Here is a 55,157-nt window from a genome sequence, read left to right on the forward strand (position 1 = left end):
CGGCTGCTGGCTGCTGTCGGCCTCGGTGGGGTCCCGGTTCCGGCGGTCTGGCTGCTGGCTGCTGTCGGTCGTGGTGGGGTCCCCGCGCCCGGTTGTCGGCTGCTGGCTGCTGTCGGCCTCGGTGGGGTCCCGGTTCCGGCGGTCTGGCTGCTGGCTGCTGTCGGTCGTGGTGGGGTCCCCGCGCCCGGTTGTCTGGCTGCTCGCTGCCATCGGTCTCGGTGGGCCCCCGCGCCCGGCTGCCTGGCCGCTCGCTGCCGCGGCCTCGGTGGGGTCTCCGCGCCCGGCTGCCCGGCTACTCGCCGTCGTCGGTCGCGGTGGGGCCGTCGGCTTCGGGCTCCGTCGGCTTCTCCTCCTCGGAGGTCTCCTCCGCGGCCTTCTCCTCCGGCCGCTCGGGCAGTTCCGCGGCGAGGGCGGCGGCGGACTGGACCAGGGGCAGGGCCAGCAGGCCGCCCGCGCCCTCGCCCACCGTGACGCCGTGGCCGAGCAGCGGCTCCAGGGCCATGCGGTCCAGGGCCTTCGCCTGGCCCGGCTCACCGCTGTCGTGGGCGGCCAGCCACCAGTCCGGGGCCCGGAAGGCGACCCGCTGCGCCACCAGCGCACAGGCCGCGGTCACCACACCGTCCAGGACCACCGGCACCTTCCGTACGGCGCTCTGCAGCAGGAAGCCCGTGATCGCGGCGAAGTCGGCCCCGCCGACCGCGCCGAGCAGCGCCAGCTGGTCGCCCAGCACCGGCCGGGCCCGCCGCAACGCGTCCCGGATCGCCGCGCACTTGCGCATCCACGCCAGGTCGTCGATGGCGAGCCCGCCCCGCCCGGTGACCACGGACGCGTCGGTGCCGCACAGCGCGGCCACCAGCACGCCCGCCACCGTGGTGCCACCCACGCTCACATCGCCGAGCACCACCAGGTCCGTACCGGAGTCGGCCTCCTCGTCCGCGACCGCCACCCCGGCCTCGAACGCCGCCGCGGCCTCCTCGGCGGTCAGCGCGTCCTCGATGTCGATCCGGCCGCTGCCGCGCCGCACCCGGTGCCGTACGACGTCCTCGGGCAGCGTGCCCGGGTCGCAGTCCAGCGCCATGTCGACCACCCGCACGGGCACACCGAGCCGCCGCGCGAGCACCGACACCGGCCGCCCGCCGTCCAGGATCTCCCGCACCAGGGTGCTCGCGCTGCCCGCGGGCCGCGCCGACACGCCCAGCTCCGCCACCCCGTGGTCGGCGGCGAAGAGCACCACCCGGGGCTGTTCGATCGCCCGCACCGGCACGGCGCCCTGCGCCGCGGCCAGCCACTCGCCCAACTCGTCCAGGCGGCCGAGCGATCCGGGGGGCACGATCTGGCGCTCCCGGCGCGCCTCGGCGGCGCGGCGCACCGCGGCGTCGGGACGCTCGATCAGATCGGTGAAGTCGTCGAGATTCAGCGAACTCATTCGCCGAACAGTACCGGCCCCCGTCGAACAGGGCGGCGCCACCTGGCCAGCGCCGCGCGGGGACGTCGTTGCACCCGAGAGGGCGATCCCATAAGTTCCGCTTTGACAGCAATTGATGACAATTGATCTGTATGCCCTCGCGCCGCCGGGAGCCGCCATGCCCGCACCCCTCACCCGACTCGCGACCGCCCGCCGCCGCAGCGCCTACCTCGCCCGGTTCGCCCTGGACACCGACCGCTTCTTCGAGCCCCGCCGCGCGGACTGCCCCTGGTGCGCGTCCCCCCGGCTCCACACCCGCCCGCCGTCCCGGGCCGGGCTCACCACCGACGAGTGCCGCGACTGCGCCCACGTCTTCCAGAACCCCCGCCTCACCCCGGAGGGCCAGGCGTTCTACGGGCACCACCCGGCCCCCGAGCACCCCGCCGCCGCCCGCCGCCGCCACCGCTCGGCGGCCCGCGCCCTGCTGCCCTACGGGGAGCCGGAGAGCTGGCTGGACGTCGGCACCGGGGACGCCCACTTCCCCGCGGCGGCCCGGGAGTTCTTCCCGTACACGGCCTTCGACGGCACCGACCCCGCTCCCCGCGTCCTCGCGGCCCGCGCCGCCGAACGCGTCGAGGAGGCGTACGTCGGCCCCCTCGCCACCCCCGCCCTCACCGCGTACCTGCGCGCCCGCTACGACGTCGTCAGCGTCCTGCGCCACCTGGAGCACACCGCCGACCCGCGCGCCGAACTCCGGGCCGCCCTCAGCGTGCTGCGCCCCGGCGGCCACCTGCTGCTGGAGCTGACCGACCCGGCCGCCCCGCCGCGGCCCGGCCCCCGGCCCCCGCACCTGCTCCCGGCCCCGAACCTGCGCGCGGAACTCCGGGCGCAGGGCTGCGAGGTGCTGACCCCCCACCGCCGCGTCCCGTTCGCGCCCGGCTACCGCGTCCTCGCCCGCAAGCCCGCCGCGCCTACCCGCGCAACACGACGGCCTGTCCCGCCACCACCAGCACCACCTGCTCACACTCCTGCGCGAACCCCGCGTTCAGCCGCCCCAGTTCATCCCGGTACCGCCGCCCCGACGCCGTAGCGGGCACGATCCCCGACCCCACCTCGTTCGACACGGCGACCACGATCCGCCGGGCGCCCCGCACCGCCTCCGTCAGCTCCCGCACCCGCTCCCGCAGCGCCCGCTCGCCGCTGTCGGCCCACTCGGCGTCGTCCCACGCCCCGACGGCGTCCATCACGTCCGTGAGCCACAGCGACAGGCAGTCCACCAGCAGCGGCGGACCGTCGTCCGTCAGCAGCGGCACCAGGTCGCAGGTCTCCACCGTCCGCCACGACCCCGGCCGCCGCTCCCGGTGCGCCGCGACCCGCGCCGCCCACTCGCCGTCCCCGCCGCGGGTGCCGCCGGTGGCGACGTAGACCACGTCGGGGAAGGCCGCGAGGCGGCGTTCCGCCTCCAGCGACTTCCCCGACCGCGCCCCGCCCAGCACCAGCGTCCGCCGCGGCACGTCCGGCACGTCCTCGTAGACGCCCACCGTCAGCGTCGTACCGTCCGGCACGGCCCGCGCGCCCGCCACGGCGAGCCGCCGCCGCAGCTCCGGGCCCGGCGGCACGTCGTGGTCCAGGTGGACGGCGACCACGTCCGTCGTCGGCCCCACCGCGCCCACCGCCCGCAGCCGCGCCAACGCGTCCGGCCGCCCGACGACATCGGCCAGCACCATGTCGTACGGCTCACCCGCCCCGGTGCCCTCCTCAAGCCCCGCGGGCGCGCCCCCCGGCGGCAGGTACAGCAGCCGCTGCCCGTCCGGGCCCGTCAGGGCGTACCCGGTGCCCGGGGCGTCCATCGCCACCGCCCGCACCCGGTGCCCCGTCAGCAGCGCCAGCTCCCGCCCGTCCGGCACCCGGCCCGGCTGCGGCACCCCGGCGGGCACCTCCACCACCGGTCCGTCGTGCGGATGCGACAGCAGCACCTGCCGTACGCCGCCCAGGGACCGCCCCGCGCGTGCCGCCGCGAACGCCGCGCCGGGGGTCAGGTCGAACAGCAGCGCCCCGTCGACGAGCAGCGCGGTGGCCGCGCGCGCGTCGGGTCCGAGCGCGGTCGCGCAGGCCGCACAGGGACAGTCGGGACGGGGCAGGCCCTCGGGGGCACCGGTGCCGAGCAGTGTCAGTTCCACGCCCCGATTTTCCCGCGCCGGTGTACCTCTTGCGCGTCCGGCTAGGCTCTGGGCAGCAGCCGGTGGAAGATCAGATGTCCAGGGAGGCGTACATGACGGCATGGACGTGGCGGTTCGAGAAGGCCGACGGGACGGAGGTCGAGCCCGCGGTGCGGCCCGAGGAGTTCACCACGCAGGGCGACGCCGAGTCCTGGATCGGCGAGAACTGGAAGGAACTGCTCGCCGGGGGCGCCGACCAGGTGCGGCTGTTCGAGGACCGCACCGAGATCTACGGCCCCATGAGCCTGCGCGCCGACGAGTCCTGAGCTACTGCTTGCCGAGCGTCACCTCCGCGGTCCGCTCGTCGCCGTCCCGGGTGAACGTCACCTTCACCTCGTCCCCGGGCTCCCGCTCCGCCAGCGCCTCCGCCAGGGAGGTGATGGTGGTGACGTCGGTGTCCCCGAGGCGGGTGATGACGTCACCGGCCTCGATGCCCGCCTCGTCGGCCGCCCCGCCGCCGGTGACCTCGACGACGGCGACCCCGGCGGGCCGGAACCGGTCGTCGACGATCGTCCGGCCGGTGATGCCGAGCGCGGCCCGGCCGGAGTCGGTGACCTTGCCGTCCTCGATGATCTGGTCGGCGACCGTCTTCACCATGGAGGCCGGGATCGCGAACCCGATGCCGGGTGCCTGGCTGTCCGCGCCGCCGATGCCGGTCGCGGCGAGCGTCGGGATGCCGATCACCCGGCTGTCGAGGTCCACCAGCGCGCCCCCGCTGTTGCCCGGGTTGATCGCGGCCGACGTCTGCACCATGTTGGCCAGCGTCGCGCCCGTACCGCCGTCCCCGCGCCCCTCGCTGACGGTCCGTCCGGTCGCCGAGACGATGCCCTGCGTCACGCTCGACGACAGACCGAGCGGCGACCCCATGGCGAGCACGATCTGCCCCACGTCCACCTTGGCGGAGTCCCCGAACCGGGCCGCCTTCAGGCCGTCCGGCGGCCGGTCCAGCTTGATGACGGCGAGGTCCTGCTCCGGGTAGGAGTAGACGAGCCTCGCGCGCTGCGGCTGCTCGCTGCCCGCCGTCGTCACCCGGAAAGCGCGCTCCTCGCCGACGACGTGCGCGTTGGTGACGACGTGCCCCTGGTCGTCGTACACGATCCCCGACCCGAGATCGGCCCCGGCCTGGATCTGCACGACCGACGGCAGGACGTCGTTGATCACCTTCTGGTAGTCGTCCTGGAGGTCACTCGCGGCGCGCGGCGCGGCGGCCTGCGCGGTGCTGCCCTCCTGGCGCTCCTTCGCGGCGGAGGCGGTGGTCTGCCCGGAGCACCCGGTGGTCAGGGCGAGGGAGCAGACGAGGGCGGCGGCGGGTCCGCCCAGTCGTACGGCGACGGCACGGCGACGGGAAGCGTCCATGCCCCGAGTCTGGGTTCGCGCCGACGGCCCTGCCCGTCCGGCTGGCCCGAACGTGCGAGCCCGGCGGCTCAGGGGTCCTTTTCCACCATGCCCGTCCGGGTCGCGACCGGACGCTCACAGTGAGAGGACCCCTCAGCCCCGCACCCCGCACAGGTGCAGCAGCGCCGCCACCCCGCGGTAGGGGTCCGTGCGGCCCGCGCGTTCCTCGGCGTCCAGCAGGGCTTCCAGGGTCTCCGGGTCGGGCGGTTCCGCGTCGTCCGCGGCGGTGTCCGTGAAGACCCGCACGCCGTACCAGGCGTACAGCGGCGCCCCGATCCCCGCGAGCGTCGCGGTCAGGGTGGACAGGCGGTCCGCCCGGACGTCCAGGCCGAGCCGGTTCCGGTACGCCGTCGAGCCGAACGCCGCCAGCGCGCCCGCCCAGTTCCCGGCCAGCCCCGGCCGCATCGCCAGCGCGTCGCCGTTGCGGACCAGCAGTGACAGCAGCCCGCCCTGCGCCAGCACCCGCGCCAGCCCCGCCAGCAGCGGGTCGGGCTCCTCGACGTACATGAGGACGCCATGACAGAGCACGACGTCGAAGCTGCCCGGGACGAAGTGCACACCGGTGTCCCGGCCGTCCCCCTCGATGATCCGCACCCGCTCCCGGATGCCCTCCGGTTCACCGCGCAGCGCCGACCGCGCCGCCGAGATCATCGTCGTGTCCTGCTCCAGACCGGTCACCTGGTGCCCGGCCCGGGCCAGCCGCAGCGCCTGCGTGCCCTGGCCCATCCCCACGTCGAGCACCCGCAGCCGCCGCCCGACCGGGAACCGCCCGGCTATCTGCTCCTCCAGCTGCCGGGCCACCAGCTCCTGCCGTACGGCGTCTCGCAGGCCGTTGAGCCCGCTCAGCCACCGTCGCGCCGCGCCCCCGGAGAACGGCGTCGTGCTCAGGGCCGCTCCCCGCGCTTGACCTGCGGCTTGGGCAGCCGGAGACGGCGCATCTGGAGGGACCGCATCAGGGCGTAGGCGACCACGCCGCGCTTGCGCTCGTCCGGGAAGCGCTCGTTGAGGCGCTTCTTCAGACGGAAGCCGCTGACCGCCGAGTCCAGCACGATCAGCACGATCACGACCAGCCACAGCAGCAGCGCGATGTTCTGCAGCGACCCGACCCGGACCATGCTCAGGACGAGGATGACGACGGCCATCGGGAGGAAGAACTCGGCGATGTTGAACCGCGAGTCGATGAAGTCACGGGCGAACCGGCGCACCGGCCCCTTGTCCCGCGCCGGGAGATAGCGCTCGTCCCCGCTGGCCAGCGCCTGGCGCTGCCGGTCCAGCGCGACACGGCGCTCCTGGCGCGACCGCTTGGCGGCCTCCTTGCGCGTCGTGGGCGTGTTGGCCACGCTGCGGCGCTGGGCCTGGGCCACGCTCCGCTTGGGCGTGGGCCTGCCCTTCGGGGCCTGCGGGTCACGGGTCTGCTTGGAGTCGGTCACCAGGGCCTTGTCGACGCCCGGGGCCTTCTCTTCCTTGGCACGGCTACGGAACACAAAACCCAAGGGTACGGGGTCCGCGGGTGTGGACCCCAGCCCCGCGGGGAACGATCCGGCAACACCAGTCGTCTGTAGGGGGGACAGAGGGGACGACGCGGACGGTTCGCCCGGAAGGGACCCGGAGGCGCCCGGCACCACCGGGTGTCACCTACTCCTTACGCCGGAGCGGGCCGGCGGCCAGTCGTCCTTGGGGATGACCGCATCCGTCCCCGAACAGTGCGTCAATGGATGCAGGGCCCGTACTGTGGGTTCTGTCGCAGACCTGTGAGCTGGAGTCCGTCAGAAGGGGGCGCGCGAAGCCCATGAGCGGTGTCATGAAGCGTATGGGGATGATCTTCCGCGCGAAGGCGAACAAGGCCCTTGACCGGGCCGAGGACCCGCGCGAGACCCTCGATTACTCGTACCAGAAGCAGCTCGAACTGCTGCAGAAGGTCCGCCGCGGCGTCGCGGACGTGGCCACCTCCCGCAAGCGCCTCGAACTCCAGCTGAACCAGCTCCAGCAGCAGTCCTCCAAGCTGGAGGACCAGGGCCGCAAGGCGCTCGCGCTGGGCCGCGAGGACCTCGCGCGGGAGGCGCTGTCCCGGCGGGCCGCGCTCCAGCAGCAGGTGACGGACCTGGAGACCCAGCACTCCACGCTCCAGGGCGAGGAGGAGAAGCTCACCCTCGCGGCGCAACGGCTCCAGGCCAAGGTCGACGCCTTCCGCACGAAGAAGGAGACCATCAAGGCCACCTACACCGCGGCGCAGGCGCAGACCCGCATCGGGGAGGCGTTCTCCGGCATCTCCGAGGAGATGGGCGACGTCGGGCTGGCCATCCAGCGCGCCGAGGACAAGACCGCGCAGCTCCAGGCGCGGGCCGGGGCGCTCGACGAACTCCTCGCCTCCGGCGCCCTCGACGACCCCTCCGGCATGGCCAAGGACGACCTCCAGGCCGAGCTGGACCGGCTCTCCGGTGGTACGGATGTGGAGCTGGAGCTGCAGCGCATGAAGGCCGAGCTGGCCGGGGGCGGCACCGGCGGGCAGCAGGCCATCGAGGGCGGCACCGGTCAGTCGCAGTCCCAGGCGCAGTCGCAGCCCCAGCAGCAACCGCAGGACACCCCGCGCTTCGACAAGCAGTAGCCTCACGCCGAGGAGGGCGTCGTGATCGTAAGGATCATGGGGGAGGGGCAGGTGGAGCTGGCCGACAGCCACTTCACCGAGTTGAACAAGCTCGACGACGAGCTGCTCACGGAGATGCAGAGCGGTGACGAGGAGGGGTTCCGGCGCACCCTGGGCGCCCTCCTCGAAGCGGTGCGCCGCATGGGCACCCCGCTGCCCGACGACGCCCTCGAACCCTCGGAGCTGATCCTGCCGTCCCCCGACGCGTCCCTGGAGGACGTCCGGGAGATGCTCAGCGACGACGGGCTGATCCCGGAGGTGTGAGCCGCCGCCCACCGCCCGGTGCCAAGGCGCGCGGGGACGCCGTACCGTAAGGCGGCGTGAGCACCCTCGCCCGTACCCGGCTCTGGCTGAAGGCCCACCCGCTGGCGCTGGACGCCGCGCTGGCGGCGGGCGTGCTGGTCTGCATGGTCGCCGGGTCCTTCGTGGACCCGCGCGGTGAGGACGGCGTCACCTGGGGCCTGCGCACCCCCGGCCCGGCCAGCCTGGTGCTCATGGCGGCCGGCGCCGCCGCGCTGGTGCTCAGACGCCGCGCCCCGAAGACCGTCCTCGCCTGCACCGGCACCGTCGCGCTGATCGAGTCCGTCATCGGCGACCCCCGCGCCCCCGTCGCGATGTCCGCCGTCGTCGCCCTCTACACCGTCGCCGCCAGCACCGACCGCCCCACCACCTGGCGCGTCGGCCTGCTCACCATGACCGTGCTGACCGGCTGCGCCATGCTCGCGGGCCCGTTGCCCTGGTACGCCCAGGAGAACCTGGCGATCTTCGCCTGGACCGGGATGGCCGCCGCGGGCGGCGACGCCGTGCGCAGCCGACGGGACTTCGTGCAGGCCATCCGGGAGCGCGCCGAGAAGGCCGAGCGGACCCGGGAGGAGGAGGCCCGCCGCCGGGTCGCCGAGGAGCGGCTGCGCATCGCCCGCGACCTGCACGACGTCGTCGCCCACCACATCGCCCTGGTGAACGTGCAGGCCGGGGTCGCCGCGCACGTCATGGACAAGCGGCCCGACCAGGCCAAGGAGGCCCTCGCCCACGTCCGCGAGGCCAGCCGCTCCGCGCTGAACGAACTGCGGGCCACCGTCGGCCTGCTGCGGCAGTCCGGCGACCCCGCGGCGCCGACCGAGCCCGCGCCCGGCCTCGCCCGCCTCGACGAACTCGCGGGCACCTTCCGCAGCGCCGGGCTCCGGGTGGAGGTCGCCCGCGCCGACCACGGCACCGTCCTGCCCGCCGCCGTCGACCTCGCCGCCTACCGGGTCATCCAGGAGGCCCTGACCAATGTGCAGAAGCACGCGGGTCCGCGCGCCAAGGCCGAGGTGAGCGTCGTCCGGGTGGGCCCGAACGTCGAGGTCACCGTCCTCGACGACGGCACCGGCGAGGCGGACGGCCCCGCCGCCGGCGGCGGCCACGGACTGCTCGGAATGCGGGAGCGGGTCGGCGCGCTGCGCGGCACCCTCACCACCGGCACCCGCTACGGCGGCGGTTTCCGCGTCCATGCGATCCTGCCCGTCAAAGCCCACGACCGCCTCGCCCCCGAGAAGGGTCCCGCATGACGATCCGTGTCCTGCTCGCCGACGACCAGGCCCTGCTGCGCAGCGCCTTCCGGGTGCTGGTCGACTCCGAGCCCGACATGGAGGTGGTCGGCGAGGCGTCCGACGGCGCGGCGGCGGTCCGGCTGGCGAAGGAGCGGCACGCCGACGTCGTCCTGATGGACATCCGGATGCCCGGCACCGACGGGCTCGCCGCCACCCGCATGATCAGCGGCGACCCGTCCCTCGCCCAGGTCCGGGTGGTCATCCTGACCACCTTCGAGGTCGACGACTACGTGGTGCGGTCACTGCGCGCGGGCGCCTCCGGGTTCCTCGGCAAGGGCTCCGAACCGGAGGAGCTGCTCAGCGCGATCCGGGTGGCCGCGGGCGGTGAGGCGCTGCTGTCCCCGGCGGCGACGAAGGGTCTGATCGCCCGGTTCCTCGCGCAGGGCGAGGGCAGCGACGAGGGCAGGGACCCGGCCGGCGCCGAGCGGCTCGGCGCGCTGACCGTGCGGGAGCGGGAGGTGCTGGTGCAGGTCGCGGGCGGGCACTCCAACGACGAGATCGCCGAACGGCTCGAAGTCAGCCCGCTCACCGTGAAGACCCACGTCAACCGCGCCATGGCCAAGCTGGGCGCCCGCGACCGGGCGCAGCTGGTGGTGATCGCGTACGAGTCGGGGCTGGTACGTCCGAGGGTGGAGTGACCTCGGGCGGACTCCCTCACCCGCACCGACGGCGAGCCCAGCCTCACCGTCACCGCCGCCCTGCTGGCGTCGCTGCTGGTCTCCCTGACCGTCGTACCGGTGCTGTCGTACTGGTCCCTGCGCCCTCCGAAGGGCACCCCCGAGGACGCCGCCGAGGCGCGCCGGATCGCGGTCTGGTCACCTCGACGCTGCTGACCCTGCCCCTCGTCCCGACGCTGTACGCGATGCTCGAACTCCGCAAGGAGCGGCGGGCGGGGAAGCGCGCGGCGAAGCGGGCGGCGAAGGCGCGGCCGTCGGCGGCGGCCGAGCCGGAGCCCGCCCGGGTCTGACCCGGCGACAGCGAGAGGGGGTGCCCCGCCACCGGGCGGGGCACCCCCTCTCGCTGGGCGTCGTGGACGGCCGGACGCCGCTCGCCCACTACCGCGAGGACAACTCGGGGCCGGAGTACGGCGGCCTGACCGCGCTGGGCCTCGGAACCGGCGACGGCCGGGTGACACGGCTGGCGAAGGCCTACCTCGGCGAGCCGGTGCTCGCGCACGGCACCCTGTCCTCCATCACCTCCACCGGCCTGGTCACCGCGGTCCCCCCGGACACCGGCGAGCGGCTCTGGCAGACCCGGACCACCACCCTCGACCCGCTGGCCACCCTCGTGGTCGACCGGCGCGGGCGGACGGTGTCCGTGGCGAGCGAGAGCGGCCGGGTGGCGGCCCTGGACACCCGGTCGGGCACCCGGCCGTGGGAGTCGTACTCCCGGGTCGAGCAGCGGGCGGGGACCGGCACCTGGCCGGGCCTGTCACTGAACGGCGGGACGCTGGTCGTGGCGGTCTCCGACGGCACCGTCTTCCGGACCCGGCCGCCCCCGGACGCGAACCGGTGCCGGCGCCCACGTGACCCGCACGTCGGCACCGGCACCGGGGGCCGGGACGGCTACGGCAGCGCCAGCATCCGCTCCAGCGCCAGCTTGGCGTGCGCCTCGGTCTCCCGGTCGACCTGGATGCGGTTGACCAGCTTGCCGTCGGCGAGCGACTCCAGGGCCCACACCAGGTGGGGGAGGTCGATGCGGTTCATCGTCGAGCAGAAGCAGACCGTCCTGTCGAGGAAGACGATCTCCTTGCCCTCGGGGGCGAAACGGTTCGCCAGACGGCGGACCAGGTTCAGCTCGGTGCCGATCGCCCACTTCGAGCCCGCCGGGGCGGCCTCCAGCGTCTTGATGATGTACTCGGTGGAGCCGACGTAGTCGGCGGCGGCGACCACCTCGTGGCGGCACTCGGGGTGCACCAGGACGTTGACGCCCGGGACCCGCTCGCGCACGTCGTTGACCGAGTCGAGGCTGAAGCGGCCGTGCACCGAGCAGTGGCCGCGCCACAGGATCATCCTGGCCGCGCGCAGCTCCTCGACGGTCAGCCCGCCGTTCGGCTTGTGCGGGTTGTAGACGACGCAGTCCTCCAGGGACATGCCCATGTCGCGGACGGCGGTGTTGCGCCCGAGGTGCTGGTCCGGCAGGAACAGCACCTTGCTCTGCCCAGGCTCCCCCTGCTCGAACGCCCAGTCCAGGGCCCGCCTGGCGTTGGACGAGGTGCAGATGGTGCCGCCGTGCCGGCCGGTGAACGCCTTGATGTCGGCCGAGGAGTTCATGTACGACACCGGCACGGTGACGTCGGCTATCCCGGCCTCGGTCAGCACGTCCCAGCACTCGGCGACCTGCTCGGCCGTCGCCATGTCGGCCATCGAGCAGCCCGCGGCGAGGTCGGGCAGCACGACCTTCTGGTCGTCGCCGGTGAGGATGTCCGCGGACTCGGCCATGAAGTGCACACCGCAGAAGACGATGTACTCCGCCTCCGGCCGGGCGGCGGCGTCCCGGGCCAGCTTGAAGGAGTCACCGGTGACGTCGGCGAACTGGATGACCTCGTCGCGCTGGTAGTGGTGGCCGAGCACGAAGACCTTGCTGCCGAGCTTCTCCTTCGCCGCGCGGGCGCGCTCGACCAGGTCCGGGTCGGACGGCGCGGGCAGGTCACCGGGACACTCGACGCCGCGCTCGCTCCTCGGGTCGGCCTCACGGCCGAGAAGCAGCAGGGCGAGGGGCGTCGGCTGTACGTCGAGCTCCTGGATCTGGGCGGTGGTCACGACACGCACCCTTTCTTTTCTGCGGTTCGCCGGGCCGGGGGATCCGGCCCGGCGGGACAAGCGGGACACCGGTTCGACTTTTCGTCGAATTGACGCTATCTATCATAACCGCTTCACGTCAGTTTGACGATGGCCATAGCGTCTATGTGACATGAATCCCGACACGCCGCGATTGATTCCCGGTGTCCGTCACGAAAGAGCCGTTTTCCGCTTCCCGGCCCGTGTGCGAGCATGAAGAAAGACGCCCCGGAATGAATCCGCGGCCCCGCCGGTTGCAACCGTCGGCAAGCAGTCTCCGTACAACCCGGGAGAGATGTAGATGTCCGTATCGGACGAGACCAGCACCGTCACCGACGGCATCGTTCTGACCGACGCCGCGGCGTCCAAGGTCAAGGCCCTGCTCGACCAGGAAGGCCGGGACGACCTCGCCCTGCGTGTGGCCGTCCAGCCCGGCGGCTGCTCCGGCCTGCGCTACCAGCTGTTCTTCGACGAGCGCTCCCTCGACGGCGACGTGGTGAAGGACTTCGGCGGCGTCAAGGTCACCACCGACCGGATGAGCGCCCCGTACCTGGGCGGCGCCACGATCGACTTCGTGGACACCATCGAGAAGCAGGGCTTCACGATCGACAACCCGAACGCGACGGGCTCCTGCGCCTGCGGCGACTCCTTCAGCTGAGTCGTCCCGTCCTACGACAGTGAAGGCGGCGGTCCCTCGCAGGAGGGGCCGCCGCCTTCGTGTGCCGTCCTACCGGGGCAGTCGCGCCCCCGGCTTCTCCAGCGGAACCGACCTGCCGTCCGTCCCGACCACCTTGCGGTCACCCAGCGGCTCGTCCAGCCGCACCGTCCGGGTGTGGACCTCGGCGATCAGGATGCAGACCTTGTCCTTCCACGGCTTCTCGGTCACCTTCACGGTCACCCGCTCCGCGCTCTCCCGCGCCGTCACCGTGAAGTCGGCGCACACCCCGGCGGTGAAGGACACGGTCAGCTCCCGGCCCTCCGTCGTGTAGCCGTCGACGTCCAGCTCCCGGGTGGCCGGCGCCGCCGTCGGCTCGTCGCCCGGCCCGGTCGGGCGCGGGCTGGGCTGCGCGGGCGGCTCACCGGACGGCGCGCCGGGCGCCCTGAGGAACTCCGGCTCCACCGCCGGGTACGTCACGGTGAAGGGGTCCCGGGCCCCCGGCGCCCGCACCTCGAACAGCCAGGACGGCACCAGCGTCTGCCGCGCGTCCACGAAGTGCGAGGCCAGCCCGAACACGGCCGACTCGACCTCGACGGGCTCGGCGGGGGACGCCTTGGGCGCCCCGGTCATGCCGCCGCACGGCCCCCGGTCCTCCTCCAGCGGTACGGGACTGGCGCAGCCGCCCATGCCGGACCGCCCGGAAACCGCGGGATCCGGGGCGGCGCCGTTCATCAGCTCCAGCGTCTCCTCCGCCGTGAGCACGGGGTACGTGTCCCCCTTCACCGGCGCCTTGACCTGCCCGCTGCCGCCCACGACCTCGCCGCCCGCGCCGACGGTGACGCCGGTCGGCCAGCCGTACGTGGGCAGACCGCCCACCACCGGGTCCGCGTTGACCATCCGCTGGGCGCCCATGACCTGGCTCGCGTCGGTCTCCGCGTCCGCCTGGCCGACCGCCTTCAGCACCGGCGCCGCCGCCTTCAGCGCGGTGGCCTCGCTGACCGGGTCGCCGCCGGGCTGCTCCTTGGCGCAGGTGGTGGGGGACCGGCAGTCGTCGGTGCCGGGGGAGTAGCGGTGGAACGTCCAGGTGCCCGGCGCCCGCCGGTTCACCTGGAGGCTCGGTCCCGAACCGTCCTGCCCGCCGATCCGCCAGGCCTGCCCCTCGGCCACCGGCTTGCCGTCCAGACCGAGCGCCGCGGCCAGCCGGGCCACCTCGGCCTCGGTGACCTCGCCCCGCGCCCGGTACACGGCCGCCGAGCCGGGACCGTCCGGGAGGTCGCCGGAGGCCCGGTAGGTGGCACCGTTCGGATCGGGCTCACCCGGCGCGATCCCGGGCGTCCCCCGGCCCTCGGTGTACCCGTCCAGCACCAGCGGCGGCGGGGTCGCGCCCCCGCCCGACGCCGTCCCGGAGTCCCCGGAGCCCCCGGAGGCCGACGTCGCGAGGTACGCCCCGCCACCCCCGGCCAGCAGGACGGCGGCGGCGACGGACGCCACGAGCACCGGAGACCACCGTCGTCCGGCACCCTCCCGCCGCTCCGGGCCGCCCGCAGCGTCCATGTCGTCACGGGCGTCGTCGTCGGGTCGCTCGGTGTTCACCGCATCGCTCCTTCGGCTGCGCAGCCGTCCACCTGTCCGGCTGCCGTCTTCCCCGTCCCCCGCACAGGGGACGGCGATGGGACGTACCGGGGGAGCGCGCGGTTCCCCGGGTCAGCCGCCGTACTCCACCATCGAGTCCAGCAGCCGCGCCGACGCGGGCGGCACCGACACGCCGTGGATCAGGGACGGGGGGACCGGCACCGGTGCGACCCGGTCGGGCGCCGCCCAGTGCGGCGCCATCCGCGCGCAGTCGCCCAGCAGCGACTCCAGCGAGCCCTCCGCGTCGGCCGGGGCGTACGCCGGGAACCTCAGTTTCGTCATAGCCGAACCGTAAGCACGGTGGAGCCCGCGAAGAAAGATCTACTATCGGGTAGTTTCGGCTGCTTCAGTGGCACCCCGCGGACCGGGTAGCGTGAACTGTCAACGCCTCCCCCGGGCCAGTCGCCTCCTCAGGAGAGTCCACGCCGTGCGCATCGCAGTCACCGGCTCCATCGCCACCGACCATCTCATGACCTTCCCCGGCCGCTTCGCCGACCAGTTCGTCGCGGACCAACTGCACACGGTCTCGCTGTCGTTCCTCGTCGACCAGCTCGACGTACGCCGCGGCGGGGTGGGCGCGAACATCGCCTTCGGCATGGGTCAGCTCGGCACCCGCCCGATCCTCGTCGGCGCCGCGGGCTCCGACTTCGACGAGTACCGCGCCTGGCTGGACCGGCACGGCGTCGACACCGACTCCGTGCGGATCTCCGAGACCCTGCACACCGCCCGCTTCGTGTGCACCACCGACGCCGACCACAACCAGATCGGCTCCTTCTACACCGGCGCCATGAGCGAGGCCCGGCTGATCGAGCTGAAGACGGTCGCGGACCGCGTCGGCGGCCTCGACCTGGTCTCCATCGGCGCCGACGACCCGGAGGCCATGCTCCGGCACACCGAGGAGTGCCGCTCCCGGGACATCCCCTTCGCCGCCGACTTCTCCCAGCAGATCGCCCGCATGAACGGCGAGGAGATCCGGACCCTCCTGGACGGCGCGACGTACCTGTTCTCCAACGAGTACGAGAAGGGGCTCATCGAGTCGAAGACCGGCTGGACCGACGAGGAGATCCTCGGCAAGGTAGGCCACCGCGTCACCACCCTCGGCGCCCGCGGCGTCCGCGTCGAGCGCGCCGGTGAGGAGCCCATCGAGGTCGGCTGCCCCCAGGAGGAGCGCAAGGCCGACCCCACCGGCGTCGGCGACGCCTTCCGCGCCGGGTTCCTCTCCGGCCTCGCCTGGGACGTCTCCCTGGAGCGCGCCTGCCAGATCGGCTGCATGTTGGCCACCCTGGTCATCGAGACCGTCGGCACCCAGGAGTACCAGCTGCGCCGCGCCCACTTCATGGACCGCTTCGCCCGGGCCTACGGCGACGAGGCCGCCGCCGAGGTCCGGAAGCACCTGCCCTGACCGGCCCGTGGGGACACGGCCCCCACGGCTGTCCGCGCCTACGACAACCGGCGGACCACATAGGCCGCACCGCGGTCCGCCGGTTCCGCACCGACGTACTCCTGCCCGCGCATCCCGCACCACGCCGGGATGTCCAGGCGCGCCGCCTCGTCGTCGGAGAGGACCCGGACCGTGCCGCCGACCGGGACGTCCCCGATGACCTTGGCCAGCTCGATCACCGGAATCGGGCAGCGCTTCCCGAGGGAGTCCACGACGAGCGCGTCCCCCGCCGGGGCCGGGGCCGTGACCGTGGCCGCCACCGGAGCCCCGAGCTTCTCCCGCACCCCCGCGACCGCCCCCGGCAGCACCCGGAGGAACCGCTCCACGTCCTCCTCCGCGGTCCCCGGCGGCAGCGACACGCGCACGTTGCCCTCGCTCAGCACCCCCATCGCCTTCAGCACGTGGCTCGGCGTCAGCGTGCTGCTCGTGCACGACGACCCGGACGACACCGAGAACCCGGCCCGGTCCAGCTCGTGCAGCAGCGCCTCGCCGTCGACATAGAGACACGAGAACGTGACGACGCCGGGCAGCCGCCGCTCCGGATCGCCGACCACCTCCACGTCCGGCACCGTCCCCGGCACCCGCGCCCGGATCCGCTCCGTCAACTCCCGCAGCCGCTCCGCCTCCCCGGCGGCCTCCGCCCGCACCGCCCGCAGCGACGCCGCCGCCGCCACGATCGCCGGGATGTTCTCGAACCCGGCGGCGCGCCCGGACTCACGCTCGTCCACCGGCCCCTGGGCTGCGAACCGCACCCCCTTGCGCACCACCAGCAGCCCGACCCCCGACGGCCCGCCCCACTTGTGCGCGCTGGCCGCCAGCAGCGACCAGTCACCGTCCACCGGCCCCCACCCCAGCGACTGCGCCGCGTCCACCAGCAGCGGCACCCCCGCCGCCCGGCACGCCTCGGCCACCTCCGCCACCGGCTGCGCCGTGCCCACCTCGTGGTTGGCCGACTGGAGACACGCCAGCGCGGTGCCGGACCGCAACGCGGCGGCGTACCCCCGAACCGACACCGCGCCCGTCCGGTCCACCGCCACCCGGCTCACCTCACCGCCGTCGGCCTCGTGCGCCTCCGCCGCGTGCAGCACCGAGGAGTGTTCGACCGCTGACACGATCAGGTGACGTCCCACCCGCCGCCGCCCGGCCAACGCCCCCGCCACGCCCGAGTGCACGGCCCGCGTCCCGGACGCCGTGAACACCAGCTCGTCCGGACGGCACCCGACCGCCTCCGCGGCGGCCTCCCGCGCCGCGTCCAACAGCATCCGGGCCCGCCGCCCCTCGCGGTACAACCGCGCCGGATCAGCCCATCCCTCATCGAGCGAGGCGTGCAGCGCCTGCCGGGCGACAGGATGAAGAGGAGCAGCGGAAGCGGCATCGAAGTAGGCCATACGGCAACGCTAGACGCCGGTGAGGACTGCGGACGTTCAGGGCGCGGGTCCGGGCCATCAGCGGCTCCACCGCGGGGCGCGACAGGCCACGACGAACGCCGCACCCGCCAAACCAGCGAACCACCCGAGCTAGTAGGCACCCCTCCTCGCGACCGCCGACAACGCGTCGGCTAGGGTTTGGTCCGCATAAACATCCAAACCCCTGCCCGACGCAGGGCGGCGACCGACCAGCGAGAAGGCCGCAGCCGACAGCGCGGGCGAGACTCTCGGGAAGGCGCTACGTGAGTCCCAACGGCTCCGACCGCTCGCCGCGGCGCCCGATGCGGCGGAAGCTGCTCCAGGCACTGACCGCGGGCCTGGTCCTGGCGACCGCAACCGGTTGCACATACAAGGACTTCCCCCGCCTTGGTATGCCCACCCCCACCACGGAAGAGGCCCCCCGGATCCTCTCCCTGTGGCAGGGCTCCTGGGCTGCCGCGCTCGCCGTCGGCGTGCTGGTGTGGGGCTTGATCCTGTGGAGTGCGATCTTCCACCGGCGCAGCCGCACCAAGGTCGAGGTTCCTCCGCAGACCCGGTACAACGTGCCCATCGAGGCCCTGTACACGGTCGTACCGATCCTCATCGTCTCGGTCCTCTTCTACTTCACGGCCCGCGACGAATCGAAGCTGCTCGAACTGGAGGACAAGCCCGACGTCACGGTCAACGTGGTCGGCTTCCAGTGGAGCTGGTGCTTCAACTACATCGAGAACGTCGAAGGCTCCCAGGGCGACGCCAACTCCGCCAAGGAGCTGGACGCCATCCCGGACCGCTACAAGGACGACTTCCCGGCCGACGCCGGCGGGGTCTACACCTGCGGCACGCCGGGTGAGGAGAACCCGCAGACCGGCAACCCGGGCCCGACCCTGTGGCTGCCCGAGGGCAAGCGGGTCCGCTTCGTGCTGACCTCGCGGGACGTCATCCACTCGTTCTGGGTGGTGCCGTTCCTGATGAAGCAGGACGTCATCCCGGGCCACACCAACGCCTTCGAGGTGACGCCCAGCCAGGAGGGCACCTTCCTGGGCAAGTGCGCCGAGCTGTGCGGTGTCGACCACTCCCGGATGCTGTTCAACGTGAAGGTCGTCTCCCCTGAGCGGTACGAGCAGCACCTCAAGGACCTCGCCAAGAAGGGGCAGACCGGTTACGTTCCCGCCGGCATCGCGCAGACGAGCCACGAGAAGAACCGGGAGACGAACAACCTGTGAGCATCGTCAACGAACCTCAGGGCGCCGCTGCCGCTGAGTCCCCGTACTACGAGGACGAGATGCCGGTCCGGCGCAAGCAGCCCGGAAACGTCGTGGTGAAGTGGCTGACGACCACCGACCACAAGACGATCGGCACGCTGTACCTCGCGACGTCGTTCGCGTTCTTCTGCATCGGCGGTGTGCTGGCGCTGTTCATGCGCGCCGAGCTGGCCCGGCCCGGCACCCAGCTGATGTCGAACGAGCAGTTCAACCAGGCGTTCACGATGCACGGCACGATCATGCTGCTGATGTTCGCGACGCCGCTGTTCGCGGGCTTCGCGAACTGGATCATGCCGCTCCAGATCGGCGCCCCCGACGTCGCCTTCCCGCGGCTGAACATGTTCGCCTACTGGCTCTACCTGTTCGGCTCGCTGATCGCGGTGGCGGGCTTCCTCACCCCGCAGGGCGCCGCCGACTTCGGCTGGTTCGCCTACTCGCCGCTGTCCGACGCGGTCCGCTCGCCGGGACTCGGCGCCGACCTGTGGATCATGGGTCTGGCCTTCTCCGGCTTCGGCACCATCCTCGGCTCGGTCAACTTCATCACCACGATCATCTGCATGCGCGCGCCGGGCATGACCATGTTCCGGATGCCGATCTTCACCTGGAACGTGCTGCTGACCGGTGTGCTGGTGCTGCTCGCCTTCCCGGTGCTGGCCGCCGCGCTGTTCGCCCTGGAGGCGGACCGCAAGTTCGGGGCGCACATCTTCGACTCGGCCAACGGCGGAGCGCTGCTCTGGCAACACCTCTTCTGGTTCTTCGGCCATCCAGAGGTGTACATCATCGCGCTACCGTTCTTCGGCATCATCAGTGAGATCATCCCGGTCTTCTCCCGCAAGCCGATGTTCGGCTACTCGGGCCTGATCGCCGCCACCATCGCCATCGCGGGCCTCTCCGTGACGGTGTGGGCGCACCACATGTACGTCACCGGCGGCGTGCTGCTGCCGTTCTTCGCCTTCATGACGTTCCTGATCGCGGTCCCGACCGGTGTGAAGTTCTTCAACTGGCTGGGCACGATGTGGAAGGGCTCGCTGTCCTTCGAGACGCCGATGCTCTGGGCGACCGGCTTCCTGATCACCTTCCTCTTCGGTGGTCTGACCGGCGTCATCCTGGCCTCGCCGCCGCTGGACTTCCACATCTCCGACTCGTACTTCGTGGTGGCGCACTTCCACTACGTCGTCTTCGGCACCGTCGTCTTCGCCATGTTCGCGGGCTTCCACTTCTGGTGGCCGAAGTGGACCGGCAAGATGCTCGACGAGCGCCTGGGCAAGGTCACCTTCTGGACCCTGTTCACCGGCTTCCACGGCACCTTCCTGGTCCAGCACTGGCTGGGCGCCGAGGGTATGCCGCGCCGGTACGCGGACTACCTCGCGGCCGACGGCTTCACCGCCCTGAACACGATCTCGACGATCAGCTCGTTCGTGCTCGGCCTGTCGATCCTGCCGTTCATGTACAACGTCTGGAAGACCGCCAAGTACGGCAAGCCGGTCAACGTCGACGACCCGTGGGGCTACGGCCGCTCCCTGGAGTGGGCGACCTCCTGCCCGCCGCCGCGGCACAACTTCCTCACCCTGCCGCGGATCCGCAGCGAATCCCCCGCGTTCGACCTGCACCACCCCGAGATCACCGAGTACGAGCAGCTCGGCTCCGGCGGGGCCAGCGCGGCCGTCCTGGCGAGCGGCAAGGAGGCCGGCAAGTGAAGATCCAGGGCAAGCTGTTCATGTGGTTGAGCCTGTTCCTGCTGGTCATGGCCTGTGTCTACGGCCTGTGGTCGAAGGAGCCGGCCGGCACCACCGCCCTGTTCCTGGCGTTCGGCCTGGCCATCATGGTCGGCTTCTACCTCGGCTTCACCGCCAGGCGGGTGGACGCCGGGGCGCAGGACAACAAGAACGCGGACGTCGCGGACGACGCGGGCGAGCTGGGCTTCTTCAGCCCGCACAGCTGGCAGCCGCTGGCGCTGGCCATCGGCGGCGCCCTCGCCTTCACCGCGATCGCGGTCGGCTGGTGGCTGCTCTACTTCTCGGCCCCGCTGGTGCTGATCGGCGTCTACGGCTGGGTCTTCGAGTACTACCGCGGTGAGAACCGCACCCAGTAGCACACCCGGCACACGAGCGAGCCCGGACACTCCGTCAGGAGGGTCCGGGCTCACCCGTTCCGCCCAGCGGTCTTCCCCCGGTCGGACCACCCCGCGCGCCGAAGCGGAGCCCGCTTCCTAGCGTGGGGCCATGAGTCGCACAGTGTTCTCCCGGGACCCCGGATCCGGTGGCCCGCGCACCCGCACCACGGTCGGCCGCACGCTGCTGGCGCTCGCGCTGGGCGCGGGCGCCGCCGCCTGCGTCAGCGACGACGGCAACCCGCTCGCCGCCGCCCCGTACGACGCGGCGGACCAGATCTCCTTCAGCGGCCCCAGGGGCGACGGCCGCGAGGCCGACCCCAGCAAGCCCCTGGAGGTCATCGCGGCGGGCCCCGACGGCCGCATCACGGACGTCACCGCCGTGGACGCCACCGGACGCCATCTGGCGGGCGAACTGGCCGCAGACGGCCGCCGCTGGCACAGCACCTCCGCGCTCGCCGCCGACGCCCGCTACACGGTCCGGGTGAGCACGGAGAACGAGGACGGCGCCCCCGGCCGCCGGACGCTCACCTTCGACACCGGCAAGCCCCTCACCAAGAAGCGCCTGAACGTCACCTTCGGCCCCAGGTCGGGCACCTACGGCGTGGGCCAGCCCCTCACCGCCGAACTCAGCGAGCCGGTGAAGGACAGGGCACAGCGTGCCGTCGTCGAACGGGCCCTCAAGGTGGACGCCCGGCCCTGGGTGGAGGGCGGCTGGCACTGGGTGTCGGACGAGGAACTCCACTACCGCCCCAAGGCGTACTGGCCCACCGGGACGACCGTCCGGCTGCGCAGCAACCTCGGGGGCATCCGGATCAGCGACCGGCTCTGGGGCGGTACCGCCAAGCCCGTGGAACTCACCATCGGGGACCAGGTCGTCGCCGTCACGGACGCCGCCGCGCACCAGCTGACGCTCTACCGCAACGACGAGGAGGTCAAGTCCATCCCGGTCACCACGGGCAAGCCGGGGTTCGAGACCCGCAACGGCATCAAGGTGGTGCTGGGCAAGGAGTACTTCGTCCGGATGCGCGGCACCAGCATCGGCATCGCGGAGGGCTCCGCGGACTCGTACGACCTGCCCGTCTACTACGCCACCCGGGTCACCTGGAGCGGCGAGTACGTGCACGCCGCCCCGTGGTCGGTGGGCTCCCAGGGCTTCGCCAACGTCAGCCACGGCTGCGTCGGCATGAGCACCGCCAACGCCGAGTGGTTCTTCGACAACGTCCGCGAGGGCGACCTGGTGAAGGTCGTCAACTCCCAGGGCGACGTGATGGAACCCTTCGGCAACGGCTTCGGCGACTGGAACGTCCCCTGGCAGAAATGGCGGGAGGGCAGCGCCCTCACGAAGGGCACCCCCCACCACCCACAGACGTCCCGCCTCAACCCGATGCCGAGGTGACGCGCCCCGACCCCTCAGGCGCTCAGCGCCGCGGGCCCCCGCAACAGCCCGGCGAGCGCCTGCGCGAACTCGACCGGCTCCACCGGAGCCGTGACCGCCGCGTCAGCGCGACTCCAGGTCGCCAGCCACGCGTCCTGCGGACGAGCCATGAGCACCAGCACCGGCGGACAGTGGAACACCTCGTCCTTGATCTGCCGGCACACCCCCATGCCCCCCATCGGCACGGCCTCGCCGTCCAGCACGCACACGTCGATGCCGCCCTTGTCCAGCTCCCGGACGACGGCCTGCGGGGTCGCGCACTCCACGAACTCCACCACCGGCACGTCCGGAGCGGGCCGCCGCCCGGTGGCCAGCCGCACCTGCTCGCGGGTGTTGGAGTCGTCGCTGTAGACCAGCACCGTGGCGGTCGGCTGCATGTGCTTCCTCCGGGACGTCAGCGTCGTACGGGAAGGGCCTGTCACGGCGGATGCTACTCCCTCGGACACCCGCGCTGAACACCTCGTCAGGCCCGGTCGGAGGCCAGCAACACTCCGAACGGCACCCCCCGGAGTGAGGGCGGGATAAGCGACCGACATAATGTCGGTCGTGGCGACAGCAACGACAGTAGATACCGGGCACGCGCACCCGTCGGTCAACCGGCCGAACCTCACCAGCGTCGGAACCATCATCTGGCTGAGTTCCGAGCTGATGTTCTTCGCGGCCCTCTTCGCGATGTACTTCACCCTGCGATCGGTGACGGGTCCCGATTTCTGGAAGGAACAGGCCGAGGCCCTGAACTTCCCGTTCTCGGCGACGAACACCACGGTCCTGGTGCTCTCCTCCCTCACCTGCCAGCTCGGCGTGTTCGCCGCCGAGCGCGGTGACGTGAAGAAGCTCCGGATGTGGTTCATCGTCACCTTCGTCATGGGTGCGATCTTCATCGGCGGTCAGGTGTACGAGTACACCGAGCTGGTCAAGCACGAGGGTCTCTCGCTCTCGTCCGACGCGTACGGCTCGGCCTTCTACCTGACCACCGGCTTCCACGGACTGCACGTGACGGGCGGCCTCATCGCCTTCCTGCTGGTCCTCGGCCGCACCTACGCGGCCCGGAGATTCACCCATGAGCAGGCGACCGCCGCCATCGTCGTGTCCTACTACTGGCACTTCGTCGATGTCGTCTGGATCGGCCTCTTCGCCACGATCTACATGATCAAGTAGCCGGGCCCGCTCCCGCACCTTCCCGAAGCATCGACGCAGAAGATCCTGACACCGGGGTAATCCGTGAAAAAGCTCTCCGCACGACGACGCCATCCGCTGGCGGCGGTCGTCGTCCTACTCCTCGCGCTGGCGGCCACTGGGGGGCTGTACACCGCGTTCGCACCCGCGGATAAGGCTCAGGCCGACGAAACCGCCCAGTCCCTCACCATCGACGAGGGGAAGAAGCTCTACGCAGTCGGCTGCGCCAGCTGCCACGGCACCGGCGGTCAGGGCACCTCCGACGGCCCCAGCCTGGTCGGTGTGGGCGCCGCGGCCGTCGACTTCCAGGTCTCCACGGGCCGGATGCCCGCCGCGACCTCGCAGGGCGCCCAGGTGCCGCGCAAGAAGACCGTCTACTCGCAGGCCGAGATCGACCAGCTCGCCGCGTTCATCGCCTCCCTCGGCGCCGGTCCGGCCGTGCCGAGCGAGGACCAGTACAGCATCGAGGGCGCCGACGTCGGCAGGGGCGGTGAGCTCTTCCGCAACAACTGCGCGCAGTGCCACAACTTCACCGGCAAGGGCGGTGCCCTCACCAAGGGCAAGTACGCGCCGACGCTCGAGGGTGTCGACCCGAAGCACATCTACGAGGCCATGCTGACCGGCCCGCAGAACATGCCTTCGTTCCCCGACACCACGCTGACGGAGCAGAACAAGAAGGACATCATCGCGTACCTGAACGCGGTCAACGGCGATGACGCGAAGACCCCCGGCGGCATGGAGCTGGGTGGCCTCGGGCCGGTCAGCGAGGGCCTCTTCGCCTGGGTCTTCGGTCTGGGCGCACTGATCGCGGTCGCCGTCTGGGTCGCCGCTCGGACCGCAAAGGCCAAGAAGTCATGAGTAGCCAAGACATTCCAGAAGAGAACCTGCCCGCTGAGCAGGACACCGCCAAGAGCGGCACGGTAGGCGTCGCGGACGAGAAGCACCCGTTCGCCGACCCCGGCCTGCCCCCGCACGAGTACCGGGTGCAGGACATCGACGAGCGGGCCGCCAAGCGGTCCGAGCGTGTGGTGTCGCTGCTGTTCACGGTGTCGATGCTGGCCACCGTCGGCTTCATCGCCGCGTTCGTGTCGTTCCCGGTCGACAAGATCGTCTACATCTTCCCGTTCGGGCACGTCAGCGCTTTGAACTTCGCGCTGGGCCTGACGCTCGGTGTGGCGCTGTTCTCCATCGGCGCGGGCGCCATCCACTGGGCCCGGACCCTGATGTCCGACCACGAGGTGGTGCAGGAACGGCACCCCATGGAGGCCTCGCCGGAGCTGCGCGCCACCATCCACGACGAGTGGCAGCAGGGCGCGAAGGAGTCGCAGCTCGGCCGCCGCAAGCTGCTGCGCAACACCATGCTCGGCGCGCTGACCCTGGTGCCGCTCACCGGTGTCGTGCTGCTGCGCGACCTCGGCCCGCTGCCGGGCACCAAGCTCCGCCACACCCTGTGGAGCAAGGGCAAGCTGCTCGTCAACATGAACACCGACGAGCCGCTGCGTCCGGCGGACATCGCCGTCGGCTCGCTCACCTTCGCCAAGCCCGAGGGCCTGGACGAGCACGCCGAGGACTTCAACAACGAGATCGCCAAGGCCGCCCTGATGATCGTCCGGCTCCAGCCGGGGGACATCAAGGACAAGCGCGAGCTCGAGTGGTCGCACGAGGGCATCGTGGCGTACTCCAAGATCTGCACCCACGTCGGTTGCCCGATCTCGCTGTACGAGCAGCAGACGCACCACGTCCTGTGCCCCTGCCACCAGTCCACCTTCGACCTGTCCGACGGGGCCCGGGTCATCTTCGGCCCCGCCGGACACGCTCTTCCGCAGCTGCGGATCGGCGTGAACGACGAGGGGTACCTCGAAGCGCTCAGCGACTTCGAGGAGCCCGTCGGTCCTGCATTCTGGGAGCGCGGATGAGCACTACCGCCAGCACCACGAGCCCGTCCGGCGCCGACGCGCCGGGCCGCTCGCGTGGCAAGGCCCCGGCCGGCGAGCGCCTCGCCGACTGGGCCGACGGCCGCCTGGGGATGTACTCCCTGGCCAAGAACAACGTGCGCAAGATCTTCCCCGACCACTGGTCGTTCATGTTGGGTGAGGTCGCGCTCTACAGCTTCATCATCATCATCCTCACGGGTGTGTACCTGACGCTGTTCTTCCACCCGTCGATGAACGAGGTGGAGTACCACGGCAGCTACGTCCCGATGCAGGGACAGCTGATGAGCGAGGCGTACAAGTCGACGCTCGACATCAGCTTCGACGTCCGCGGCGGTCTGCTGATCCGGCAGATCCACCACTGGGCGGCGCTGATCTTCCTCGCGGCGATGTTCGTGCACATGATGCGCGTCTTCTTCACCGGCGCGTTCCGCAAGCCGCGTGAGGTCAACTGGCTGTTCGGCTTCCTGCTGTTCGTCCTCGGGATGTTCACCGGCTTCACCGGTTACTCGCTCCCGGACGACCTGCTCTCCGGCACCGGTGTCCGCTTCACCCAGGGCGCGATCCTGGCCACGCCGGTCATCGGCACCTACCTGTCGATGTTCCTGTTCGGCGGCGAGTTCCCCGGCCACGACTTCGTGGCGCGGTTCTACTCGATCCACATCCTGCTGCTGCCGGGCATCATGATCGGTCTGGTGACCGCCCACCTGATCCTGGTGTGGACCCAGAAGCACACCCAGTTCGCGGGTGCCGGGAAGACCAACAAGAACGTCGTCGGTATGCCGTTCATGCCGGTGTACGTGGCCAAGGCCGGAGGCTTCTTCTTCCTGGTCTTCGGCGTCATCGCGGTGATCGCCGCGATCGCGCAGATCAACCCGATCTGGGCGATCGGCCCCTACCGGCCGGACCAGGTGTCCACGGGCGCCCAGCCCGACTGGTACATGGGCTTCGCCGAGGGCCTGGTGCGGTACTTCCCGGGCTGGGAGGTCAACTTCTGGGGCCACACGCTCGTCCTGGGCGTGTTCATCCCGCTGGTGCTCTTCGGTCTGGTGCTGGTGGCGCTGGCGGCCTACCCGTTCATCGAGGCCTGGGTCACCGGCGACAAGCGCGAGCACCACATCCTGGACCGGCCGCGCAACGCCCCGACGCGCACCGCGTTCGGCGTCTCCTGGATCACGCTGTACATGATCACGCTGGTCGGTGGTGGCAACGACCTGATCGCCACCCACTTCCACCTGTCGATCAACGCGGTCACCTGGTTCGTCCGGATCTTCTTCTTCGTCGGGCCGGTTCTCGCGTTCATCGCCACCCGGCGGATCTGCCTCGGCCTCCAGCGCCGCGACAAGGAGAAGGTGCTGCACGGCCGGGAGACCGGCACGATCAAGCGCCTGCCGCACGGCGAGTTCGTCGAGATCCACGAGCCGCTGAGCCAGGACCAGCTGCACACCCTCACCGCGCACGAGCAGTACAAGCCGCTCGAACTCGGCCCCGCGGTCGACGAGAACGGTGTCGAGCGCAAGGTGAAGGGCTCCGAGAAGCTGCGCGCCAAGCTGAGCAAGGCGTACTTCAGCGAGGAGTCGCAGATCGCCAAGCCCACCGTCGAGGAGTACAAGGAGATCACGAGCGGCCACGGCCACCACTGATCCCGCGTTCGCCACACGCCACGCTCGAAGGGCCCCGTCCGGTGTTCGGACGGGGCCCTTCGGCGTGCCCGGACCTGGATAGGCTGGGCCCACCGACTGTTCTACGACGATCACGATCAGGAGCGGCTGATGAGCGCTGTGACCCCCGCTGGAGGCGACACCGCGGCGGGCCGTTCCTGGCCCGCCCTGCTGAACGGCCTGCTGGACGGCCAGGACCTGAGCGCCGACGCCACCGCCTGGGCGATGGACAGGATCATGAGCGGTGAGGCGACGGACGCCCAGATCGCCGGGTTCGCGGTGGCGCTGCGGGCCAAGGGGGAGACCGTCGAGGAGATCTCCGGCATGGTCCGGACGATGTACGAGCACGCCAACGTCATCGAGGTGCCGGGCGACACCGTCGACATCGTCGGCACCGGCGGCGACGGCGCCAAGACGGTGAACATCTCCACCATGTCGTCGATCGTCATCGCCGGCACCGGCGCCAAGGTCGTCAAGCACGGCAGCCGGGCCGCGTCCTCGGCGTCCGGCGCCTCCGACGTGCTGGAGAAGCTCGGTGTCAATCTGGAGCTGACGCCGCAGCGGGTCGCGGAGGTCGCCGAGGAGGCCGGGATCACCTTCTGCTTCGCGGTGAGGTTCCACCCGGCGCTGCGTCATGTGGCCGCCGCCCGCGGCCAGTTGGGCATCCGTACGACGTTCAACTTCCTCGGCCCGCTCACCAACCCGGCGAAGGTGCGGGCGCAGGCCGTCGGTGTCGCCTCGCTGCGGATGGCGCCGATCATGGCGGGGGTGCTGGCGGAGCGCGGCAACTCCTCGCTGGTGTTCCGCGGCGACGACGGGCTCGACGAGCTGACGACCACCTCGACCTCCCGGGTGTGGATCGTCCGGGACGGCAAGGTCACCGAGGAGACCTTCGACCCGGCGGACGTCGGCCTGAAGCGGGTGCCGGTGGAGGCGCTGCGCGGTGCCGACGCCTCCTACAACGCCGAGGTGGCCCGGCGGCTGCTGGACGGCGAGCAGGGGCCGGTGCGGGACGCCGTCCTGCTGAACTCGGCGGCGGCGCTCGCGGCGCTGGACCCGGAGGACGGACCGCTGGTGGACCGGATCCGGTCCGGCATGGAGAAGGCGGCCCAGGCCATCGACTCCGGCGCGGCCAAGCGCACCCTGGACCGCTGGGTGGCGGTCAGCAACGCGTGAGTTCCGTGCGGGGCGCGGTCCGGTATCCGGACCGCGCCCTTGCGCGTCGAAGATCGTATGGCAAGATGCCGTACCAGGTCATGAGTGACAGCTTCCAGGCCCCGGCTGGCTGTCCGGCAACCCTCCGTCCGTGGCGGGGTGCCCCGGGTGAGGACCAGGCCGTGAACAGCAAGGTTCATGGCAAGCGCGGTCGTCGAGGAGTTCTCCCGTGAGCCAGCGAATGCGATAGGGCCGCAGAGCCCCGCCTCCGTGCACCCTCTTCCCCTTCTTCACCCTTCTCTCTCCACGCACGGGAGTTCGCCATGTCCGTCGCCACACCTGTCTGTACCCCGCTGCCCGTTCTGGGCCGGGATGTCACCGTTCCGCTCGTCACCGGCGGTGAGGTCGCCTACGCCGCGCTCGACTACGCCGCCAGCGCCCCCGCCCTCCAGCGGGTCTGGGACGACGTGGCCGCCTACGCGCCGTACTACGGCAGCGTCCACCGGGGCGCCGGGTACCTCTCGCAGCTCTCCACCGACCTGTTCGAGAAGGCCCGCGGGACCGTCGCCGCGTTCCTGGACTGCCGCCCCGACGACCAGCTGGTCTTCACCCGGTCGACGACGGACTCCCTGAACCTGCTCGCCGCCGCGCTGCCCGCGGGGTGCCAGGTCTTCGTCTTCGAGACCGAGCACCACGCCGCCCTGCTGCCCTGGAACCGCGCCCGGGTCACCGTGCTCGACGCCCCGCGCAGCCCGGCCGAGGCGGTGGCGGTGCTGGAGCGCGCCCTCGCCCGGCGCGATCCCTCACCAAGCTCTCGGCTGCGCTCGAGCAGGGGAGGCCCCTGTGGCCCCGCGCTGGTCTGCGTCACCGGTGCCTCCAACGTCACCGGCGAGCTGTGGCCGGTGGCCGAGCTGGCCGCCGCCGCGCACGCGCACGGTGCCCGGATCGTCCTGGACGCCGCCCAGCTCGCCCCGCACCACCCGGTGAGCGTCCGGGACCTGGACGTGGACTGGGTCGCCTTCTCCGGGCACAAGCTGTACGCGCCCTTCGGCTCCGGTGTCCTCGCGGGACGTGCCGACTGGCTGCGGGAGGCCGAGCCGTACCTCGCGGGCGGGGGCGCGAGCCGTGGTGTGGTCCGGCGCGCGGACGGGGGAGTGGAGGTGCGGTGGCAGGAGGGCGCCGCGCGGCACGAGGCGGGCTCGCCCAACGTCATCGGCGCCTACGCCATCGCCTCCGCCTGTACGGCGCTCACGGAGGCGGGGTTCGAGTCGCTGGTCGCCCGGGAGCGGTACCTGATCGAGAAGGTGCGGACGGGGCTCGGCGACCTGCCCCAGGTCCGCTTCCTGTCGCTGTTCGGGGACGACGCCCCGCGCGTGGGGGTGCTGTCCCTGGTGGTCGCCGGCTGGCCCAGCGCCGACCTCGCGACGGCCCTGTCCGCCCGGTACGGCATCGGGGTGCGGGCGGGACTGTTCTGCGCCCACCCCCTGGTGCGGACCCTCCTCGACGGTGCCGACGGTGCCGACGGTGCCGACGGGGCCTGCGGCGCGGCCGACACCCCCAGCGCCCTGCGGGTCAGCTTCGGCGCGGGCACGCCGGACGAGCACGTGGACCGCTTCGTGGCGGCGGTCCGCCAGCTCGTGTCCGCGCGCGCTACGAGTCCAGGCCGATAGCGAACGCGGCCTCCAGGTCGTGCTGCGAGTACGTCCGGAAGGCCACGTGGGTGTCCGTCCCCTCGACGCCGGGGATCTTGCTGATCCGGCCGGGGATGACCTCCGCCAGGTCCTCGTGCTCCCGCACCCGGACCATCGCGATCAGGTCGTACGTCCCGGTCACGGAGAACACCTCGCTGACGCTCTCCAGGGAGGCGATCTGCTCGGCGATCTCGGGGATCCGGTCCACGCTGGTCTTGATGAGGACGATCGCGGTGATCACGGCTGGTTCTCTCCCTCGGGGGCCTGGGCTGGAGCGGCGGACCTCACTCTAGGGCCTGCCCGGCGGACCATGTCGCAGACGCGGGGCTTGCGACGCTGGCGCCGATCTCCCGCGCCCTGGTCCGCCGGGCAGGCCCGGGTCCTCCCCCCGAACCGGGCCCACGCGAAGCAGAAGCCGAGGCCGAAGCCCAGCAGGTGGGCCAGGTAGGCCACCCCGGGCCCCTGGGTGGCCCGTCCCGCCGCCAGCCACTGCAGGACCGCCCAGAAGGGCAGCACCACCCAGGCCGGGAACCGCACCGGCAGGAAGAACAGGAACGGCAGGAGACTGGTGACCCGGGCGTCGGGGAAGAGGAACAGGAACGCGCCGAGCACCGCGGAGATCGCCCCCGAGGCGCCGACCAGCGACTGCTGGGAGTCGGCGTTGGCGGCGGCGTAGCCCAGCAGGGCGAGGTAGCCGCAGCCCAGGTAGAACAGCGTGAACTGGACGCGGCCCATCCGTTCCTCGGTCATCGCGCCGAACACGTAGAGGAAGAGCATGTTGCCGAGGAGGTGGACCCAGCTGCCGTGGACGAAGAGGGCCGTCGCGGGGGTGAGGGTGGCGCGGGCGGAGCCTTCGAACAGATCTGCGGGCACCACGCCCCAGTGCCGGAAGTAGGCGCGCTGCGCGGCGAGCAGCCCGTCACCCGTGCCGTGCGCCGGACTGAGCCCCGAGGCCGGGCTGACCAGGAAGACCAGGCAGCACAGCGTGATCAGGGTGTACGTCACCGGCGCGGACGGCGCCCGCATGGCTCTGCTCACCCGGACGGCCACCGCGCTCCATGTACCGATCATGGACAAGAGCATGACGTAACGGGACGCAGCCGCCCAGATCGCCTCGCCGCCGTGGACGGGCGGGCGTCGGGTCTCCGCCAGGCCGTAGGGTTACGAGCCATGTGCGCCGGGGAAACTGGCGCATCACGGAAACTAGAAGGAGAGAACAGGCGCGATGACGGTTCCCCTGCCCACCGACACGACGCGGTGGCGCTGCACCCTCTGCGGCAACCTCACCCGCTTCGACGTGACGCGCTCGTCGAAGGTCGTCGAGTACGTCCACCTCGACCTGGCCGGTGAGCCGAAGGTGGAGGAGCGCGAGGTGGTCAGTGAGACCATCGAGTCGGTCCGCTGCCGCTGGTGCAACGCGGTGGACCAGGTGGAGCTGGTGGACAGGCCGGGAGCCTCCTCCTGATCGGGAGGCGACCCCGTACGGACATTGAGGTGTGACGGATGGTGGAGACCACGGGCGGGGGGCCGGGCGACGGCGCCGCCGAGGTGCTCGACCGTCCGCTGCCCGAAGGCGTGCGCCGCAGGGTCGTACAGATCGTCGCGGACGGCTTCGGCGGGCTGACCGTGGCCGAACTGCCCGCGCAGCTGAGGCAGTACGCCCGGTTCGCCCCGAACCGGCGGGCCAAGTTCGCGGGCAACGCGATGGCCGCGGCGCTGGAGACCGACCCGCTGTTCCGGCAGCGCATCGGCGAGAAGCTGCGCGAGGCCCAGCCGGAGCTGACCGGCGCCCTGGACGCCGGATCGCCGCCCCCCGCCGCCGACCCGCTCGACGTGGCCGCCGCGGCCTATGTGCTGCGCCCGACCGGCTGGGTGAAGCTGGTGACCGCCGCGGGCGAGGAGGCCCAGCGGGCGGACGCCGAGCGCGCCGACGACGAGAGCCGCGCCGAGCTGGAGCGGCTGCGCGCCGAGCTCACCGCCGCCCGGGAGCAGACCCGCGCGGAGACCGAGCGGTTGCGCGCCGAGCTGGACGGCGTCAAACGGGAAGCGGAATCGCTTCACCGCAAGCTGCGCGCCGCCCTCAGCGACGTCAAGCGCGGCGAGGCGGCGCTGCGCCGGGCCCAGGGCGAGATGGAGGCGGTCCGCGCCGAGGGGCAGACCCAGCTGTCCGCCGCGGAGAGCGAGACCCGGCGCCTCAAGGCCCGCCTCGGGGAGACGGAGGCCGCCCTGGAGGCCACCCGGCGCGCCGCCCGCGAGGGCCGCAGCGTCGAGGACATGCGGGTGCGGCTGCTCCTGGACACCGTGCTGGACGCGGCGCAGGGCCTGCGCCGGGAGCTGGCGCTGCCGCCGGTCTCCGCGCGCCCCGCGGAGACCGTGGACGCCGTCGAGCCGGGCCGGATGACGCCGAAGGACATCGCCGCCCGCGCGCTCTCCGAGCACGACCCCGCGATCCTGGACCAGTTGCTGGCGCTGCCGCAGGTCCATCTGGTCGTCGACGGCTACAACGTCACCAAGACCGGCTACCCGCAGATGCCGCTGGAGCAGCAGCGGCTGCGCCTGCTCGGCCAGCTCTCCCAGCTCGCCGCGCAGACCGGCGCCGAGGTGACCTGCGTCTTCGACGGGGCGGAGCTGGTCGCGCCGGTGCTGCTGGCGCCGCCGCGCGGGGTGCGGGTGCTGTTCTCCAAGCCGGGCGTGACCGCCGACGAGCTGATCCGCCAGCTGGTGCGCGCCGAGCCGCCGGGGCGGCCGGTCATCGTCGCCTCCACGGACCGCGAGGTCGCCGACGGGGTGGCGAAGGCGGGCGCGCGGCCGGTGGCGTCGGCGGTGCTGCTCAAGCGGCTTTCCTGACGTTCGCCCCAACCGCAACGTTCCGGTGTCATGCCGGAATTGATGGGGTTGCGGTACAGCGGAGTGTCAGAAGCGCGTCACCACCTGTGATTCATGTGTAAAGAATGGTGGTTGGGGCGAGATTTTTCAGCTGAGAATTTGAACTGATCACAACTAGGTCACTAGGGTCAGCTCGAACCTCCGAGCGGGCAGTAACTCACAAGAAGGAGTTCGCCTCCGTGGCGTCCCACCGTCGACCCAAGCAGCCGAGCCGCACGCGTGTGACCGTGCTGACCACGGCAGCCGCCGCAGCAGTCGCCCTCAGCTCCCAGGCGGCCAACGCCGCCCCCAGCGAGAAGCCGAGCAAGGACGAGGTCAAGGCGAAGGTCGACAAGCTCTACGAAGAGGCCGAGCACGCCACCGAGAAGTACAACGGCGCCAAGGAGAAGCAGGAGAAGCTCCAGAAGGAGATCTCCACCATCCAGGACAACGTCGCCCGCGGTCAGGAAGAGCTGAACGACCTGCGCGACGGCCTGGGTTCGATGGCCAGCGCCCAGTACCGCAGCGGCGGCATCGACCCCTCCGTGCAGCTGTTCCTCTCCGCCGACCCGGACGACTACCTCGACAAGGCGTCCACGCTCGACCAGTTGAGCGGCCAGCAGGTCGACGCGCTGAAGAAGATCCAGGTCAAACAGCGCGAACTCGCCCAGCAGCGGTCCGAGGCCACCGACAAGCTCAAGGACCTCTCCTCCACCCGCACCGAACTGGGCAAGAAGAAGTCCGAGGTGCAGGGCAAGCTCGCCGAGGCGCAGAAGCTGCTCAACACCCTGACCGCCGCGGAGAAGGCCGCCCTCGCCGAGGAGGAGGCCCGCGCCACCCGCGCCAGCGAGCGCGCCGTCCTCGGCTCCACGGCCCCCGCCACCGGCCGCGCCGCGTCGGCCTACTCCGCCGCCCAGAGCGTGATCGGCTCCCCGTACGTCTACGGCGCCACCGGGCCGTCCTCCTTCGACTGCTCCGGCCTCACCTACTGGTCCTTCGCCCAGGCCGGGATAGCCATCCCGCGCACCTCGCAGGCGCAGGCCAACGCGGGCACCCGCATCTACTCGCAGAGCGACCTCCAGGTCGGCGACCTGGTGCTGTTCTACGGCGACCTGCACCACGTCGGCTTCTACGCGGGCAACGGCCAGGTGCTGCACGCCCCGCGCACCGGCACCGTCGTGCGCTACGAGTCGATCAACAACATGCCGTTCCAGTTCGGCGTCCGCGTCTGAGCACCCCTCAACACGGGAACCCCCTGGCGCCCGTTCGGGCGAATTGCCGGGACCCACGATGACCCCGCGCCCCGCCGGTGACCTGCGTCAGCGGCGGGGCGTCACCGTGCGTGCCCGGCGCGGTCTTTGGCCGGGGGCCCGGCACGGGGCTACTGTCTGCCGCGTTTCCCTGTCCGCCAGCGGAAGGAGCACGGCTTCCCGTGGGGTCCCATCGCCGCCAACCGGTCTCCGGTTTCCACCGGGGCGCCGCCGTCGCGGTCTCCGTCCTGTCGGCCGCCGCGGCCACCCTCGGCGCCCTCCCGGCGCTCGCCGCGCCGCACGACGACACCCGCGCCGAGGTCGACCGCCTCTACGCGCAGGCCGAGAAGGCCACCGAGGCGTACAACAAGGCCGACGAGCGCACCGACGCGCTGCGCGGCGAGGTCAGCGCCGTCCAGGACCGCGTCGCCCGCCAGCAGGAGCGCATCAACACCCTGCGGGAGGCGCTCGGTTCGCTGGCCGGGGCCCAGTACCGCTCCGGCGGCCTCGACCCCACCGTGGCCCTGCTGTTCTCCGAGGACCCGGACGACTACCTCGACCGGGCCTCCGTCCTGGACCGGATCAGCGGCCACCACGCCGACCAGCTCACCGACCTCCGGGAAGCCATGCGCGAACTCGCCCAGGACCGCGCGGAGGCCACCCGCAAACTCGGCGAACTGGAGAAGAGCCGCACGGCGGTCGCCGCCCACAAGCGCACCGTGGAACGGAAACTCGCCAGGGCCCGGCAGCTGCTCAACTCCCTCACGGCCGACGACCGCGCCGCCTACGACCGCGCCTCCCGCTCCGGCCGCGCCGACCTGCCCGCCCCCGGCGCCGTCGCGGCGCCCTCCGCGCGCGCCGCCGCCGCGGTCGCCGCCGCCCGCTCCGCGCTCGGCAAGCCGTACGTGTGGGGCGCCGCCGGGCCCCGCGGCTTCGACTGCTCGGGCCTGACGCAGTGGTCGTACGCCCAGGCCGGGGTCGCCCTGCCGCGCACCTCGCAGGGCCAGCGGTACGCCGGACGGCACGTGCCGCTCTCCCAGGCCCAGCCCGGCGACCTGGTCACCTACCACTCCGACGCCAGCCACGTCGGGATGTACATGGGCAACGGCCAGGTGATCCACGCCCCCTACCCGGGCGCCCCGGTGCGCTACGACCCGGTCGGCATGATCCCGGGCGCCACCGTCACCAGGATCTGACCGGACACCCACGCCAGGTTCCGCGCCGACCACCGTACGATCGGAAAGGTGGCTGGTCGAGGGCGGGCGCCGAGGGCGAGGGCGCCGATATCCGTGGTGGTGGCGGTCTGCGCGCTGCTCGTGTCGCTGACGGGGTGCGGGGGCGGCTCCGCGACCGACCGCGCGGAGGCGGACGTACGGCGGCTCCTGGACCGGCGGGCCGCCGCCGTGCTCGACCGGGACCTGGCGGCGTACCGCGGCACCGGCAGCACGGCCGGGTTCGGGAACCTGCGCGCGGTGCCGCTGGCCGCCTGGTCCTACGAGCTGACCGGGCTGCGGCTGACCGGCGACCGGGCCACCGCCGACGCCCGGCTGCGCTACCGCGTCGACGGCTACGACACCGCGCCGGTCGTCGCGGGCCGGGCGCTGACCCTGGCCCGCGACTCCGGCGGGCAGTGGGACGTCGTCTCCGACCGGCCCGCCCCGGAGTCCGCCGTGCAGCCCTGGGACCAGGGCCCGGTGAGCGTCGTACACGGTGAGCGCTCCCTCGTGCTCGGCGTCGGACACCCGAAGCGGGACCTGCGCGACTACGCCGGGCTCGCGGACCGCGCCGTCCCCGCGGTGACCTCGGCCTGGGGCGGCCAGTGGAGCGGACGCGTCGTCGTGGTCGTCCCCGAGTCCCTCCAGGACATGGCGGCGCTGCTCGGCTCGCCCGCCTCCGCCTACCGCGGCATCGCCGCCGTCACCACCGGCGAGGTCGGCGCCCCGGCCCGCGCGGCGGCCGACCGGATCATCGTCAACCCCGACGCGTACGGCGTCCTCGGCGACGTCGGCCGGCAGGTCGTCCTCACCCACGAGGCCACCCACGTCGCCACCCGCGCCCACACCAACGCCGCCACCCCGCTGTGGCTGTCCGAGGGGTACGCCGACTGGGCCGGGTACCGCGGCACCGGCCGCACCCCCGCCGAGGCCGCGCCGGAACTGGCCCGCGCCGTCGTCGCGGGCGAGGGCCCCGAGGACCTCCCCACCGACGAGGACTTCGCGTTCACCGGCGATGCCGCCGCCCTCGCCGCGGCCTACGAGGGCGGCTGGCTGGCCTGCAAGCTGATCGCGGAGCGGTGGGGCGAGGAGCGGCTGCGCGCCTTCTACCGGGCCGTCGGCGCCCACGAGGAGCGGGCGGGCGCGGTCGAGGGGGCGCTGGCCGAGGTACTCGACGTCACGGCCGGGGAGTTCACCGAGCGGTGGCGGGAGTATCTGCGGCTTCAGTTCGGCTGACCGGCAGCACCGGCTCGGCCGGGTCCGGGCGGGTCGTGGTGCGCCACAGCTCGCGGGCCGCGGCGACGGTGGCCAGCACCAGCAGGCCGTTGCGGACGAACAGCAGCGTCACGCCGAGCGCGTCGCTGGCGACGACATGGGCGAACCACAGCGGGAACTCCAGCGTCGTCACCAGGCACCCGGCCAGCACCAGCACCGCGGGGCGGCGCATCGTGCTCGCCGGGAAGCCCAGGCAGACCGCGGCCAGACCGACCAGCCACACCAGGTACTGGGGGCTGATCACCCGGCTGGTGACGGTGAACAGCAGCACCGCCGTGAACGCCGCGTCCGCCGCGGTGTGCGGCAGGAACCGCACCGCCAGCATCCGCCACATCAGCAGCCAGCCGATCGCCATCCCGGTCAGCGTCAGCGCCACCGTGCTCACCGTCGACACATGCGGGCCGAGGAACTCCACCGAGCCGTAGTGCAGCAGGACCTGGCCGTCCCAGCCGTGGTGCCGGGCCACGTGGAAGACCAGCGCGCCCAGCGACTCGACCTCGGTGCCGCGGTCCCGCTGGAAGGTCAGGAACGCGAACGCGCCCGGCATCGCCAGCGCGAACCCCGCCGACACCACCGCCGCCGTCACCCCGGCCGCCACCCACGCCCGCCGCTTCACCACCCCCACCAGCAGCATCGCGGGCCACACCTTCAACAGCGCCCCGAACGCCGCCAGCGCGCCCAGCACCCGGGGCCGCCGGGCCCCCGCGAGCAGCGCGGCCACCGCCACCGCGGTCACCATCACGTCGTAGCGCGCGTACACCGTCGGACCGAGCAGCGGCACGCCCGCCACCCACACCCAGGCGCCCCGCGCCGACCGGCCGGGCCGGGTGCCGGTGTACGCGAGCATCGCCAGCACGGCCAGGTCGGTGAGGCAGACCAGGACGAAGAAGGCCTCCGTGTACCCGAGGAACGGCAGCGCTCCGGGGGAGAGGATCGCGAGGGCGGCGGCGGGCGGGTACTGCCAGGTGACGTCGTCCAGCGGGAACGTTCCGCCGCGCAGCACCTCGTACCAGTCGTGGTAGATCCCCGAGACGTCGCTGGTGACGTCCGGGCCGGGGAAGACGAACACCTTGAAGACGAGGAGGAGCAGCAGCAGCCGGGTCGGCACCCAGATCGCGGCCAGCCACCCCAGGGTGCGCCGCCGCATGTCCGGCATGTCCGTGTCGTCCACCTGAGCCCTGCCCGTTCTGTCCGCCTGCCCCGTCCGGCCCGTCCGGTCCGTGCCGCGCGGTCGTGCCGGGCAGCGAGTCTACGTTGGGTAAGGTCGGCGTCGATGCGCAAGACCCTGATCGTCACCAACGACTTCCCGCCCCGCCCGGGCGGCATCCAGGCGTTCCTGCACAACATGGCGCTCCGCCTGGACCCCGGGCGGATCGTCGTCTACGCCTCCACCTGGAAGCGCACCCGCGAGGGCGTCGAGGCCACCGCCGCCTTCGACGCGGAGCAGCCCTTCACCGTCGTCCGCGACCGTACGACGATGCTGCTGCCGGTGCCCGCCGTCACCCGGCGCGCGGTGGAGCTGCTGCGGGAACACGGCTGTACGGCGGTGTGGTTCGGGGCGGCGGCGCCGCTCGGCCTGATGGCGCCCGCACTGCGCCGGGCCGGGGCGGAGCGGCTGGTGGCCACCACCCACGGGCACGAGGCGGGGTGGGCCCAACTGCCCGTCGCGCGTAGCCTGTTGCGGCGGATCGGCGAGTCCACCGACACCCTCACCTACCTCGGCGAGTACACGCGCTCCCGGATCGCCGGGGCGCTGGGCGCCGAGGCGGCGGCCCGGATGGTGCAACTGCCGCCCGGCGTCGACGAGAAGACCTTCCACCCCGGCTCGGGCGGCGCCGAGGTGCGCGCCCGGCTCGGGCTCAGTGACCGGCCGGTGGTGGTGTGCGTCTCCCGGCTGGTGCCGCGCAAGGGCCAGGACACCCTCATCCTCGCCCTGCCGCGGATCCTCGCCGCCCATCCCGACACCGTGCTGCTGGTCGTCGGCGGCGGGCCCTACGAGGCCCAGTTGCGGCGGCTCGCGGCCGAGACCGGCGTCCTGGAGTCGGTGCGCTTCACCGGGGCGGTGCCCTGGGCGGAGCTGCCCGCGCACTTCGGCGCCGGGGACGTGTTCGCCATGCCGTGCCGGACCCGGCGCGGGGGACTGGACGTCGAGGGGCTCGGCATCGTCTACCTGGAGGCGTCCGCGACCGGGCTGCCCGTCATCGCCGGGGACTCCGGCGGTGCCCCCGACGCCGTGCTCGACGGGGAGACCGGCTGGGTGGTGCGCGGCGGCTCGGCGGAGGACACCGCCGACCGGATCACCACCCTCCTCGGCGACGAGGCGCTGCGCCGCCGCATGGGGGAGCGGGGTCGGCGGTGGGTGGAGGAGCGGTGGCGGTGGGAGCTGCTGGCGGAGCGGTTGGAGGCGTTGCTGCGGTGACAGCCGCTCGCGTCCGCTACGTCGTCTGAGGTCTGCCTGGCCGCCCCGCCGTCCGCGGGCGCCCCTACTTCTGGTAGATCGCCTCGATGTCGGCGGCGAAGTCCTTCGCCACCACGTTCCGCTTCAGCTTCAGCGACGGCGTGAGGTGGCCGGAGTCCTCCGTGAACTGGGCGTCCAGGATCCGGAACCTGCGCACCGACTCCGCCTTCGACACCGCCGCGTTGCCGTCGTCGACCGCCGACTGCACCGCCGCCAGCAGGTCCGCGTCATCGCGCAGGGAGACCGCGGTGGCATCCGCCGGTTTGCCGTGCTCGGCCGCCCAGCGGCCCAGGAACTCCTCGTCCAGGGTGATCAGCGCGCCGACGAACGGCCGCCCGTCGCCGACCACCATGCACTCCGCGACCAGCGCGTGCGCCCGGATCCGGTCCTCGATCACGGCCGGGGCGACGTTCTTGCCGCCCGCCGTCACCAGGATCTCCTTCTTCCGGCCGGTGATGCGCAGATAGCCGTCCTCGTCGAGGGTGCCGATGTCGCCGGAGTGGAACCAGTTGTCCGCCAGCGCCTCCGCGGTGGCCTGCGGGTTGTTCCAGTACTCCTTGAAGATGTGCTCGCCGTGCAGCAGCACCTCGCCGTCGTCGGCGATCCGCACCACCGAACCGGGCAGCGGCTGGCCGACCGTGCCGATCTTCTGCCGGTCCCACGGGTTGAACGCGGTGGGCGCGCTGGTCTCGGTGAGGCCGTAGCCCTCGAGGACGGTGAAGCCGATGCCGCGGAAGAAGTGCCCGAGCCGCTCACCGAGCGGGGCGCCGCCGGAGATGGCGTACTCGCCCTTGCCGCCGAGCACCGCGCGCAGCTTGCTGTAGACGAGCTTGTCGAACACCCTGTGCTTGATCCTCAGGCCGAGGGACGGCCCGGACGGGGCGTCGAGCGCGCGGCTGTAGAGGATCGCGGTGTCCGCGGCCTTGTCGAAGATCCGGCCCTTGCCGTCCGCCTGCGCCTTCGCCCGCGCCGAGTTGTAGACCTTCTCGAAGACCCGCGGCACCCCGAGGATCAGCGTCGGCCGGAACGCGGCGAGTTCGTCGGTGAGGTTCTTGATGTCCGGGACGCAGCCCAGCTTGATCGGCGCCATCATCGGCGCGATCTGCACCATGCGCCCGAAGACATGGGCGAGCGGCAGGAACAGCAGCACGCTGCACTCGCCGGTGCGGAACAGCGGGCGCAGCCGCTCGACGACGTTGCCGCAGTCCGCGAAGAAGTTGCGGTGGGTGAGCACACAGCCCTTGGGGCGGCCCGTGGTGCCGGAGGTGTAGACGATCGTCGCCGGGTCGTCGGCCTTCGCCCGCGAGCTGCGCTCCTCGACGGTCGCGTCGCTGACGTCCTGTCCGGAGCGGGTCAGTTCGGCGATCCCGCCGCCGTCGATCTGCCACAGGTGCTTCAGCTCGGGCAGCCGGTCCCGCACCGACTCCACGGTGGCCGTGTGGTGGTCCTGCTCCACGACGCACGCCGTCGCGCCCGAGTCGCTGAGGATCCACTGCACCTGCTCCGGCGAGCTGGTCTCGTAGACCGGTACGGTGATCGCGCCCGCGCTCCAGATCGCGAAGTCGAGCAGCGTCCACTCGTACCGGGTGCGGGACATCAGCGCGACGCGGTCGCCCGGCTGTACGCCCGAGGCGATGAGGCCCTTGGCCGCGGCGCGCACCTCGGCGAGGAAGTCGACGGCGGTCACGTCCTGCCAGGCGCCGTCCACCTTGCGGGCGATGACGGCGACGTCCGGGTGCTGCGCGGCGTTTCTGCGGACGATGTCGGTCAGGTTGCCGTCCGCGGGGACCTCGTACAAAGCCGGAAGGCTGAACTCGCGCAAGACTGCTGCTCCTCATAGGGCGCCGGCGCCACGACGTCGTGTGCTGCGACGGTGCGGTCCAAGGCTCGGGCGGGTGCTCGGGGCTTCGGATGTTGAATTCCTGAGCACGACTGGACTGCCCGGACGTTACCCGCCGGTATGGCTTCTGGGACAGGGGGTCCCGGCGAGATGTTCGCTGCGTCACACGCGTGGGTGTTCCCGTTGGTGTTCCTGCGCGCACAGTAGTCCACGGATTTCCGCACTGGCGAGTCTGCGCAGGTCCGGCCGCCCCTGTTCACCTCCGCCGCGCAACGCTTACGCTTGATCGCCATGGCACTCACACCAGCCGGTGACGGTGGTACGCGCATCCACGTGGTCAGCGACGTGCACGGCAACGCGCGCGACCTGGCCCGTGCCGGGGAGGGCGCCGACGCCCTGGTCTGCCTGGGCGACCTGATCCTGTTCCTCGACTACGCCGACCACTCCCGGGGCATCTTCCCCGACCTGTTCGGCGCCGAGAACGCCCACCGGATCGTCGCGCTGCGCACCGAGCGCCGCTTCGAGGAGGCCCGCGAGTTCGGCGCCCGGCTGTGGGCGGGCGTCGGCGAGGACCGGGCGGCGGTGATCGAACGGGCGGTGCGCAAACAGTACGCGGAGCTGTTCTCGGCGTTCCCCACTCCCACGTACGCCACCTACGGCAACGTCGACATGCCGCCCCTGTTCCGGGAGTACGCCGGGCCCGGCGTGACCGTGCTCGACGGGGAGCGGGTGGAGATCGGCGGGCGGGTCTTCGGCTTCGTCGGCGGCGGGCTGCGGACGCCGATGCGCACGCCGTACGAGATCAGCGACGAGGAGTACGCGGCGAAGGTGGCCGCGGTCGGGGAGGTGGACGTGCTGTGCACCCACATACCGCCGGAGGTCCCGGAGTTGGTCTACGACACCGTGGCGCGGCGTTTCGAGCGGGGGAGCCGGGCGCTGCTGGACGCCATCCGCCGGACCCGGCCGCGGTACGCGCTCTTCGGGCACGTCCACCAGCCGCTGGTGCGGCGGATGCGGATCGGCTCGACGGAGTGCGTGAACGTGGGGCACTTCGCGGGGACGGGGCGGCCGTTCGCGCTGCGGTGGTGAGGGCCCGGTGGTGAGCGGGGTGCGGTCGGGCCCCGCGCCGCGCGGTAGCCTGGCACCCTCCCGCACCGGACCGTAACTGGAGGAGCCACGGCGATGGCGGAACACACCAGCTCTAGCATCACGATCGAGGCCCCCGCGGCCGAGGTCATGGGCGTGATCGCCGACTTCGCCCGGTACCCGGACTGGACGGGAGAGGTGAAGGAGGCGGAGGTCCTCGCCACGGACGCGCAGGGGCGGGCGGAGCAGGTGCGGCTCGTCATGGACGCGGGGGCGATCAAGGACGACCAGACGCTGGCGTACACCTGGAGCGGCGCGAACGAGGTCTCCTGGACGCTGGTCAGGTCCCAGATGCTGCGCTCCCTGGACGGCACGTACCTGCTGAAGCCGCAGGGCCCGTCCTCGACGGAGGTCACCTACCGCCTCACCGTCGACGTCAAGATCCCCATGCTCGGCATGATCAAGCGCAAGGCGGAGAAGGTCATCATCGACCGGGCCCTGGCGGGCCTGAAGAAGCGCGTGGAGTCGGCCCAGTAGGGGTCCGCCCTCCGGCTCCGGCACCGCCGCGGGCGGTCGGACCGTGGGGCGGCTCCCGACCTGGAGAAGCGGCACCTCACAGCGCCGAGCGGTCTGACCCACCTCGGTCGACAAGGGGCTACGGTCACCCCATGCGCACCCTCCTGATCACCGGCCCCGGCGGAGCCGGCCGTACCACCGTCGCCGCCGCCACCGCCCTGGCCGCCGCCAGGCAGGGCACCCGCACCCTCGTCCTCAGCGCCGACCCCGCCGACACCCTCGGCGCCGCGCTCGGCACCCCCACGGGCCCCAGGCCCACCGCGGCGGCCCCCGGCCTCACCGCCTGGCGACCCGACCCCGCCACCGCCTTCCGCGCCGACCTCACCGCGCTCCAGGACCGCGCCACCACCGCCCTCGACCTCCTCGGCGCCGCCCGCCTCGACCCCGAGGAGCTGACCCCGCTCCCCGGCGCCGCCGAACTCGCCCTGCTGCGCGCCCTGCGCGACGCCGCGCTCGCCGCCGACGCGCACGACCTCCTCGTCGTCGACCTGCCCCCCGCCCCGCACGCCGTCGCCCTGCTCGGCCTCCCCGAGGAACTCCGCCGCTACCTGCGCCGCCTGCTCCCGCCCGAGCGGCGGGCCGCCCGCGCCCTGCGCCCCCTCCTCGGCCGTCTCGCGGGCGTGCCCATGCCCGCGGAGTGGCTGTACGAGAAGGCGGCCCGCTGGGACGTGGAGCTGGCCGCCACCGAGGCCGTCCTCGCCGACCGCGACACCGTCGTACGCCTGGTCGCCGAACCCTCGCCGGCCGGACTGGACGCCGTACGCGTCACCACCCTCGGCCTCGCCCTGCGCGGGCTGCGCACGGACGTGCTGGTCGCCAACCGGGTCTTCCCGGAGCCCACCGCGGACACCCGGCTCGCCGGGGTCGTCGCGCAGCAGCGCAAGGCGGTGGACGAGTGGCGGGAGTCGTACGACGTCCGGAGCGTGCACCATCTCGGCCGTGACCCCCGTGGTGCCGACGACCTCGCCGACCTCGCCGTGCCCACCGCCCCCACGGCCCACAGCGGCCCCCCGGCCGAGTGGCACGTCGCCGACCGGCTCGCCGACGACGGGGTGCTCGTCTGGCACATCCCGCTGCCCGGCGCCGTCCGCGAGGACCTCGACCTGGTCCGGCGCGGGGATGAACTCGTCGTCACCGCCGGTCCGTTCCGGCGGATCGTGCCGCTGCCCTCCGCGCTGCGCCGGTGCACCGTCTCGGGCGCCGGGTTGCGCGACGGCGAGTTGCGCATCCGGTTCACCCCCGACCCCGGACTCTGGCCCACGGGACGGTGAATCCGCCGTACCCGGTCGGGTAACGTCGTAGGGACGAACCGTAGTCAGGAGCCCGCCATGAGCGAAGAGCGCCCCACCTCCGACGCCGCGGGCGAGGAGGCGGCCGACGAGGTCCGTCGCCCGACCGACGCCGACGCCTGGGCGACCGCCTGCGCCGAGGACCTGGAGGCGGAGAAGGCCCGCCGCCGGACCGCGTACGGCCAGCCCCCCGGATCCGCCGCCGAGGAGCTGCGCAAGCTCGTCGACACCGTCGCGGACAAGCTGTCCGGCCTCCAGTCCCCGCTGCTCGGCGCGGTCGCCGGATCCGCCGCCCAGCAGGTGGTGCGGCAGGTCGTCGAGCAGGCCAAGGCCGCCGTCGAGCCCGTCATCGAGCGCAACCCGGACGTCTTCGACCACCTCGCCACCGCCGGTCAGGAACTGCTCGCCGCCTACCGCTCCGCGGTACAGGCCCAGGAGAGCCGCTGGACCACCGGCGCCAAGGACTTCCGCGAGGACCTCGGCGGCGACCTCGACCAGGACCCCGGCGACCCCCGCGACCCCGACGAGGGCAGCGGTCCGGGGCACCGCATCGACTTGGACTGACCCTCAGCTCGGGTACGGTTGGCCGTAGCGGGGCTCGACCGGAACTGAGGGATTCATGGGACTCACCATCGGCGTCGACATCGGCGGCACGAAGATCGCGGCCGGCGTGGTCGACGAGGAAGGCAACATCCTCTCGACCTTCAAGGTGCCGACCCCCACCACAGCCGAGGCCATCGTGGACGCCATCGCCTCGGCGGTGGAAGGCGCGCGTGCCGGGCACGAGATCGTCGGCGTGGGCATCGGCGCCGCCGGATACGTCAACCGGCAGCGTTCGACGGTCTACTTCGCGCCCAACATCCACTGGCGCAACGAGCCGCTCAAGGAGAAGGTCGAGGCCCGCGTCGGTCTCCCCGTCGTCGTCGAGAACGACGCCAACGCCGCGGCCTGGGGCGAGTACAAGTTCGGCGGCGGCAAGGGTCACCGCAACGTCATCTGCATCACACTCGGCACCGGCCTCGGCGGCGGCATCATCATCGGCAACAAGCTGCGCCGCGGACACTTCGGCGTGGCCGCCGAGTTCGGCCACATCCGCATGGTCCCGGACGGCCTGCTGTGCGGCTGCGGCTCCCAGGGCTGCTGGGAGCAGTACGCCTCCGGGCGCGCCCTGGTGCGGTACGCCAAGCAGCGCGCCAACGCCACCCCGGAGCGCGCCGGGGCGCTGCTCGCCCTCGGCGACGGCACCCCCGACGGCATCGAGGGCAAGCACATCTCCATGGCCGCCCGCCAGGGCGACCCGGTCGCCGTCGACTCCTACCGCGAGCTGGCCCGCTGGGCCGGTGCGGGCCTGGCCGACCTCGCCTCCCTCTTCGACCCCTCGGCGTTCATCGTCGGCGGCGGCCTCTCCGACGAGGGTGACCTGGTCCTCGACCCCATCCGCAAGTCGTACAAGCGCTGGCTCGTCGGCGGCAACTGGCGCCCCGTGGCCGACGTGATCGCCGCCCAACTCGGCAACAAGGCGGGCCTGGTAGGCGCCGCCGACCTGGCGAGGGAGCCTGACCCGATCATGTGAAGCAGGGGGGCGCTGCCCCACCTGCAAGGGGCGCGGGGAACTGCGCGAAGAGCCACGACGCACCGTCGCTCGCCAACGCACCCCGCGCCCCACCCCCTGAGGCGTACTCTCGATCACCATGGCGCCGCTCCCCACCTCCACCACCGAGCCCGACGGCTCCGCCGTCCTCCGCGTCCTGAGCTACAACATCCGCTCGCTGCGCGACGACCCCGCCGCCCTCGCCCGGGTGATCACCGCCTGCGCCCCCGACCTGGTCCTCGTCCAGGAGGCCCCCCGGTTCTTCCGCTGGCGCAAGAAGCTCGCCCGGCTGGCCTCCGCCTCCGGGCTGGTGATCCTCTCCGGCGGCGGCACGGCGGCCGGACCCGCGCTGCTGTGCGGGCTGCGTGCCACCGTCGAGCGCACCGAGGACGTCCTGCTGCCGCTCACCCCCGGTGAGCACCGCCGTGGCCTCGCCACCGCCGTCGTCCGCTTCGGCGGCGCCCGGCTCGGCGTCGTCAGCTGCCACCTCTCGCTCCAGCGCGACGAGCGCTACGAGCAGGGCGGGATGCTGCTCGACCGGGTCGCCGCGCTGGGCACCGAACACGTCGTCGTGGGCGGCGACCTCAACGAACGCCCCGGCGGCCCCACCTTCCGGCGGCTGGCGGACAGCCTCCAGGACTGCCGGACCGCCGCTCCCTGGGGCGCCGAGCACACCTTCCCCGCCACCGGCGCCCACCGGCGCGTCGACGCGGTCTTCGCCAGCAAGGGCGTCGAGGTCCTCGGCTGCGGGGTGCCCCTCGGCCACCCGGGCGTCTCCGCAGCGGACCTGAGGGCGGCCACCGACCACCTGCCGGTCCTGGCCGCCCTCAGAGTGCCCGCCGCCCATCCGGTGGGTTAGACCACCGCTCCCCGGCCGGGGTCGTCGCCGTCGTCATCCGTCCGCATCCGCATCACCAGCGTGGCGAAACCGCCCAGGAACCCGCCGATGCAGACCGTCGTCAGCCACCAGGTCATCTCCCAGCCCAGCAGCACCGCCAGCAACAGCAGCAGCGGACCGCCGAGCACCGCGAGCCAGGCGAACTTGGCGGTCACGTCGGCGGCGGGCAGCGGCGGCGGCTCGGGCGGTACGAAGTGGCCCTCGTCGTCCTGGTCGAGGTCGTCGTCGGACGGCTCGGCCACCGAGTAGTCCCGCGGTCCGGAACCGGTGCCCACCCCCGGCGCGAAGGTCACCGAACCGCCCAGCGGCGGCGCCGGGCGGTCCTGCGTCTTGGTGTCGCCGGGCTCCGGGTCCTCCGCGTCCGCGCCGTTCGGCTCGGCCTCCAGGAGCGCCAGGTCCTCCACGGACTTGAACGGCTTCGCGCCCGGCGGGTCCGGCGGCTCGTCGCCGTACGCGGCGACGATCGCGGCCCACGCGGCCTGCTCGTCGAACGGGACCCCACGCTCGTCCGGCTCGGGACCCTCAAGGTCCTCGCGGTCGGAGTCGTGCTCAGCCACCTGCGGCCGTCCCTTCCTTGCCGACACCGGGTGCGAGCCGGCCGATGAACGCGAGGCTCTCCTCCTGGATCCGGTCCGCGTCGTGGTCCAACGTCGCGACGTGGTAGCTCTGTTCCAGCAGGATCTCCCTGACGTCCGTGGACGACACCCGGCTGAGGATGCGCGCGGAGTCGGCGGGCGGCACCACGTGGTCCTGCGGGCTGTGCAGCAGCAGCAACGGCTGGGTGACCTGCGGCAGCTCGCCGTCCACCCGCCGGAAGAAGTTCCGCAGGGAGTGCGCGGCGTGCAGCGGCACCCGGTCGTAGCCGATCTCCACGCTGCCCGGCTTGGCGATGTCGCTGGCGATGCCCCGGGTGCTGCGGACCAGGTGCCGGGCCACGGGCAGGGCGTACGCGGACAGGCCGTGCACCTTGTTCGCCGGGTTGACGACCACCACGCCGCTGACCGCGTCGCCGTGCCTGGCCGCCAGCCGCAGCGCGAGGGCGCCGCCCATGGACAGACCGCACACGAACACCTGGGCGCAGCGGGCGCTGAGGGCGCGCAGCTCGCGGTCCACCTCCGCGTACCAGTCCTGCCAGCCGGTGAGCTGCATGTCCTCCCAGCGGGTGCCGTGGCCGGGCAGCAGGGGCAGGGACACGGTCAGCCCGTGCCCGGCGAGGAACTCCGCCCACGGGCGCAGTGACTGCGGGGAACCGGTGAAGCCGTGGCAGAGCAGGACGCCGACCTCCCCGCCTTCACGGCGGTACGGCTCGGCTCCAGGAAGGACCGGCACCTTCGGTCTCCTGTTCATGAGAGGGGCGTGAACGATTCCGGGTGGTGTGCTTCACCGTACGCGACCGCACTGACACCGACCAGGGCCGCAGGCCCCGTGGGGCGCACTCCGGGTTAAGGTCTGTCCGACAGACACAGGAGGCACTCGGTTGTTGTACGGCGCGATGAAGGTGTCCATCGGGGGTCCGCTGAAGCTCGTCTTCAGACCCTGGGTGGAGGGCCTGGAGAACGTTCCCGCCGAGGGCCCCGCGATCCTCGCCTCCAACCACCTGTCCTTCTCGGACTCGTTCTTCCTGCCCGCGGTGCTCGACCGGAAGGTCACCTTCATCGCCAAGGCCGAGTACTTCACCACGCCCGGGGTGAAGGGCCGGATGACCGCCGCGTTCTTCAAGGGCGTCGGCCAGCTCCCCGTCGACCGCTCCGGGGCGCGCGGCGCGGGCGAGGCCGCCGTGAAGAGCGGCATCGGGGTGCTGGAGCGCGGCGAGCTGTTCGGGATCTACCCCGAGGGCACCCGCTCGCCCGACGGCCGCCTCTACCGCGGCAAGCCCGGCGGCCTCGCGCGCGTGGCGCTCGCCACCGGCGCCCCGGTGCTGCCGGTGGCCATGATCGACACCGAGAAGATCCAGCCGCCCGGCCAGGTGGTGCCCAAGCTGATGCGGCCCGGCATCCGCATCGGCGAGCCACTGGACTTCCGCCGCTACCAGGGCATGGAACACGACCGCTTCGTGCTGCGCGCGGTGACCGACGAGGTCATGTACGAGATCATGAAGCTCTCCGGCCAGGAGTACGTCGACATGTACGCCACCGCCGCCAAACGGCAGCTCGCCGAGGAGGCGAAGGCCGAGAAGGAGGCCGCGAAGGCGGCGAAGGCCGCGGGGGCGCAGGCCGAGAGGGAACAGGCGGAGAAGGAGAAGCAGGCCGACGGGACCGACCGGGCCGGGTAGCGTCGAGCCGGGGCTTCGGGTGGGGACACAGGGAGTGGGGGACGTGGCCGGGCGTGAGCGGGTCATGAAGATGTCGGTGGAGCAGCCGCTGTGGCGCGCGCTGGCGGGATACCGGGTGCTGACCATGCTGTACGCGCTCGGTCTCTTCCTCAGCGCCTACGAGGACTTCGCGCGCCCCTGGGTCGCCGTCGCCTACTTCGCCGTCCTCGGCGTGTGGACGCTGGCCACCCTGCCCCGGGTGGCGAACGCGGCCAGCTGCACCAAGCGGTTCCTCACCGTGGACCTGGCCATCGCCCTGGCCGGCATCCTGCTGACCCGGGTCGCCGACTCCGTCGAGCGCATCGACGCGGGCAACGCGACGCTGCCGTCGATATGGACGGCGGGCAGCGTGCTGGCGTTCGCCCTCAAGGGCGGCTGGCGGTGGGCGGCCTTCGCCTCCACGCTGGTGGCCGCCGCCAACCTGCTGCACCGCGGCTCCCCGACCCGGGACACCGTGCACGCCGTGATCCTGGTCTGGGTCGCCTCCATCGCCATCGGGTACGTCGTCGAGGTCGCCCGCGCCTCCGAGCGCACCCTCGCCCGCGCCCTGGAGATCGAGGCCGCGACCCGGGAGCGCGAGCGGCTCGCCCGGGACATCCACGACAGCGTCCTCCAGGTCCTGGCGATGGTGCAGCGCCGCGGCGCGGTCATCGGCGGCGAGGCGGCCGAGCTGGGCCGGCTGGCCGGCGAGCAGGAGGTGGCGCTGCGCACCCTGGTCTCCGGCGGCCTGCGCCCGGCGGACGCGGTCCTCCCGCCACCCCGCGCCGGGGACCCCCGGGCGGACGGCGGCCCCGTCGACCTGCGCACCCTGCTCACGCCGTTCGCCGGGGCCCGGGTCAGCCTCGCCCAGCCCGGCTCGCCGGTGCCGCTGCCGTCGGCCGCCGCGACCGAGCTGGCCGCGGCCGTCGGGGCGGCGCTGGACAACGTCCGCAGGCACGCCGGGGAGGACGCCCGCGCGTGGATCCTCGTCGAGGACGAACCCGACGAGGTGATCGTGACCGTACGCGACGACGGCCCCGGCATCCCCGAGGGACGGCTCGCGCAGGCGGAGGGCGAGGGGCGGCTCGGGGTGGCCCTGTCGATCCGGGGGCGGCTGCGGGACATCGGCGGCACCGCCGAGCTGGTGTCGGTGCCGGGACAGGGCACCGAGGTGGAGCTGAAGGTGCCGAAGGACGACCAGACCGTACGGGGAAGGCGGGGACACGATGAGTGAGCAGGGGGGCCCGATCCGGGTCATGGTGGTCGACGACCACCCGATGTGGCGCGACGCCGTCGCCCGGGACCTGGCCGAGGCCGGTCTCGACGTGGTGGCCACCGCGGGCGACGGCGAGCAGGCGGTGCGCCGCGCCAAGGCCGCCGCGCCGGACGTGCTGGTGCTCGACCTGAACCTGCCCGCCAAGCCGGGCGTCCAGGTCTGCAAGGAGCTGGTCGCCGCCGACCCCGCGCTGCGGGTGCTGGTGCTGTCCGCGAGCGGGGAGCACGCCGACGTCCTGGAGGCGGTGAAGTCCGGCGCGACCGGCTACCTGGTGAAGTCGGCGTCCACCGCGGAACTCCTGGACGCGGTGCGCCGTACCGCCGTCGGCGACCCGGTGTTCACGCCCGGTCTCGCGGGCCTGGTCCTCGGAGAGTACCGCCGCCTCGCCGCCGAGCCCGCGCCCGCCCCGGACACCGGCGAGCCCGACGCGCCCCGCCTCACCGAACGCGAGACCGAGGTGCTGCGGCTGGTCGCCAAGGGCCTGAGCTACAAGCAGATCGCCGAGCGGCTGGTCATCTCCCACCGCACCGTCCAGAACCACGTCCAGAACACCCTCGGCAAGCTCCAGCTGCACAACCGCGTCGAACTGGTCAGGTACGCCATAGAGCGCGGCCTCGACGAGGAGTAGCGCGGGTAGCGTGGGGCGTACGCGAACGCGGCGAAGGGACACCCCATGCGCGTCGGAGTACTGACCGGAGGCGGCGACTGCCCCGGCATCAACGCCGTCATCCGCGGCATCGTCCGCAAGGGAGTGCAGGAGTACGGCTACGAACTGGTCGGCTTCCGGGACGGCTGGCGCGGCCCCCTGGAGGGCGACGTGGTCCGCCTCGACATCCCCGCCGTGCGCGGCACCCTGCCCCGCGGCGGCACCATCCTGGGCTCCTCGCGCGCCGACCCCTTCCAGCGAGGCGGGACGGGGGTGCGCCGGATCCGGGAGAACCTCGCCAAGCACGAGATCGACGCGCTGGTCACCATCGGCGGCCGCAACACCCTCGGGGCCGCCGCCCGGCTCTTCGAGGAGTACGGGGTGCCCTGCGTCGGCGTGCCGAAGACCGTCGAGAACGACCTGCCCGCCACCGACCAGACCTTCGGCTTCGACACGGCGGTCAACATCGCCACCGAGGCCATCGACCGGCTGCACACCACCGCCGAGTCCCACATGCGGGTGCTGGTGGTGGAGGTGATGGGCCGTCACACCGGCTGGGTCGCGGTCCGCTCGGGGCTCGCGGGCGGCGCCAACGTCATCCTCACCCCCGAGCGCCCCTTCGACCTGGACCAGGTGTGCGCGTGGGTGACCTCGCGCTTCAAGGCGTCGTACGCCCCCATCGTGGTCGTCGCGGAGGGCGCCGCCCCGGTGGGCGGGGACCCGATGCCCGGCGGCGACGACGAGTCCGACCCGTCCGGGCCGGTGCCGCTGTCCGGGATCGGGGAGTGGCTGGCCCGGGAGATCGAGCGGCGCACCGGCAAGGAGGCCCGCACCACCGTCCTCGGCCACGTCCAGCGCGGCGGCACGCCCAGCGCCTTCGACCGCTGGCTCGCCACCCGCTTCGGACTGCACGCCATCGACTGCGTCCGGGACGGCGCCTTCGGCCAGATGGTCGTCCTGCGCGGCACGGACGTCGTCCGGGTGCCACTGGCGGAGGCGAAGGCGCCGCTGAAGACGGTGGACGCGGCACTGTACGAGGAAGTGAGCGTGTTCTTCGGCTGAAGATCGTATATTCGGCACCAACGGTACGGTCGTTACCCCGTACGGCTTGTTACCCCCGACCCTGGGAGGGTTTTTCGTGGAGATCCTGGCTTTCGGTGTACAGGCCGACGAGAGGCCACTGATCGAGCGGGCCTTCCAGGGACACCACGAGGTCCGCTGCCTGGACGTCTTCCTCAACGCCGACACCGCGCCCATCGCCGCCGGGCACGAGATCATCTGCACCAGCGTCAACTGCGACCTCGGCCACCAGGTCCTGCAGACCCTCGCCGCGGGCGGCACGCAGATGGTCGCCCAGCGCTCCACCGGCTTCAACAACATCAACCTGGACGTGGCCGAGCGGCTCGCCATGACGGTCGCGCGGGTGTCGTCCTACTCGCCGTACTCCGTCGCCGAGTTCGCCTGGACCCTCGCCATGGCCGTCAACCGCCGGGTCGTGCGCGCCTCCATCCGCACCCGCGACTTCGACTTCCGCCTCGACGGTCTGATGGGCCGCGACATGCACGGCCGCACCGCGGGGATCCTCGGCACCGGCAAGATCGGCGAGGCGTTCGCCCGGATCGCCCACGGCTTCGGCATGAGGCTGCTCGGCTGGGACGTCGCGCGGAACCCCGCCTGCGTCGGCCTCGGCATGGAGTACGTCCCCAAGGAGCGGCTCCTCGCCGAGTCCGACGTCGTCTCCCTGCACGTCCCGCTGATGCCGCAGACCCAGCACCTCATCGACGCCGCCGCGCTGAAGTCGATGAAGGACGACGCCATCCTGGTCAACTCCAGCCGCGGCGGCCTGATCGACACCGCCGCCCTCGTCACCGAGCTGCGCGCGGGCCGCTTCACCGGCGTCGGCCTCGACGTGTACGAGGCGGAGGCGGGCCTGTTCTTCCTCGACAAGTCCCTCCAGGCCATCGAGGACGACACCCTGGCCCGCCTCGTCACCTTCCCCAACGTGCTGGTCACGTCCCACCAGGCGTACTACACCCGGGAAGCCGTCGGCCAGATCGTCGAGGCCACCGTGGGGAACGTCCTCGACTACCGCGCGGGCCGCCGCTCGGGCAACGTGCTCGTACCGCGCAGCTGACCGACCAGCTCCCGCACCACCCCGGCGCCGTTCAGCGTCAGCACCGACTCGGGGTGGAACTGGACGCTCGCGAAGCCGGGCCCGCGCAGCGCGTGCACCTCGCCGGCCGCGCTCCGGCTGACCTCGACGCCGTGCGCGGCCAGCTCGGCGGCGGCCTCGTCGTCGCAGCCCGCGACGAAGCTGTTGTAGAAGCCGACGGTCTCCTCCCGTCCGAACAGGTCCACCGTCGTCTGCGCTCCCTGGTACGGCACCCGCTTGCGGACGATCTCCAGGCCCAGCTCCGCCGCGATCAGCTCGTGCCCGAGGCACACCCCGAGCACGCCGTGCCGGTGGACCCGGACCACCTCCGCGGTCAGCTCCCGCAGGAACCGCATCTTCGGGTCGCCGAGGTCGGAGGGGTCACCGGGCCCGGGGCCCAGCACCACCGGCCCCGCGTGCCCGAGCACCGCCTCCCGCAGCCCCGGCTCGTCGTACCGGCGCACGGTCACCTGAAGGCCGCCGGAGCGCAGGACGTGCGCGAGCATCGCCGTGAAGGTGTCCTCCGCGTCGACGACCAGGGCGTGCCCCTCCAGCACGTCGGCGGGGTCCTGCATCCGCAGCCAGAACGGCGCCAGCGCGGCCCGGCGCCCGTCCAGCGCGGCCCGCACCCGGGGGTCCTCGGCCAGCCGGGGCCGCACCGCCTCCGCACGCGGCCCCGACGGCCGTACCCCCAGGGCCGCCAGCACCCCGGCCGCCTTGGCGTGCGTCTCGGCCACCTCGCCCGCCGGGTCCGAGCCGCGCACCAGCGTGGCGCCTACGGGGACCCGCAGCCGTCCGTCGCCGGAGATGTCGGCGGTGCGGATCAGGATGGGGGAGTCCAGGGTCTGGGCCCCGCCGGAGTCCCGTCCGATCAGGGCCAGCGCCCCCGCGTAATAGCCCCGCCCCACGCCATCCCGCCCGAGGGGCTCGTACCGCTCGATGACCCGGCAGGCGTTCTGCACCGGCGACCCGGTGACCGTCGCCGCGAACATCGTCTCCCTGAGCACCTCCCGCACGTCCAGCGTGGACCTGCCGCGCAGCTCGTACTCGGTGTGCGCGAGGTGCGCCATCTCCTTCAGCCGGGGCCCGACGACGACACCGCCCCTGTCGCCGACGGTGCACATCATCTTCAGCTCCTCGTCCACCACCATCGACAGCTCCTCGATCTCCTTGCCGTCGGCGAGGAAGGAGAGCAGGTGCTCCGGGGTGGGCCCCCCGGCGGGGTACCGGTACGTCCCGCTGATCGGGTTCATCACGACCGTGCCGCCCGCCATCCGCACATGCACCTCGGGGCTCGCGCCCACCAGCGTGCGCTCCCCGGTGTGCACCACGAACGTCCAGTACGCGCCCCGCTCGCCTTCGAGCAGCCGCCGGAACAGCGCGAGGGCGTCTTCTCTGCCGAAGCCGGGGACCTCCCCCTCGTACGTCCGCCGGATGACGAAGTTCGCGCCCTCACCCCGGCCGATCTCGTCCCGCAGCACCCGCCCGACGATCTCCTCGTACGCCGCGTCGGACACGTCGAAGCCGCCGCCCTCGACGCGCACGGCATGTGCCGGGAGCTGCTCAAGCGCCTCGGTGAGCGGGAGTTCGTACGTCTCCTCCGGGACCAGGACCGTCAGGGGGGTGCCGTCGTCGCGGACGTCGAAGCCGCGCTCGCGGATCTGCCGGAACGGGATGAGCGCCAACCCTTCGTCGGGCAGGTCGGAGAGCCGCTCGCGGGTGACGGCCGGGCCGACGAGGACCTCGACGGTGTCGTGGTCGCGGCCCGGGGTGCGGCGGCGCAGCAGGGCGAACGGGTGGGGGTCGTGCAGCAGGCCGAGCAGATTCATGGGTCCGGGCTCCTTCTCGGTTCGGCGAGGTTCGGCGAAGGTCGGCGAGGAGAGGACGGCCCCGGAAAACACCGAAGGCCGCCTCTCGGCGGCCTTCGCGAAGTCTGTGTGCGCGCGAGTCAGTGGGCCGCCGGAGGAGCGGTCCACCACCAGTTCTGGGTCGAGTGCGCGAACATGGCACGGACCCTACCCCATGTCCTCGGGTCGTCACCCCGCGTCTCATTTGCTGAGCACGGGGAGGGGCGCCCGACCCGACCACGTAATGTGGGGGACGTGACCGTGAACGCTAAGACCAGCGTCACCGCTGGCAACACCTGGCGAGACCTGCCCGCGGCGCAGCAGCCCGAGTACCCCGACACCGAGGCTCTGCGCGCAGTGATCGCGGACCTCGAGTCGTATCCCCCGCTGGTCTTCGCGGGCGAGTGCGACCAGCTGCGCGCCCGGATGGCGGCCGTCGCCAAGGGAGAGGCGTTCCTCCTCCAGGGCGGCGACTGCGCCGAGTCGTTCGACGCCGTGGGCGCCGAGCAGATCCGGGCCAAGCTCAAGACCCTGCTCCAGATGGGCGCCGTGCTGACGTACGCCGCCTCCGTGCCCGTCGTGAAGGTCGGCCGGATCGCGGGCCAGTACTCCAAGCCGCGCTCCAAGTCCACCGAGACCCGCGACGGCGTGACCCTGCCGTCGTACCGCGGCGACTCGGTCAACGGCTTCGACTTCACCGAGGCGGCCCGGATCCCGGACCCCGAGCGGCTGAAGCGGATGTACCACGCGTCGGCGTCCACGCTGAACCTGGTACGCGCCTTCACCACCGGCGGCTACGCCGACCTGCGCCAGGTGCACGCCTGGAACCAGGACTTCGTGAAGTCGTCCCCTTCCGGGCAGCGCTACGAGCAGCTCGCGCGCGAGATCGACAACGCGCTGAACTTCATGCACGCCTGCGGGGCCGACCCGGAGGAGTTCAAGACCGTCGAGTTCTTCAGCTCCCACGAGGCGCTGCTGCTCGACTACGAGTCCGCGCTGACCCGCGTCGAC

At 72.5% G+C, this 55,157-nt stretch carries 56 protein-coding genes and 1 riboswitch (1 of these 57 running past the window's edge); of the genes, 36 read left to right on the forward strand and 20 right to left on the reverse strand.

Annotated elements, in window-relative coordinates:
* Both ABZ659_RS24125 and cobT read right to left on the reverse strand, forming a co-directional pair.
* Window positions 1-210 (reverse strand): hypothetical protein (locus ABZ659_RS24125; protein WP_360223707.1); only part of this gene is annotated, 210 nt, incomplete at its 3' end.
* A gap of 82 nt (window positions 211-292) precedes the next feature.
* Window positions 293-1,426 carry a nicotinate-nucleotide--dimethylbenzimidazole phosphoribosyltransferase gene (gene cobT, locus ABZ659_RS24130; RefSeq protein ID WP_360223709.1) on the reverse strand — a complete coding sequence of 378 codons (1,134 nt, stop codon included), beginning with the start codon at window positions 1,424-1,426 and terminating at the stop codon, window positions 293-295.
* 157 nt (window positions 1,427-1,583) lie between these two features.
* Between cobT and ABZ659_RS24135 the strand changes: the two genes are divergently transcribed.
* Complete coding sequence (locus ABZ659_RS24135) at window positions 1,584-2,495, forward strand: class I SAM-dependent methyltransferase (RefSeq protein ID WP_360223711.1); 912 nt, start codon at window positions 1,584-1,586, stop codon at window positions 2,493-2,495.
* Here ABZ659_RS24135 and ABZ659_RS24140 read toward each other — a convergent pair.
* A complete protein-coding gene (locus tag ABZ659_RS24140) occupies window positions 2,377-3,585 on the reverse strand; it encodes a bifunctional adenosylcobinamide kinase/adenosylcobinamide-phosphate guanylyltransferase (RefSeq protein ID WP_360223713.1) in 1,209 nt (402 codons plus the stop codon). The two genes, ABZ659_RS24135 and ABZ659_RS24140, sit on opposite strands and share 119 nt — an antisense overlap.
* Window positions 3,586-3,677: 92 nt before the next feature.
* On the opposite strand from ABZ659_RS24140, the gene ABZ659_RS24145 reads away from it, so the two are divergent.
* A complete protein-coding gene (locus ABZ659_RS24145; RefSeq protein WP_360223715.1) occupies window positions 3,678-3,890 on the forward strand; it encodes a hypothetical protein in 213 nt (70 codons plus the stop codon).
* 1 nt (window position 3,891) lies between these two features.
* On the opposite strand, the gene ABZ659_RS24150 is transcribed toward ABZ659_RS24145, so the two are convergent.
* The 3 genes from ABZ659_RS24150 to ABZ659_RS24160 all read right to left on the reverse strand — a co-directional run bounded on the left by ABZ659_RS24150 (window position 3,892) and on the right by ABZ659_RS24160 (window position 6,542).
* The gene (locus ABZ659_RS24150) at window positions 3,892-4,980 is read right to left on the reverse strand and encodes a trypsin-like peptidase domain-containing protein (RefSeq protein WP_360223717.1); all 1,089 of its coding nucleotides are present in this window, start codon (window positions 4,978-4,980) and stop codon (window positions 3,892-3,894) included.
* A 132-nt stretch (window positions 4,981-5,112) separates the two neighbouring features.
* A complete protein-coding gene (locus ABZ659_RS24155; protein WP_360223719.1) occupies window positions 5,113-5,820 on the reverse strand; it encodes a methyltransferase domain-containing protein in 708 nt (235 codons plus the stop codon).
* Between the two features lie 83 nt (window positions 5,821-5,903).
* Window positions 5,904-6,542 (reverse strand): DUF3043 domain-containing protein, encoded by a 639-nt coding sequence (locus tag ABZ659_RS24160; RefSeq protein WP_360223852.1) that lies wholly within the window; start codon window positions 6,540-6,542, stop codon window positions 5,904-5,906.
* Window positions 6,543-6,808: 266 nt separating this feature from the next.
* Between ABZ659_RS24160 and ABZ659_RS24165 the strand changes: the two genes are divergently transcribed.
* The 4 genes from ABZ659_RS24165 to ABZ659_RS24180 are packed head-to-tail and all read left to right on the forward strand — an operon-like array spanning window position 6,809 to window position 9,890.
* Window positions 6,809-7,624, forward strand: coding sequence for a PspA/IM30 family protein (locus ABZ659_RS24165; RefSeq protein WP_360223721.1), 816 nt, complete (start codon window positions 6,809-6,811; stop codon window positions 7,622-7,624).
* A 21-nt stretch (window positions 7,625-7,645) separates the two neighbouring features.
* Window positions 7,646-7,927: a hypothetical protein gene (locus tag ABZ659_RS24170; RefSeq protein ID WP_360223723.1), complete on the forward strand. Its 282-nt coding sequence runs from the start codon at window positions 7,646-7,648 to the stop codon at window positions 7,925-7,927.
* 56 nt (window positions 7,928-7,983) lie between these two features.
* Window positions 7,984-9,210: a histidine kinase gene (locus ABZ659_RS24175; protein ID WP_360223725.1), complete on the forward strand. Its 1,227-nt coding sequence runs from the start codon at window positions 7,984-7,986 to the stop codon at window positions 9,208-9,210.
* Window positions 9,207-9,890 (forward strand): response regulator transcription factor, encoded by a 684-nt coding sequence (locus ABZ659_RS24180; protein WP_360223727.1) that lies wholly within the window; start codon window positions 9,207-9,209, stop codon window positions 9,888-9,890. Before ABZ659_RS24175 ends, ABZ659_RS24180 begins: the two co-directional genes overlap by 4 nt.
* 510 nt (window positions 9,891-10,400) lie before the next feature.
* Here ABZ659_RS24180 and ABZ659_RS24185 read toward each other — a convergent pair.
* Window positions 10,401-10,727, reverse strand: coding sequence for a hypothetical protein (locus ABZ659_RS24185; protein WP_360223729.1), 327 nt, complete (start codon window positions 10,725-10,727; stop codon window positions 10,401-10,403).
* A 90-nt stretch (window positions 10,728-10,817) separates the two neighbouring features.
* Complete coding sequence (nadA, locus tag ABZ659_RS24190; protein WP_360223731.1) at window positions 10,818-12,014, reverse strand: quinolinate synthase NadA; 1,197 nt, start codon at window positions 12,012-12,014, stop codon at window positions 10,818-10,820.
* Window positions 12,015-12,333: 319 nt separating this feature from the next.
* On the opposite strand from nadA, the gene ABZ659_RS24195 reads away from it, so the two are divergent.
* On the forward strand, window positions 12,334-12,690 hold the full coding sequence (locus tag ABZ659_RS24195; RefSeq protein ID WP_360223733.1) for an iron-sulfur cluster assembly accessory protein: 357 nt from the start codon (window positions 12,334-12,336) through the stop codon (window positions 12,688-12,690).
* A 69-nt stretch (window positions 12,691-12,759) separates the two neighbouring features.
* On the opposite strand, the gene ABZ659_RS24200 is transcribed toward ABZ659_RS24195, so the two are convergent.
* Together ABZ659_RS24200 and ABZ659_RS24205 are read right to left on the reverse strand one after the other, a co-directional pair.
* On the reverse strand, window positions 12,760-14,244 hold the full coding sequence (locus ABZ659_RS24200; RefSeq protein ID WP_360223854.1) for a hypothetical protein: 1,485 nt from the start codon (window positions 14,242-14,244) through the stop codon (window positions 12,760-12,762).
* A gap of 150 nt (window positions 14,245-14,394) precedes the next feature.
* Window positions 14,395-14,604 carry a hypothetical protein gene (locus ABZ659_RS24205; protein ID WP_360223735.1) on the reverse strand — a complete coding sequence of 70 codons (210 nt, stop codon included), beginning with the start codon at window positions 14,602-14,604 and terminating at the stop codon, window positions 14,395-14,397.
* A gap of 145 nt (window positions 14,605-14,749) precedes the next feature.
* On the opposite strand from ABZ659_RS24205, the gene ABZ659_RS24210 reads away from it, so the two are divergent.
* Window positions 14,750-15,724 carry a carbohydrate kinase family protein gene (locus tag ABZ659_RS24210; RefSeq protein ID WP_360223737.1) on the forward strand — a complete coding sequence of 325 codons (975 nt, stop codon included), beginning with the start codon at window positions 14,750-14,752 and terminating at the stop codon, window positions 15,722-15,724.
* A 38-nt stretch (window positions 15,725-15,762) separates the two neighbouring features.
* Here the strand turns inward: ABZ659_RS24210 and ABZ659_RS24215 are convergent, their stop codons facing one another.
* Entirely contained in the window at window positions 15,763-17,151 is a 1,389-nt protein-coding gene (locus ABZ659_RS24215) for an aminotransferase class V-fold PLP-dependent enzyme (protein ID WP_360223739.1), read from the reverse strand.
* A 281-nt stretch (window positions 17,152-17,432) separates the two neighbouring features.
* Between ABZ659_RS24215 and coxB the strand changes: the two genes are divergently transcribed.
* From coxB to ABZ659_RS24235, 4 genes are all read left to right on the forward strand, one after another.
* Window positions 17,433-18,392, forward strand: a complete 960-nt coding sequence (gene coxB, locus ABZ659_RS24220; RefSeq protein WP_360223741.1) for a cytochrome c oxidase subunit II — start codon at window positions 17,433-17,435, stop codon at window positions 18,390-18,392.
* Entirely contained in the window at window positions 18,389-20,128 is a 1,740-nt protein-coding gene (ctaD, locus tag ABZ659_RS24225; RefSeq protein ID WP_360223743.1) for a cytochrome c oxidase subunit I, read from the forward strand. Before coxB ends, ctaD begins: the two co-directional genes overlap by 4 nt.
* Window positions 20,125-20,523, forward strand: coding sequence for a cytochrome c oxidase subunit 4 (locus ABZ659_RS24230; protein WP_360223745.1), 399 nt, complete (start codon window positions 20,125-20,127; stop codon window positions 20,521-20,523). The genes ctaD and ABZ659_RS24230 overlap by 4 nt, the downstream gene beginning before the upstream one ends.
* 130 nt (window positions 20,524-20,653) lie before the next feature.
* Window positions 20,654-21,940 (forward strand): Ig-like domain-containing protein, encoded by a 1,287-nt coding sequence (locus ABZ659_RS24235; RefSeq protein ID WP_360223747.1) that lies wholly within the window; start codon window positions 20,654-20,656, stop codon window positions 21,938-21,940.
* Window positions 21,941-21,954: 14 nt separating this feature from the next.
* Here ABZ659_RS24235 and ABZ659_RS24240 read toward each other — a convergent pair whose 3' ends face one another.
* Window positions 21,955-22,356, reverse strand: coding sequence for a hypothetical protein (locus ABZ659_RS24240; RefSeq protein WP_360223749.1), 402 nt, complete (start codon window positions 22,354-22,356; stop codon window positions 21,955-21,957).
* A gap of 160 nt (window positions 22,357-22,516) precedes the next feature.
* Here ABZ659_RS24240 and ABZ659_RS24245 point away from each other — a divergent pair, with 160 nt between their 5' ends.
* The 6 genes from ABZ659_RS24245 (at window position 22,517) to ABZ659_RS24270 (ending at window position 29,572) form a co-directional block, all read left to right on the forward strand.
* A complete protein-coding gene (locus tag ABZ659_RS24245; protein ID WP_360223751.1) occupies window positions 22,517-23,137 on the forward strand; it encodes a heme-copper oxidase subunit III in 621 nt (206 codons plus the stop codon).
* Window positions 23,138-23,200: 63 nt separating this feature from the next.
* Window positions 23,201-24,013 (forward strand): c-type cytochrome, encoded by an 813-nt coding sequence (locus ABZ659_RS24250; protein WP_360223753.1) that lies wholly within the window; start codon window positions 23,201-23,203, stop codon window positions 24,011-24,013.
* Complete coding sequence (locus tag ABZ659_RS24255; protein ID WP_360223755.1) at window positions 24,010-25,071, forward strand: Rieske 2Fe-2S domain-containing protein; 1,062 nt, start codon at window positions 24,010-24,012, stop codon at window positions 25,069-25,071. The genes ABZ659_RS24250 and ABZ659_RS24255 overlap by 4 nt, the downstream gene beginning before the upstream one ends.
* On the forward strand, window positions 25,068-26,729 hold the full coding sequence (locus tag ABZ659_RS24260) for a cytochrome bc complex cytochrome b subunit (RefSeq protein WP_360223757.1): 1,662 nt from the start codon (window positions 25,068-25,070) through the stop codon (window positions 26,727-26,729). Before ABZ659_RS24255 ends, ABZ659_RS24260 begins: the two co-directional genes overlap by 4 nt.
* Window positions 26,730-26,858: 129 nt before the next feature.
* Complete coding sequence (trpD, locus tag ABZ659_RS24265) at window positions 26,859-27,923, forward strand: anthranilate phosphoribosyltransferase (protein WP_360223759.1); 1,065 nt, start codon at window positions 26,859-26,861, stop codon at window positions 27,921-27,923.
* Between the two features lie 76 nt (window positions 27,924-27,999).
* A riboswitch (SAM riboswitch) is annotated at window positions 28,000-28,116 on the forward strand.
* Window positions 28,117-28,225: 109 nt separating this feature from the next.
* Complete coding sequence (locus tag ABZ659_RS24270; protein ID WP_360223761.1) at window positions 28,226-29,572, forward strand: aminotransferase class V-fold PLP-dependent enzyme; 1,347 nt, start codon at window positions 28,226-28,228, stop codon at window positions 29,570-29,572.
* Here ABZ659_RS24270 and ABZ659_RS24275 read toward each other — a convergent pair.
* Window positions 29,553-29,834, reverse strand: a complete 282-nt coding sequence (locus ABZ659_RS24275) for an Lrp/AsnC ligand binding domain-containing protein (protein WP_360223763.1) — start codon at window positions 29,832-29,834, stop codon at window positions 29,553-29,555. The two genes, ABZ659_RS24270 and ABZ659_RS24275, sit on opposite strands and share 20 nt — an antisense overlap.
* Window positions 29,831-30,664 carry a rhomboid family intramembrane serine protease gene (locus tag ABZ659_RS24280; protein WP_360223765.1) on the reverse strand — a complete coding sequence of 278 codons (834 nt, stop codon included), beginning with the start codon at window positions 30,662-30,664 and terminating at the stop codon, window positions 29,831-29,833. The genes ABZ659_RS24275 and ABZ659_RS24280 overlap by 4 nt, the downstream gene beginning before the upstream one ends.
* Window positions 30,665-30,818: 154 nt before the next feature.
* Here ABZ659_RS24280 and ABZ659_RS24285 point away from each other — a divergent pair, with 154 nt between their 5' ends.
* The 5 genes from ABZ659_RS24285 to ABZ659_RS24305 all read left to right on the forward strand — a co-directional run bounded on the left by ABZ659_RS24285 (window position 30,819) and on the right by ABZ659_RS24305 (window position 36,158).
* Window positions 30,819-31,058, forward strand: coding sequence for a hypothetical protein (locus ABZ659_RS24285; RefSeq protein WP_360223767.1), 240 nt, complete (start codon window positions 30,819-30,821; stop codon window positions 31,056-31,058).
* A 38-nt stretch (window positions 31,059-31,096) separates the two neighbouring features.
* The gene (locus tag ABZ659_RS24290) at window positions 31,097-32,440 is read left to right on the forward strand and encodes an NYN domain-containing protein (protein ID WP_360223769.1); all 1,344 of its coding nucleotides are present in this window, start codon (window positions 31,097-31,099) and stop codon (window positions 32,438-32,440) included.
* Window positions 32,441-32,658: 218 nt separating this feature from the next.
* Window positions 32,659-33,690, forward strand: coding sequence for an NlpC/P60 family protein (locus tag ABZ659_RS24295; protein WP_360223771.1), 1,032 nt, complete (start codon window positions 32,659-32,661; stop codon window positions 33,688-33,690).
* Window positions 33,691-33,890: 200 nt separating this feature from the next.
* Entirely contained in the window at window positions 33,891-34,904 is a 1,014-nt protein-coding gene (locus ABZ659_RS24300) for an NlpC/P60 family protein (protein WP_360223773.1), read from the forward strand.
* 48 nt (window positions 34,905-34,952) lie between these two features.
* Window positions 34,953-36,158 (forward strand): hypothetical protein, encoded by a 1,206-nt coding sequence (locus ABZ659_RS24305; RefSeq protein ID WP_360223775.1) that lies wholly within the window; start codon window positions 34,953-34,955, stop codon window positions 36,156-36,158.
* On the opposite strand, the gene ABZ659_RS24310 is transcribed toward ABZ659_RS24305, so the two are convergent.
* Window positions 36,115-37,344: a glycosyltransferase 87 family protein gene (locus tag ABZ659_RS24310; RefSeq protein WP_360223856.1), complete on the reverse strand. Its 1,230-nt coding sequence runs from the start codon at window positions 37,342-37,344 to the stop codon at window positions 36,115-36,117. The two genes, ABZ659_RS24305 and ABZ659_RS24310, sit on opposite strands and share 44 nt — an antisense overlap.
* 126 nt (window positions 37,345-37,470) lie before the next feature.
* Between ABZ659_RS24310 and ABZ659_RS24315 the strand changes: the two genes are divergently transcribed.
* The gene (locus tag ABZ659_RS24315) at window positions 37,471-38,616 is read left to right on the forward strand and encodes a glycosyltransferase family 4 protein (RefSeq protein WP_360223777.1); all 1,146 of its coding nucleotides are present in this window, start codon (window positions 37,471-37,473) and stop codon (window positions 38,614-38,616) included.
* 64 nt (window positions 38,617-38,680) lie between these two features.
* Here ABZ659_RS24315 and ABZ659_RS24320 read toward each other — a convergent pair whose 3' ends face one another.
* Window positions 38,681-40,477, reverse strand: coding sequence for an AMP-binding protein (locus ABZ659_RS24320; protein ID WP_360223779.1), 1,797 nt, complete (start codon window positions 40,475-40,477; stop codon window positions 38,681-38,683).
* A gap of 309 nt (window positions 40,478-40,786) precedes the next feature.
* Here ABZ659_RS24320 and ABZ659_RS24325 point away from each other — a divergent pair, with 309 nt between their 5' ends.
* The 6 genes from ABZ659_RS24325 to ABZ659_RS24350 all read left to right on the forward strand — a co-directional run bounded on the left by ABZ659_RS24325 (window position 40,787) and on the right by ABZ659_RS24350 (window position 45,896).
* Window positions 40,787-41,584: a metallophosphoesterase gene (locus ABZ659_RS24325; RefSeq protein WP_360223781.1), complete on the forward strand. Its 798-nt coding sequence runs from the start codon at window positions 40,787-40,789 to the stop codon at window positions 41,582-41,584.
* Between the two features lie 93 nt (window positions 41,585-41,677).
* The gene (locus ABZ659_RS24330) at window positions 41,678-42,118 is read left to right on the forward strand and encodes an SRPBCC family protein (protein WP_360223783.1); all 441 of its coding nucleotides are present in this window, start codon (window positions 41,678-41,680) and stop codon (window positions 42,116-42,118) included.
* Between the two features lie 131 nt (window positions 42,119-42,249).
* Window positions 42,250-43,428 (forward strand): ArsA-related P-loop ATPase, encoded by a 1,179-nt coding sequence (locus ABZ659_RS24335; RefSeq protein WP_360223785.1) that lies wholly within the window; start codon window positions 42,250-42,252, stop codon window positions 43,426-43,428.
* A gap of 57 nt (window positions 43,429-43,485) precedes the next feature.
* On the forward strand, window positions 43,486-44,010 hold the full coding sequence (locus ABZ659_RS24340; RefSeq protein ID WP_360223787.1) for a DUF5304 domain-containing protein: 525 nt from the start codon (window positions 43,486-43,488) through the stop codon (window positions 44,008-44,010).
* A 55-nt stretch (window positions 44,011-44,065) separates the two neighbouring features.
* A complete protein-coding gene (locus ABZ659_RS24345; protein ID WP_360223789.1) occupies window positions 44,066-45,019 on the forward strand; it encodes an ROK family glucokinase in 954 nt (317 codons plus the stop codon).
* 118 nt (window positions 45,020-45,137) lie between these two features.
* Complete coding sequence (locus tag ABZ659_RS24350) at window positions 45,138-45,896, forward strand: endonuclease/exonuclease/phosphatase family protein (RefSeq protein ID WP_360223791.1); 759 nt, start codon at window positions 45,138-45,140, stop codon at window positions 45,894-45,896.
* On the opposite strand, the gene ABZ659_RS24355 is transcribed toward ABZ659_RS24350, so the two are convergent.
* The gene (locus tag ABZ659_RS24355; RefSeq protein ID WP_360223793.1) at window positions 45,893-46,492 is read right to left on the reverse strand and encodes a hypothetical protein; all 600 of its coding nucleotides are present in this window, start codon (window positions 46,490-46,492) and stop codon (window positions 45,893-45,895) included. The genes ABZ659_RS24350 and ABZ659_RS24355 overlap by 4 nt on opposite strands.
* Entirely contained in the window at window positions 46,485-47,264 is a 780-nt protein-coding gene (locus ABZ659_RS24360; RefSeq protein WP_360223858.1) for an alpha/beta fold hydrolase, read from the reverse strand. Before ABZ659_RS24360 ends, ABZ659_RS24355 begins: the two co-directional genes overlap by 8 nt.
* 163 nt (window positions 47,265-47,427) lie before the next feature.
* Between ABZ659_RS24360 and ABZ659_RS24365 the strand changes: the two genes are divergently transcribed.
* From ABZ659_RS24365 to ABZ659_RS24385, 5 genes are all read left to right on the forward strand, one after another.
* Entirely contained in the window at window positions 47,428-48,207 is a 780-nt protein-coding gene (locus tag ABZ659_RS24365; protein WP_360223860.1) for a lysophospholipid acyltransferase family protein, read from the forward strand.
* A gap of 43 nt (window positions 48,208-48,250) precedes the next feature.
* The gene (locus tag ABZ659_RS24370) at window positions 48,251-49,459 is read left to right on the forward strand and encodes a DUF5931 domain-containing protein (protein WP_360223795.1); all 1,209 of its coding nucleotides are present in this window, start codon (window positions 48,251-48,253) and stop codon (window positions 49,457-49,459) included.
* On the forward strand, window positions 49,452-50,129 hold the full coding sequence (locus ABZ659_RS24375) for a response regulator transcription factor (RefSeq protein ID WP_360223797.1): 678 nt from the start codon (window positions 49,452-49,454) through the stop codon (window positions 50,127-50,129). Before ABZ659_RS24370 ends, ABZ659_RS24375 begins: the two co-directional genes overlap by 8 nt.
* 45 nt (window positions 50,130-50,174) lie before the next feature.
* Entirely contained in the window at window positions 50,175-51,209 is a 1,035-nt protein-coding gene (locus tag ABZ659_RS24380) for a 6-phosphofructokinase (protein WP_360223799.1), read from the forward strand.
* A 76-nt stretch (window positions 51,210-51,285) separates the two neighbouring features.
* Window positions 51,286-52,281, forward strand: a complete 996-nt coding sequence (locus tag ABZ659_RS24385) for a 2-hydroxyacid dehydrogenase (RefSeq protein ID WP_360223801.1) — start codon at window positions 51,286-51,288, stop codon at window positions 52,279-52,281.
* Here ABZ659_RS24385 and ABZ659_RS24390 read toward each other — a convergent pair.
* Both ABZ659_RS24390 and ABZ659_RS24395 read right to left on the reverse strand, forming a co-directional pair.
* Complete coding sequence (locus ABZ659_RS24390) at window positions 52,233-54,128, reverse strand: anthranilate synthase family protein (protein ID WP_360223803.1); 1,896 nt, start codon at window positions 54,126-54,128, stop codon at window positions 52,233-52,235. The two genes, ABZ659_RS24385 and ABZ659_RS24390, sit on opposite strands and share 49 nt — an antisense overlap.
* Window positions 54,129-54,247: 119 nt before the next feature.
* Window positions 54,248-54,304 carry a trp operon leader peptide gene (locus ABZ659_RS24395; protein WP_225634270.1) on the reverse strand — a complete coding sequence of 19 codons (57 nt, stop codon included), beginning with the start codon at window positions 54,302-54,304 and terminating at the stop codon, window positions 54,248-54,250.
* Window positions 54,305-54,401: 97 nt separating this feature from the next.
* Here ABZ659_RS24395 and ABZ659_RS24400 point away from each other — a divergent pair, with 97 nt between their 5' ends.
* A protein-coding gene (locus ABZ659_RS24400) for a class II 3-deoxy-7-phosphoheptulonate synthase (RefSeq protein ID WP_360223805.1) crosses the window boundary here: on the forward strand, window positions 54,402-55,157 show its 5' portion. The gene runs 597 nt beyond the window's last position; 756 of the gene's 1,353 nt are visible here — the first part of the coding sequence; it begins with the start codon at window positions 54,402-54,404; the stop codon falls past the right edge of the window.

It is taken from the genome of Streptomyces sp. NPDC006997 (genome assembly GCF_040635175.1).
GTDB lineage: Bacteria > Actinomycetota > Actinomycetes > Streptomycetales > Streptomycetaceae > Streptomyces.

Coding starts and splice junctions, on each gene's coding strand:
- cobT (WP_360223709.1), bottom strand. CDS start 1,426: ATGAGTTCGCTGAATCTCGACGACTTCACCGATCTGATCGAGCGTCCC.
- ABZ659_RS24135 (WP_360223711.1), top strand. CDS start 1,584: ATGCCCGCACCCCTCACCCGACTCGCGACCGCCCGCCGCCGCAGCGCC.
- ABZ659_RS24145 (WP_360223715.1), top strand. CDS start 3,678: ATGACGGCATGGACGTGGCGGTTCGAGAAGGCCGACGGGACGGAGGTC.
- ABZ659_RS24150 (WP_360223717.1), bottom strand. CDS start 4,980: ATGGACGCTTCCCGTCGCCGTGCCGTCGCCGTACGACTGGGCGGACCC.
- ABZ659_RS24165 (WP_360223721.1), top strand. CDS start 6,809: ATGAGCGGTGTCATGAAGCGTATGGGGATGATCTTCCGCGCGAAGGCG.
- ABZ659_RS24180 (WP_360223727.1), top strand. CDS start 9,207: ATGACGATCCGTGTCCTGCTCGCCGACGACCAGGCCCTGCTGCGCAGC.
- ABZ659_RS24195 (WP_360223733.1), top strand. CDS start 12,334: ATGTCCGTATCGGACGAGACCAGCACCGTCACCGACGGCATCGTTCTG.
- ABZ659_RS24200 (WP_360223854.1), bottom strand. CDS start 14,244: ATGGACGCTGCGGGCGGCCCGGAGCGGCGGGAGGGTGCCGGACGACGG.
- ABZ659_RS24205 (WP_360223735.1), bottom strand. CDS start 14,604: ATGACGAAACTGAGGTTCCCGGCGTACGCCCCGGCCGACGCGGAGGGC.
- ABZ659_RS24215 (WP_360223739.1), bottom strand. CDS start 17,151: ATGGCCTACTTCGATGCCGCTTCCGCTGCTCCTCTTCATCCTGTCGCC.
- ABZ659_RS24235 (WP_360223747.1), top strand. CDS start 20,654: ATGAGTCGCACAGTGTTCTCCCGGGACCCCGGATCCGGTGGCCCGCGC.
- ABZ659_RS24240 (WP_360223749.1), bottom strand. CDS start 22,356: ATGCAGCCGACCGCCACGGTGCTGGTCTACAGCGACGACTCCAACACC.
- ABZ659_RS24245 (WP_360223751.1), top strand. CDS start 22,517: ATGTCGGTCGTGGCGACAGCAACGACAGTAGATACCGGGCACGCGCAC.
- ABZ659_RS24255 (WP_360223755.1), top strand. CDS start 24,010: ATGAGTAGCCAAGACATTCCAGAAGAGAACCTGCCCGCTGAGCAGGAC.
- ABZ659_RS24260 (WP_360223757.1), top strand. CDS start 25,068: ATGAGCACTACCGCCAGCACCACGAGCCCGTCCGGCGCCGACGCGCCG.
- trpD (WP_360223759.1), top strand. CDS start 26,859: ATGAGCGCTGTGACCCCCGCTGGAGGCGACACCGCGGCGGGCCGTTCC.
- ABZ659_RS24270 (WP_360223761.1), top strand. CDS start 28,226: ATGTCCGTCGCCACACCTGTCTGTACCCCGCTGCCCGTTCTGGGCCGG.
- ABZ659_RS24280 (WP_360223765.1), bottom strand. CDS start 30,664: ATGATCGGTACATGGAGCGCGGTGGCCGTCCGGGTGAGCAGAGCCATG.
- ABZ659_RS24285 (WP_360223767.1), top strand. CDS start 30,819: ATGACGGTTCCCCTGCCCACCGACACGACGCGGTGGCGCTGCACCCTC.
- ABZ659_RS24290 (WP_360223769.1), top strand. CDS start 31,097: ATGGTGGAGACCACGGGCGGGGGGCCGGGCGACGGCGCCGCCGAGGTG.
- ABZ659_RS24310 (WP_360223856.1), bottom strand. CDS start 37,344: ATGCGGCGGCGCACCCTGGGGTGGCTGGCCGCGATCTGGGTGCCGACC.
- ABZ659_RS24315 (WP_360223777.1), top strand. CDS start 37,471: ATGCGCAAGACCCTGATCGTCACCAACGACTTCCCGCCCCGCCCGGGC.
- ABZ659_RS24325 (WP_360223781.1), top strand. CDS start 40,787: ATGGCACTCACACCAGCCGGTGACGGTGGTACGCGCATCCACGTGGTC.
- ABZ659_RS24330 (WP_360223783.1), top strand. CDS start 41,678: ATGGCGGAACACACCAGCTCTAGCATCACGATCGAGGCCCCCGCGGCC.
- ABZ659_RS24335 (WP_360223785.1), top strand. CDS start 42,250: ATGCGCACCCTCCTGATCACCGGCCCCGGCGGAGCCGGCCGTACCACC.
- ABZ659_RS24340 (WP_360223787.1), top strand. CDS start 43,486: ATGAGCGAAGAGCGCCCCACCTCCGACGCCGCGGGCGAGGAGGCGGCC.
- ABZ659_RS24345 (WP_360223789.1), top strand. CDS start 44,066: ATGGGACTCACCATCGGCGTCGACATCGGCGGCACGAAGATCGCGGCC.
- ABZ659_RS24350 (WP_360223791.1), top strand. CDS start 45,138: ATGGCGCCGCTCCCCACCTCCACCACCGAGCCCGACGGCTCCGCCGTC.
- ABZ659_RS24365 (WP_360223860.1), top strand. CDS start 47,428: ATGAAGGTGTCCATCGGGGGTCCGCTGAAGCTCGTCTTCAGACCCTGG.
- ABZ659_RS24375 (WP_360223797.1), top strand. CDS start 49,452: ATGAGTGAGCAGGGGGGCCCGATCCGGGTCATGGTGGTCGACGACCAC.
- ABZ659_RS24380 (WP_360223799.1), top strand. CDS start 50,175: ATGCGCGTCGGAGTACTGACCGGAGGCGGCGACTGCCCCGGCATCAAC.
- ABZ659_RS24390 (WP_360223803.1), bottom strand. CDS start 54,128: ATGAATCTGCTCGGCCTGCTGCACGACCCCCACCCGTTCGCCCTGCTG.